Origin of the sequence: Shinella sp. BE166 (genome assembly GCF_051201095.1) — a bacterium.
Classification (GTDB): domain Bacteria; phylum Pseudomonadota; class Alphaproteobacteria; order Rhizobiales; family Rhizobiaceae; genus Shinella; species Shinella lacus.
Window position 1 is genome coordinate 276,963 of sequence record NZ_JBPEHL010000006.1, and the last position, 56,237, is coordinate 333,199.

General features: G+C 63.6%; 53 protein-coding genes and 1 tRNA gene (2 of these 54 cut by a window edge). 34 read left to right on the forward strand and 20 right to left on the reverse strand.

Annotation, left to right across the window (positions count from 1 at the left end):
• From J2Y63_RS17675 to J2Y63_RS17685, 3 genes are all read left to right on the forward strand, one after another.
• A protein-coding gene (locus tag J2Y63_RS17675; protein WP_435267152.1) for an amino acid ABC transporter ATP-binding protein crosses the window boundary here: on the forward strand, positions 1-444 show its 3' portion. 315 nt of this gene lie to the left of the window's left edge; only the last 444 of its 759 coding nucleotides appear in the window; its start codon lies off the left edge, out of view; the stop codon is at positions 442-444.
• Between the two features lie 284 nt (positions 445-728).
• The gene (locus J2Y63_RS17680) at positions 729-1,034 is read left to right on the forward strand and encodes an ETC complex I subunit (protein ID WP_435267153.1); all 306 of its coding nucleotides are present in this window, start codon (positions 729-731) and stop codon (positions 1,032-1,034) included.
• 24 nt (positions 1,035-1,058) lie between these two features.
• Positions 1,059-1,135: transfer RNA gene (locus J2Y63_RS17685), tRNA-Arg, on the forward strand.
• Between the two features lie 62 nt (positions 1,136-1,197).
• On the opposite strand, the gene J2Y63_RS17690 is transcribed toward J2Y63_RS17685, so the two are convergent.
• Positions 1,198-1,632, reverse strand: coding sequence for a BA14K family protein (locus tag J2Y63_RS17690; RefSeq protein WP_435267154.1), 435 nt, complete (start codon positions 1,630-1,632; stop codon positions 1,198-1,200).
• Positions 1,633-1,907: 275 nt separating this feature from the next.
• Here J2Y63_RS17690 and J2Y63_RS17695 point away from each other — a divergent pair, with 275 nt between their 5' ends.
• The gene (locus tag J2Y63_RS17695) at positions 1,908-2,882 is read left to right on the forward strand and encodes a GlxA family transcriptional regulator (protein WP_435267155.1); all 975 of its coding nucleotides are present in this window, start codon (positions 1,908-1,910) and stop codon (positions 2,880-2,882) included.
• A gap of 46 nt (positions 2,883-2,928) precedes the next feature.
• On the opposite strand, the gene J2Y63_RS17700 is transcribed toward J2Y63_RS17695, so the two are convergent.
• The 4 genes from J2Y63_RS17700 to J2Y63_RS17715 form a co-directional block, all read right to left on the reverse strand.
• Entirely contained in the window at positions 2,929-3,705 is a 777-nt protein-coding gene (locus tag J2Y63_RS17700; protein WP_256116012.1) for an amino acid ABC transporter ATP-binding protein, read from the reverse strand.
• A 16-nt stretch (positions 3,706-3,721) separates the two neighbouring features.
• Positions 3,722-4,876 (reverse strand): amino acid ABC transporter permease, encoded by a 1,155-nt coding sequence (locus tag J2Y63_RS17705; RefSeq protein ID WP_256116011.1) that lies wholly within the window; start codon positions 4,874-4,876, stop codon positions 3,722-3,724.
• A gap of 1 nt (position 4,877) precedes the next feature.
• Entirely contained in the window at positions 4,878-6,086 is a 1,209-nt protein-coding gene (locus tag J2Y63_RS17710) for an amino acid ABC transporter permease (protein ID WP_435267156.1), read from the reverse strand.
• 96 nt (positions 6,087-6,182) lie between these two features.
• Positions 6,183-7,211: an amino acid ABC transporter substrate-binding protein gene (locus tag J2Y63_RS17715; RefSeq protein WP_256116009.1), complete on the reverse strand. Its 1,029-nt coding sequence runs from the start codon at positions 7,209-7,211 to the stop codon at positions 6,183-6,185.
• A gap of 358 nt (positions 7,212-7,569) precedes the next feature.
• On the opposite strand from J2Y63_RS17715, the gene J2Y63_RS17720 reads away from it, so the two are divergent.
• Complete coding sequence (locus J2Y63_RS17720) at positions 7,570-8,760, forward strand: cystathionine beta-lyase (RefSeq protein WP_435267157.1); 1,191 nt, start codon at positions 7,570-7,572, stop codon at positions 8,758-8,760.
• A 4-nt stretch (positions 8,761-8,764) separates the two neighbouring features.
• On the opposite strand, the gene J2Y63_RS17725 is transcribed toward J2Y63_RS17720, so the two are convergent.
• Positions 8,765-9,925 (reverse strand): FAD-dependent monooxygenase, encoded by a 1,161-nt coding sequence (locus J2Y63_RS17725; RefSeq protein WP_435267158.1) that lies wholly within the window; start codon positions 9,923-9,925, stop codon positions 8,765-8,767.
• Positions 9,926-9,947: 22 nt separating this feature from the next.
• The gene (locus tag J2Y63_RS17730; RefSeq protein WP_435267159.1) at positions 9,948-10,196 is read right to left on the reverse strand and encodes a zinc-finger domain-containing protein; all 249 of its coding nucleotides are present in this window, start codon (positions 10,194-10,196) and stop codon (positions 9,948-9,950) included.
• Positions 10,197-10,363: 167 nt separating this feature from the next.
• Between J2Y63_RS17730 and J2Y63_RS17735 the strand changes: the two genes are divergently transcribed.
• From J2Y63_RS17735 to J2Y63_RS17770, 8 genes are all read left to right on the forward strand, one after another.
• On the forward strand, positions 10,364-11,149 hold the full coding sequence (locus tag J2Y63_RS17735) for an alpha/beta fold hydrolase (protein ID WP_435267160.1): 786 nt from the start codon (positions 10,364-10,366) through the stop codon (positions 11,147-11,149).
• Between the two features lie 90 nt (positions 11,150-11,239).
• Positions 11,240-12,073: a serine O-acetyltransferase EpsC gene (gene cysE / locus J2Y63_RS17740; protein ID WP_256116003.1), complete on the forward strand. Its 834-nt coding sequence runs from the start codon at positions 11,240-11,242 to the stop codon at positions 12,071-12,073.
• A 153-nt stretch (positions 12,074-12,226) separates the two neighbouring features.
• Positions 12,227-12,430 carry a DUF3126 family protein gene (locus J2Y63_RS17745; protein ID WP_134649125.1) on the forward strand — a complete coding sequence of 68 codons (204 nt, stop codon included), beginning with the start codon at positions 12,227-12,229 and terminating at the stop codon, positions 12,428-12,430.
• 217 nt (positions 12,431-12,647) lie between these two features.
• A complete protein-coding gene (locus J2Y63_RS17750) occupies positions 12,648-13,001 on the forward strand; it encodes a phasin family protein (RefSeq protein WP_435267161.1) in 354 nt (117 codons plus the stop codon).
• A gap of 265 nt (positions 13,002-13,266) precedes the next feature.
• Positions 13,267-13,617: an ATP-dependent Clp protease adapter ClpS gene (gene clpS, locus J2Y63_RS17755; protein ID WP_037408383.1), complete on the forward strand. Its 351-nt coding sequence runs from the start codon at positions 13,267-13,269 to the stop codon at positions 13,615-13,617.
• A 9-nt stretch (positions 13,618-13,626) separates the two neighbouring features.
• Entirely contained in the window at positions 13,627-16,143 is a 2,517-nt protein-coding gene (gene clpA / locus J2Y63_RS17760; RefSeq protein WP_435267162.1) for an ATP-dependent Clp protease ATP-binding subunit ClpA, read from the forward strand.
• Between the two features lie 70 nt (positions 16,144-16,213).
• Positions 16,214-16,954, forward strand: a complete 741-nt coding sequence (locus tag J2Y63_RS17765; protein WP_435267163.1) for an AzlC family ABC transporter permease — start codon at positions 16,214-16,216, stop codon at positions 16,952-16,954.
• The gene (locus J2Y63_RS17770) at positions 16,951-17,295 is read left to right on the forward strand and encodes an AzlD domain-containing protein (protein ID WP_256115998.1); all 345 of its coding nucleotides are present in this window, start codon (positions 16,951-16,953) and stop codon (positions 17,293-17,295) included. The genes J2Y63_RS17765 and J2Y63_RS17770 overlap by 4 nt, the downstream gene beginning before the upstream one ends.
• Here J2Y63_RS17770 and J2Y63_RS17775 read toward each other — a convergent pair whose 3' ends face one another.
• From J2Y63_RS17775 to J2Y63_RS17790, 4 genes are all read right to left on the reverse strand, one after another.
• Positions 17,296-17,724, reverse strand: a complete 429-nt coding sequence (locus tag J2Y63_RS17775) for an HIT family protein (RefSeq protein WP_435267164.1) — start codon at positions 17,722-17,724, stop codon at positions 17,296-17,298.
• A gap of 95 nt (positions 17,725-17,819) precedes the next feature.
• Positions 17,820-19,007, reverse strand: coding sequence for a GNAT family N-acetyltransferase (locus J2Y63_RS17780; RefSeq protein ID WP_435267165.1), 1,188 nt, complete (start codon positions 19,005-19,007; stop codon positions 17,820-17,822).
• A 1-nt stretch (position 19,008) separates the two neighbouring features.
• Complete coding sequence (locus J2Y63_RS17785) at positions 19,009-19,734, reverse strand: glycerophosphodiester phosphodiesterase (protein ID WP_435267166.1); 726 nt, start codon at positions 19,732-19,734, stop codon at positions 19,009-19,011.
• Positions 19,734-20,198 carry a RidA family protein gene (locus J2Y63_RS17790; RefSeq protein WP_435267167.1) on the reverse strand — a complete coding sequence of 155 codons (465 nt, stop codon included), beginning with the start codon at positions 20,196-20,198 and terminating at the stop codon, positions 19,734-19,736. Before J2Y63_RS17790 ends, J2Y63_RS17785 begins: the two co-directional genes overlap by 1 nt.
• 135 nt (positions 20,199-20,333) lie before the next feature.
• On the opposite strand from J2Y63_RS17790, the gene J2Y63_RS17795 reads away from it, so the two are divergent.
• The 14 genes from J2Y63_RS17795 to lpxB all read left to right on the forward strand — a co-directional run bounded on the left by J2Y63_RS17795 (position 20,334) and on the right by lpxB (position 34,621).
• Entirely contained in the window at positions 20,334-21,161 is an 828-nt protein-coding gene (locus J2Y63_RS17795) for a cell envelope integrity EipB family protein (protein ID WP_256115992.1), read from the forward strand.
• Positions 21,162-21,348: 187 nt separating this feature from the next.
• Positions 21,349-22,110: a 30S ribosomal protein S2 gene (gene rpsB, locus J2Y63_RS17800; protein ID WP_256115991.1), complete on the forward strand. Its 762-nt coding sequence runs from the start codon at positions 21,349-21,351 to the stop codon at positions 22,108-22,110.
• Positions 22,111-22,354: 244 nt separating this feature from the next.
• On the forward strand, positions 22,355-23,281 hold the full coding sequence (gene tsf / locus J2Y63_RS17805; protein WP_256115990.1) for a translation elongation factor Ts: 927 nt from the start codon (positions 22,355-22,357) through the stop codon (positions 23,279-23,281).
• Between the two features lie 187 nt (positions 23,282-23,468).
• Complete coding sequence (gene pyrH / locus J2Y63_RS17810; protein ID WP_256115989.1) at positions 23,469-24,191, forward strand: UMP kinase; 723 nt, start codon at positions 23,469-23,471, stop codon at positions 24,189-24,191.
• A gap of 60 nt (positions 24,192-24,251) precedes the next feature.
• Entirely contained in the window at positions 24,252-24,812 is a 561-nt protein-coding gene (gene frr / locus J2Y63_RS17815) for a ribosome recycling factor (protein WP_256115988.1), read from the forward strand.
• A 39-nt stretch (positions 24,813-24,851) separates the two neighbouring features.
• Positions 24,852-25,598, forward strand: coding sequence for an isoprenyl transferase (locus J2Y63_RS17820; RefSeq protein ID WP_256115987.1), 747 nt, complete (start codon positions 24,852-24,854; stop codon positions 25,596-25,598).
• Positions 25,598-26,431 carry a phosphatidate cytidylyltransferase gene (locus tag J2Y63_RS17825; protein ID WP_256115986.1) on the forward strand — a complete coding sequence of 278 codons (834 nt, stop codon included), beginning with the start codon at positions 25,598-25,600 and terminating at the stop codon, positions 26,429-26,431. Before J2Y63_RS17820 ends, J2Y63_RS17825 begins: the two co-directional genes overlap by 1 nt.
• 23 nt (positions 26,432-26,454) lie before the next feature.
• Positions 26,455-27,588 (forward strand): RIP metalloprotease RseP, encoded by a 1,134-nt coding sequence (gene rseP, locus J2Y63_RS17830; RefSeq protein ID WP_435267168.1) that lies wholly within the window; start codon positions 26,455-26,457, stop codon positions 27,586-27,588.
• Between the two features lie 263 nt (positions 27,589-27,851).
• Positions 27,852-30,182, forward strand: coding sequence for an outer membrane protein assembly factor BamA (gene bamA, locus J2Y63_RS17835; RefSeq protein ID WP_435267169.1), 2,331 nt, complete (start codon positions 27,852-27,854; stop codon positions 30,180-30,182).
• Between the two features lie 49 nt (positions 30,183-30,231).
• On the forward strand, positions 30,232-31,296 hold the full coding sequence (gene lpxD, locus J2Y63_RS17840; RefSeq protein ID WP_435267170.1) for a UDP-3-O-(3-hydroxymyristoyl)glucosamine N-acyltransferase: 1,065 nt from the start codon (positions 30,232-30,234) through the stop codon (positions 31,294-31,296).
• On the forward strand, positions 31,289-31,756 hold the full coding sequence (fabZ, locus tag J2Y63_RS17845) for a 3-hydroxyacyl-ACP dehydratase FabZ (RefSeq protein WP_256115982.1): 468 nt from the start codon (positions 31,289-31,291) through the stop codon (positions 31,754-31,756). Before lpxD ends, fabZ begins: the two co-directional genes overlap by 8 nt.
• Positions 31,753-32,568: an acyl-ACP--UDP-N-acetylglucosamine O-acyltransferase gene (lpxA, locus tag J2Y63_RS17850; RefSeq protein ID WP_435267211.1), complete on the forward strand. Its 816-nt coding sequence runs from the start codon at positions 31,753-31,755 to the stop codon at positions 32,566-32,568. The genes fabZ and lpxA overlap by 4 nt, the downstream gene beginning before the upstream one ends.
• Before the next feature lie 5 nt (positions 32,569-32,573).
• Complete coding sequence (locus tag J2Y63_RS17855) at positions 32,574-33,452, forward strand: LpxI family protein (protein ID WP_435267171.1); 879 nt, start codon at positions 32,574-32,576, stop codon at positions 33,450-33,452.
• On the forward strand, positions 33,449-34,621 hold the full coding sequence (lpxB, locus tag J2Y63_RS17860) for a lipid-A-disaccharide synthase (protein WP_435267172.1): 1,173 nt from the start codon (positions 33,449-33,451) through the stop codon (positions 34,619-34,621). The genes J2Y63_RS17855 and lpxB overlap by 4 nt, the downstream gene beginning before the upstream one ends.
• 31 nt (positions 34,622-34,652) lie before the next feature.
• On the opposite strand, the gene gltA is transcribed toward lpxB, so the two are convergent.
• Entirely contained in the window at positions 34,653-35,942 is a 1,290-nt protein-coding gene (gene gltA / locus J2Y63_RS17865) for a citrate synthase (RefSeq protein WP_256115978.1), read from the reverse strand.
• A 307-nt stretch (positions 35,943-36,249) separates the two neighbouring features.
• Between gltA and J2Y63_RS17870 the strand changes: the two genes are divergently transcribed.
• Positions 36,250-38,718: a ComEC/Rec2 family competence protein gene (locus J2Y63_RS17870; RefSeq protein ID WP_435267173.1), complete on the forward strand. Its 2,469-nt coding sequence runs from the start codon at positions 36,250-36,252 to the stop codon at positions 38,716-38,718.
• Here J2Y63_RS17870 and lexA read toward each other — a convergent pair.
• The 6 genes from lexA to J2Y63_RS17900 all read right to left on the reverse strand — a co-directional run bounded on the left by lexA (position 38,699) and on the right by J2Y63_RS17900 (position 44,998).
• A complete protein-coding gene (gene lexA / locus J2Y63_RS17875; protein ID WP_435267174.1) occupies positions 38,699-39,418 on the reverse strand; it encodes a transcriptional repressor LexA in 720 nt (239 codons plus the stop codon). The genes J2Y63_RS17870 and lexA overlap by 20 nt on opposite strands.
• 109 nt (positions 39,419-39,527) lie before the next feature.
• A complete protein-coding gene (locus J2Y63_RS17880; RefSeq protein ID WP_435267175.1) occupies positions 39,528-40,751 on the reverse strand; it encodes a molybdopterin molybdotransferase MoeA in 1,224 nt (407 codons plus the stop codon).
• The gene (moaC, locus tag J2Y63_RS17885; RefSeq protein WP_435267212.1) at positions 40,751-41,245 is read right to left on the reverse strand and encodes a cyclic pyranopterin monophosphate synthase MoaC; all 495 of its coding nucleotides are present in this window, start codon (positions 41,243-41,245) and stop codon (positions 40,751-40,753) included. Before moaC ends, J2Y63_RS17880 begins: the two co-directional genes overlap by 1 nt.
• Positions 41,245-42,060 (reverse strand): indole-3-glycerol phosphate synthase TrpC, encoded by an 816-nt coding sequence (trpC, locus tag J2Y63_RS17890; protein ID WP_435267176.1) that lies wholly within the window; start codon positions 42,058-42,060, stop codon positions 41,245-41,247. Before trpC ends, moaC begins: the two co-directional genes overlap by 1 nt.
• A gap of 8 nt (positions 42,061-42,068) precedes the next feature.
• Positions 42,069-43,091: an anthranilate phosphoribosyltransferase gene (trpD, locus tag J2Y63_RS17895; protein ID WP_435267177.1), complete on the reverse strand. Its 1,023-nt coding sequence runs from the start codon at positions 43,089-43,091 to the stop codon at positions 42,069-42,071.
• 17 nt (positions 43,092-43,108) lie between these two features.
• Positions 43,109-44,998, reverse strand: coding sequence for a SurA N-terminal domain-containing protein (locus J2Y63_RS17900; RefSeq protein ID WP_435267178.1), 1,890 nt, complete (start codon positions 44,996-44,998; stop codon positions 43,109-43,111).
• A gap of 283 nt (positions 44,999-45,281) precedes the next feature.
• Here J2Y63_RS17900 and J2Y63_RS17905 point away from each other — a divergent pair, with 283 nt between their 5' ends.
• From J2Y63_RS17905 to J2Y63_RS17925, 5 genes are all read left to right on the forward strand, one after another.
• The gene (locus tag J2Y63_RS17905; RefSeq protein ID WP_435267179.1) at positions 45,282-46,928 is read left to right on the forward strand and encodes a Na/Pi cotransporter family protein; all 1,647 of its coding nucleotides are present in this window, start codon (positions 45,282-45,284) and stop codon (positions 46,926-46,928) included.
• Positions 46,929-47,110: 182 nt separating this feature from the next.
• A complete protein-coding gene (gene glmU / locus J2Y63_RS17910) occupies positions 47,111-48,490 on the forward strand; it encodes a bifunctional UDP-N-acetylglucosamine diphosphorylase/glucosamine-1-phosphate N-acetyltransferase GlmU (RefSeq protein ID WP_435267180.1) in 1,380 nt (459 codons plus the stop codon).
• Between the two features lie 114 nt (positions 48,491-48,604).
• Positions 48,605-50,431, forward strand: coding sequence for a glutamine--fructose-6-phosphate transaminase (isomerizing) (gene glmS / locus J2Y63_RS17915; RefSeq protein ID WP_435267181.1), 1,827 nt, complete (start codon positions 48,605-48,607; stop codon positions 50,429-50,431).
• Entirely contained in the window at positions 50,428-50,925 is a 498-nt protein-coding gene (locus J2Y63_RS17920) for a GNAT family N-acetyltransferase (RefSeq protein WP_435267182.1), read from the forward strand. The genes glmS and J2Y63_RS17920 overlap by 4 nt, the downstream gene beginning before the upstream one ends.
• Before the next feature lie 35 nt (positions 50,926-50,960).
• Positions 50,961-51,668 carry a DUF502 domain-containing protein gene (locus tag J2Y63_RS17925; RefSeq protein WP_256115965.1) on the forward strand — a complete coding sequence of 236 codons (708 nt, stop codon included), beginning with the start codon at positions 50,961-50,963 and terminating at the stop codon, positions 51,666-51,668.
• A 12-nt stretch (positions 51,669-51,680) separates the two neighbouring features.
• On the opposite strand, the gene J2Y63_RS17930 is transcribed toward J2Y63_RS17925, so the two are convergent.
• Both J2Y63_RS17930 and J2Y63_RS17935 read right to left on the reverse strand, forming a co-directional pair.
• Positions 51,681-52,265: an NAD(P)H-dependent oxidoreductase gene (locus tag J2Y63_RS17930; protein WP_435267183.1), complete on the reverse strand. Its 585-nt coding sequence runs from the start codon at positions 52,263-52,265 to the stop codon at positions 51,681-51,683.
• A 243-nt stretch (positions 52,266-52,508) separates the two neighbouring features.
• Positions 52,509-55,358 carry a S8 family serine peptidase gene (locus tag J2Y63_RS17935; RefSeq protein WP_435267184.1) on the reverse strand — a complete coding sequence of 950 codons (2,850 nt, stop codon included), beginning with the start codon at positions 55,356-55,358 and terminating at the stop codon, positions 52,509-52,511.
• A gap of 77 nt (positions 55,359-55,435) precedes the next feature.
• Here J2Y63_RS17935 and J2Y63_RS17940 point away from each other — a divergent pair, with 77 nt between their 5' ends.
• Positions 55,436-56,237, forward strand: partial view of a helix-turn-helix domain-containing protein gene (locus J2Y63_RS17940; protein ID WP_435267185.1) — the 5' portion only. The gene runs 221 nt beyond the window's last position; the window shows 802 of its 1,023 coding nt (coding positions 1-802); the start codon lies at positions 55,436-55,438; its stop codon lies off the right edge, out of view.

A 56,237-nucleotide genomic window follows, 5' to 3' on the forward strand; every position in this document is an offset into this window, starting at 1 on the left:
GAAAACATCACCATCGCGCCGATGCGCGTGCGGAAAAAATCGAAGGACGAAGCCGAGGCGACGGCGCTGAAGCTCCTGGAGCGCGTCGGCCTGAAGGCACATACCTACAAATATCCGGGCCAGCTTTCCGGCGGCCAGCAGCAGCGCGTCGCCATCGCCCGCTCGCTCGCCATGGAACCGCACCTGATGCTCTTCGACGAACCGACCTCCGCGCTCGACCCCGAAATGATCGGCGAAGTGCTCGACGTCATGCGCGAACTCGCTGCCGACGGCATGACGATGATGATCGTCACCCACGAAATGGGTTTCGCCCGCGAAGTCGCCGACCGCATCGTCTATATCGACCAGGGCGCGATCCTCGAAATCGGCAAGCCGGACGACTTCTTCGACAACCCGAAGAACGACCGCGCCCGTTCCTTCCTCGCACGTGTGCTGAAGCATTGAGGCGCTATGACGCGGCATATTGCAAGCCGCTCTCTTCGCAGCTATAGGGACACAGAAAATTAGCGATAAAAGGCAAGCTGGCCAAGGTTGCAAAAGAGTGGAAATACCGTTGGGGTTCAACGGTATATGGGGTTAGGATCTCTCCACTCCGACCATCTTCGACGGGCGTTTCGATTGCAAATGCGCGACCGGTCATTCCCCCTTTACGGAATCTGGGTTATGCATGCTCGAACGCGCGCCGGCGGAACGGCGTGCTTGTCTGCGAGAATTCTGGAGCCGCTTCGATGACCGCGAAGATCTATCGTCCTGCCAAGACCGCCATGCAATCCGGCAAGGCCAAGACCCACCTTTGGGTTCTGGAATTCGATGCCGAAAAGCCGCGGACGATCGACCCCATCATGGGCTATACGAGTTCGGGCGACATGTACCAGCAGGTCAAGCTCACCTTCGAGACGAGCGAAGAGGCGATTGCTTACGCGGAACGCAACGGCATCGAATACCGCGTGATCGAGCCGAAGGAAGCGACCCGCAAGCGCGTCGCCTATCCGGATAACTTCCGCTTCAACCGCATGCAGCCCTGGACCCACTGAGGTTCTACTGGCGCCGCCAGTCCCGGCCCCTTAGCTCAGCTGGATAGAGCATCTGCCTTCTAAGCAGAATGTCGCAGGTTCGAGCCCTGCAGGGGTCGCCAAGACTTTTCATACAAAAAGGGCAGCCGATGGGCTGCCCTTTTTGCTTGAGGAATGCGACCTATCACGAATAGGGCGAAATGCACTGCTGGCGCGGGCCGCCGTAGGGCTGGAACGTGTTGTCGTAGGACCGGTAAGAGCGATAGCGGTTGGCGCACCAGCTTGTGTGCGATCCGCTGCCCGCCTGCGGCTGGTTGGAAATCGCGCCGCCGATGATGGCACCGGCACCAAACGCTGCCAGCGGATACCACCAGCCGTCGGAATGGCGGCGATAGCCTGCGCGGCGGTCACGGTAGCCGCGGTGGCCGTGCCAGCGGCGTTCCGCACGGCGTTCATAGCGGTCGCGGCGGCGCTCGTAGCGATACTGGACCTGCTCGGCATTCGAGGCTTCCGGAACCGGAACCCTCGCGAATGTCACGGCCTGGGCCGGGACGATGGAGGTGAGCGCAATGGCGATGGACAATGCGCCCGCGGCAAAACCGGTCTTGAGCTTCAACATGATAGAACCTTTCGTGCTTGATTGCCGGAAGAACGCGGCAGTCACCCGGTTGTTCCCCGCCATCACGAAAGGCCGTGTCTCAGAGGCAAAAAAAACGGGTTGGTCCGCCTGGTCGGCTCGCCAACCCGTTCCGGTAAAATGCGGATCAGGGTGTTCGGGGTTACAGGGGCTCTCACCACAATCCGGCTGCATCTCCAGATCTCCTGTAAGGCGGATCATGCCCGAATGCGCTTTTCTCGATTGACATAACCCGCATCTTTTTTGACAATTTCCACATGCGTAAGAAAGAGCTGCGGCAGGGGCCGCTCGAGGTGACAATCGTCCTTCTGCCCGAGTCGTCGATCATGTCGCTAGCCTCGGTGCTCGACCCGATGCGCGCGGCAAACCGCGTGGTGCCGGAGCCGGTGTTCCGCTGGACGATCCTGTCGCCGCAAGGCGGGCCGGTCCTGTTGACCTGCGGCGTGGAGATCCGGGTGGACGGCGATTTTGCCGATGTCACCAGCGGCGACGCGCTGCTGCTGATTGCCGGCTTCAACCAGGATCGCCATGCCGACCGCAATTTCGTTGCCCGGCTAAAGAAGGTGGCGCGCCGCTTCGGGGTGGTCGCCGGCATCGAATCGGGCTGCTGGCTGCTGGCGCGTTCGGGCCTGCTCGACGGGCGCGATGCGACGGCGCATTGGGAGGAGCTGGAGGATTTCGCGGCGGCCTTTCCCGCACTCAACGTGCGCGCCGACCGCTTTGTCACCGACGGGCCGCTCTGGACGTCCGGCGGTGCCTCGCCGACCTTCGACATGATGCTGCATCTGGTGCGCGAGCGTTTCGGCTCGGCGGTGGCGCTCGATGTGGCGAGCGTCTTCGTCTATGACGAGACCCATGCGGCGACGGACGCACAGCCGCTCGTCTCGCTCGGGCGGCTTGGGGAGCATCAGCCGGAGCTGGCGGCCGCCATCCGCCTGATGGAGCGCACGATCGACCGGCCGCTGACGATTGCAGCACTCGCCCGGCGGCTCGGCTTTTCGACGCGCAAGCTGGAGACGTTGTTTGCAACGGGCCTTGGCATCGGGCCGGGGAAGTATTACCTGCGCCTGCGCCTGACGGCGGCGCAGCGGATGGTGCGCGATACGCCGCTGTCGATCCAGGACGTGGCGCTGCGTAGCGGCTTCGACAGCCTCTCCGCCTTCTCGCGCGCCTTTCGCAACCATTTTGGCGCAAGCCCGCTGAAGCTCAGGGCGGAACTGCGCGTCAAATGAAAAAGGCGGGCTTGGCCCGCCTTTTCGCTGTGCCGCCCGGATCCGCCTAGTGCAGGATCTGGCTGAGGAAGAGTTTCGTGCGCTCGTGCTGCGGGTTGTCGAAGAACTCGGCAGGCGAGTTCTGCTCGACGATCTGGCCCTGGTCCATGAAGATGACGCGGTTGGCGACCTGACGGGCAAAGCCCATTTCGTGCGTCACGCAGAGCATGGTCATGCCTTCTTCGGCGAGCGACACCATGGTGTCGAGCACTTCCTTGACCATTTCCGGGTCGAGCGCCGAGGTCGGCTCGTCGAACAGCATGATCTTCGGCTTCATGCAGAGCGAGCGGGCGATCGCCACGCGCTGCTGCTGGCCGCCCGAAAGCTGGCCCGGATATTTGTGGGCCTGTTCGGGGATTTTGACGCGCTTCAGGTAGTGCATCGCCACTTCCTCTGCGTCCTTCTTCGGCATCTTGCGCACCCAGATCGGCGCCAGCGTGCAGTTTTCCAGGATCGTCAGGTGCGGGAAGAGGTTGAAGTGCTGGAACACCATGCCGACTTCGCGGCGCACTTCGTCGATCTTCTTGAGGTCGTTGGTGAGCTCGATGCCGTCGACGACGATCTGACCCTTCTGGTGCTCTTCAAGGCGATTGATGCAGCGGATCATCGTCGACTTGCCGGAGCCCGAGGGGCCGGCGATGACGATGCGCTCGCCCTTCATGACCTTGAGATTGACGTCGCGCAGCACGTGGAAATCGCCGTACCACTTGTTCATGTTGGTGATCTCGACGGCGACATCCGTCGTGGAGACCGCCAGCTTTTGCGCCTGGGCTTGGTTGGCCATTCTTGTTTCCTCTCTTTTATCGTTTGTGGCCCTTGTCGAGCCGGCGTTCCACGAAGGCCGAATAGCGCGACATGCCGAAGCAGAAAATCCAGAACACGAAGCCGGCGAAGATCAGGCCCGTCAGCGGTGTGACCGGCGTGATCCAGGCCGAATCCCCAAAACTTGCCTTCACGATGCCGAGCAGATCGTACATCGAAATGATCGTGACGAGGGAGGTATCCTTGAACATGCCGATGAAGGTGTTCACGATGCCGGGGATCACGAGCTTGATGGCCTGCGGAAGCACGACGAAGGTCATTTTGTGGAAGTAGTTTAGACCAAGAGCGTCGGCCGCTTCATATTGCCCTTTTGGAATGGCTTGGAGACCGCCGCGAATAACCTCCGCCATATAGGCGGACGCGAAGATCGAAACGCCGATCAGCGCGCGCAGGAACTTGTCGATGTTGTTGCCGGGTTCCAGGAACAGCGGCAGCAGCACGCTCGCCATGAAAAGGACCGTGATCAGCGGGACGCCGCGGATCAACTCGATGAAGACGACGCAGGCCGTCTTCAGCACCGGCATGGTCGACCGGCGGCCGAGCGCCAGCAGGATGCCGGCCGGCAGCGAGACGACGATGCCGACGAAGGAGATGATGAGCGTCACCATCAGCCCGCCCCAGAGCGAGGTCTCGACGTGCCGCAGGCCGAACACGCCGCCAAGCAGCAGGAAGAAGGCGACGACCGGCAGCACGATCAGGAGAAGGAGGGCGTTCAGGCCCTTGCGCGGCACCTTCGGGATCAGGAAGGGGATGAGCAGGCCGACGAACATGACGACGACCAGGAGCGGCCGCCAGAGTTCGTCGCGCGGATAGGAGCCGAACATGAACTGGACGAAGCGGTCGCCGACATAGGCCCAGCAGGCGCCGTTCCAGCCGGCGGGAAGCTGGCCGCCCTGATCGACGGTGAGGCAGGCCGTGCGGTCTGCGCCGGTCCAGACGGCCGATACGAACAGCCAGTTGAGCAGGCCCGGTATGAAGTAGAGGATCGCCGCCAGCGCGACGAGGGACAGGATGCTGTCCTTCCACGAGGCGAAGAGGTTCTTGCGGACCCAGCCGATGGCGGAGGAATCCGACATCGGCGCCTTCTCCGGCTCAAGGAACTGGCTGCGGACGTAGGTAATGCTTTCAGCCATATCAGCGCTCCACCAATGCCATCTTGGCGTTGAACCAGTTCATGAACAGCGAAGTGATGAGGCTGATCGAGACGTAGATCAGCATCCAGATCGAGATGATCTCGATCGACTTGCCCGACTGGTTGAGGATGGTGCCGCCGACCGCGACGAGATCGGCATAACCGACGGCCACCGCGAGCGAGGAGTTCTTGATAAGGTTGAGGTACTGCGAGGTGAGCGGCGGAATGATGATGCGCAGCGCCTGCGGCAACACGACGAGGCGTGTCGCCTGGCCGGGACGCAACCCCAGCGCATAGGAGGCTTCCGACTGGCCCTTCGAGACGCCCCGGATGCCGGCGCGCACGATCTCTGCAATGAACGAGGCCGTGTAGAGGGACAGCGCAAGGTAGAGCGCCAGGAATTCCGGCCCGATCACCATGCCGCCGTTCATGTTGAACGAGCCCGGCACCGCATAGTCGAGCGAGAGCGGGCTGCCCATCACGATGAAGACGAGGAGCGGGAACAGCACGATCAGGGCGAGATTGATCCAGAGCACCGGCGGGCGGATGCCCGTCGCGCGCTGGCGGGCATTGGCCCAGACCGTGAAGGCGATCGCCGCGACGACGCCGATCAGGAAGGCGACCAGCACCACGCCAAAACCCTCGCCGAAGACCGGCGCCGGCATGTAGATGCCGCGGTTCGAGATGAAGAAGATCGCGTCCGGATTGTCCTTCACATGCTGGAAGATCGTGCGGATCGACGGCAGCAGGGCGAGAACGCCGAGATACCAGAAGAAGATGACGAGCAGCGGCGGAATGTTGCGGAAGATCTCCACATAGATCGTGCACAGCCGCGCGATCAGCCAGTTGTGCGACAGGCGGCCGATGCCGACGAGCAGGCCGACGATCGTCGCGGTGACGATGCCGGCGGCGGCGACGACGAGCGTGTTGATAAGGCCGACCTGAAGGGCGCGGAAATAGGTCGAGTCGCTGCTATAGGCGATCAACGACTGCGCGACGTCGAAGCCGGCACGGCTGTTCAGAAAGCCGAAGCCCGCCGACATGTTGGCGCGGGCAAGGTTCTGGACGACGTTGTTCCACGCATACCAGACGGCGGAGACGATCACGATGATCGTCACGACCTGGTAGACAGTGCTTCTCAGCGCCGGATTGTAGAGAAGAGATACCTTCGGCGGTTCGCCGGACCCTGTTCGGGCATCCGCAAGAGCCATGCATTTCCCCTGACATTGTTGTCGCCCTGTTTTCCGGGCGTTTTGTTTGAAAGGGAGGGCAATCGCTTGCCCTCCCGGAGTGGTGCGGATGATCGCTTAGCGAACCGGCGGTGCGTACTGCAGGCCGCCCTTCGTCCACAGGCCGTTCAGGCCGCGGGCGATCTTGAGCGGGGAACCTTCGCCGACATTGCGCTCGAAGGATTCGCCGTAGTTGCCGACCGCCTTGATGATCTGCACGGCCCAGTCCTTCGGCACGCCGAGGTCGGCGCCGATGGTGCTGTCAGCTTCTTCGCCGAGGAAGCGCTTGATGTCCGGGTTGGCCGACTTCTTCATCTCTTCGACATTCGCCTGGGTGATGCCGAATTCTTCGGCGGCCACCATCGCGTAGTGCGACCAGGTCACGATGTCGAACCACTTGGAGTCGTTCTGGCGAACGGCCGGGCCGAGCGGCTCCTTGGAGATGATTTCCGGCAGAACCATGTGGTCGTCGGGGTTCGCCATCTTCAGGCGGATCGAGTAGAGGCCCGAGGCGTCCGTCGTGTAGACGTCGCAACGGCCGGCATTGTAGGCGGCGTCGGCTTCATCCTGCGCTTCGAAGACGACCGGCTTGAAGTCCATGTTGTTCGAGCGGAAGAAGTCGGCGAGGTTGAGTTCGGTCGTCGTGCCGGACTGCACGCAGACGGAAGCGCCGGACAGTTCGAGCGCCGACTTCACGCCGAGCTCCTTCTTCACCATGAAGCCCTGGCCGTCATAATAGTTCACGGCGCGGAAATCGAAGCCGAGCTGCGAATCGCGGCTGATGCTCCAGGTTGTGTTGCGGGCGAGAATGTCGATTTCGCCGGACTGCAGGGCCGGGAAGCGGTCCTTGGCCGAGAGCGGCGTGTATTTCACCTTGGTGGCGTCGCCAAAGACGGCAGCGGCCACGGCCTTGCACAGGTCGATGTCGAGACCGGACCAGTTGCCGGCCGAATCCTGTGCGCCGAAACCGGCGAGGTTCGAGCCGTTCACGCCGCACTGCACGAAGCCCTTTGCCTTCACGTCAGTCAGCGTGTCCGCCTGTGCTGCATTTGCGCCAAGCCCCAGTACGGCAGCGCCGACGAGCGCAGCCATGATTTTTTTTGCCATTTTTTTACAACCTTTTTCTGTTGTCTTTGTTTTGTCCGCAGGCCCCGCACCCCTGACGGGCGCGCCCACGAAAACTCGCCACCCTCCCGGCGCGAGGTTGCTTATCTCATGCTCAAAATTTCGCAGGGTCAAGTGATCCGAACCATTTTCCGTTCGGTAACCTAAATTTGTCGGCAGTTGATGGGTTTTTGGGCAAAAAACCGTGGACTTGTGCAGTAAATCGCACAAAATTTCCGCGTTGGGAGGACTTGAAGCGCTTTGGACGCTTGCTCATCGTTTCGTATGGGGGTTGACCTGCCGGTCCCGCTGGCGAAAAGTCGGCGTCACCAAAACCCCTCGCATTGCTTCGGACAGATCCATGAAAAACAGAGACGAAATCCTCGCTGGCGCCGGCGTGAACACCCGCCTTGCCCATGCCGGAAACGACCCGGCCGACTACTATGGTTTCGTCAATCCGCCCGTCGTGCATGCCTCCACCGTGCTGTTCCCCGATGCCGCGACGATGGAAAGCCGTGCGCAGAAATACACCTATGGCACGCGCGGCACGCCGACGACGGATGCGCTCTGTGCCGCCATCGACGAGCTGGAAGGCTCGGCCGGCACGATCCTCTTGCCCTCGGGCCTTGCGGCCGTCACCGTGCCGTTCCTGGCCTATCTGTCGTCCGGCGATCACGCGCTGATCGTCGATTCGGTCTATCACCCGACCCGCCATTTCTGCGACACGATGCTGAAACGCCTCGGCGTCACCGTCGAATATTACGATCCGATGATCGGCGCCGGCATCGAGACGCTGATCAGGCCGAACACCAGGCTGGTGCACACCGAGGCGCCGGGCTCCAATACGTTCGAAATGCAGGATATCCCGGCCATCGCCGCCGCCGCCCACAAGCACAGCGCGGTCGTGACCATGGACAATACCTGGGCGACGCCGCTCTACTTCCGCCCGCTGGATTTCGGTGTCGACGTCTCCATCCACGCGGCGACGAAATATCCGGCCGGCCATTCGGACGTGCTGTTCGGCACCGTTTCGGCCAATGCCGCCCATTGGGAGCAGCTGCACGACACGCAGATCGCGCTCGGCACCTGTGCCTCGCCGGACGACGCCTACCAGGTGCTGCGCGGCCTGCGCACGATGGGCGTGCGGTTGGAGCGCCACCAGGAAAGCGCCTTGGAACTGGCGCGCTGGCTGGAAGGCGTCGACGATGTGTCGCGCGTGCTGCACCCCGCACTGCCGAGCTTCCCGGGGCACGATCTCTGGAAGCGCGACTTCAAGGGCTCCAGCGGCATTTTCTCGATCGTCCTCAACGGCGGTTCGCCGGATCGTTACAAGGCCAAGGCGCACGCCTTCCTCGATGCACTCGGAATCTTCGGCCTCGGCTATTCCTGGGGCGGTTTCGAATGCCTCGCGGTGCATGTCAATCTCAACGACCGCCGCGTCGCCAAGGCCCCGGAGGAAGGTCCAGTGCTGCGCCTCCAGATCGGTCTTGAGGACGTCAAGGACATCAGGGCCGATATCGAACGCGGGCTTGCCGCGGCGCGGGCGGTTTAACGGCTCAATCCGGTGTGCGGTAGCCGTAGAGCCAGTCGAGATCCGCGGCGAGGCTTTCCGGCCGGCGCAATGAAAGCACCAGATTGCGGCCGAGCGCGATCGGCCCGCGCGCATGGTAGGCGAAGCGGTTGAAGGCGCCGCGGCTGCGCACGCGGGCGACGCGTTCGCGGCGGGTCGTCTCGAATTGCCGCAGCGCCTGTCCGACGTCGTTCGCGCCGGCGAGCCGGTTTGCCAGCAGCGCGGCGTCCTCGATGGCCATCGCGGCACCCTGGGCCGCGAAGGGCGTCATGGCGTGCGCGGCATCGCCGATCAGCACCGTGTTGCTGCCATTCGTCCAGGCGCCGTCCGGGCATTCGAAGAGCGGCCACATCAGCGGCTCGCGCGCGTCGTCCAGCAGTCGTCTTATATCCTTGTGCCAGCCGGAAAAGGCGCCGAGCAGGCGCGCTCGCGCGGCGGCATCGCCGGTTCGTGACCAGCCTTCCGGCGGCGCTTCCGCCGATTGGTGAATGGCGACGATGTTGAATGACTGGGTTTGTGCAAGCGGATAGGCGACGAGGTGCGCCTGCGGGCCGAGGATGGCGGTCACGGTGCGCGGGTTGAGGAAGGGCGGCGCGGCGGCGTAGGGCAGGAGGAAGCGCCAGGCGACATTGCCGGAATAGTGTGCGGGCAGGGCGCCGGGCACCGCCTGCCGCAGGCGCGACCAGACGCCGTCCGCGCCGATCAGCACATCTGCCGGTGCAATGGCGAGGGCATCCTGCGCGGTCTCTATCCGCTGGCCCGTCGTCAGCGTGCAGAGCGGCTCGCGGCGCACGGCCTCCATCAGCACGGCGTGCAGCGAGGCGCGGTGCAGCACGCCGTAAGGCGCGCGCCAGCGGGTGCGCGCCGCCTTGCCGGCGGGAACCGAGGCGAGGGGGGAAAGCGAGCTTCCGGAGGAAAGCAGGATGTGGTCAGGCTCACTCCAGCGGGCGCTGAGTGCGTCGAGGAGGCCGAGATCCGAAAGGATGCGGGAGGCGTTCGGCGAGATTTGCAGGCCGGCGCCGACCTCTTCGAGCGCGGGGGCCTGCTCCAGGATATGCGAGACGATGCCCTTCTGGGCGAGCGCCAGGGCCGCCGTCAGGCCGGCAATGCCGGCACCGACGATGGTTGCGGATTTTGTCGAGGACATGCTGGTGCCGGCCTTTCGGCCGTTACGCCGCGACCTGGTTGGTGAAGGTGCAGCCGACCGGATCGGTCTGGGTGGCCTTGAAGGTCGGGTTGTAGCGGAACAGCGTCGAGCAGTACGGGCAGACCTTCTCGTTGTCGTCGCCCATGTCGAGGAAGACGTGCGGATGGTCGTAGGGCACGGAGGCGCCGACGCACATGAATTCCTTCACGCCGATCTCGATCGTGCGATGGCCGCCGTCGTTCTGGAAATGAGGAATGCCGTGTCCAGCCATGTCATGCTCCGTGGGAATGCCTGTTTTCTGCGCCGGACCATAATCGCCTTCCGGGCGAATGTGTAGATGCAAAACCGTCGCGCCCGGCGAGAAATCCGCGTGGCCACCGTTTTCTCGACGATCAAACGGCATTAAGAGCAGGGCATGAAAACGAAAGAAGGCCCGCGATGAACCTCGATGCTCCGTCCTTTTCCAGTTTCGCGCATGACGGCCTCGAGCTTGCCTTCTTCGACGAGGGCGACCCGTCGGGCGATCCGGTGCTGCTGATCCACGGCTTTGCCTCCAGCGCCAACGTCAACTGGGTGTTTCCCGGCTGGCTGAAGACGCTGGGGGACGCAGGCTACCGAGTCATCGCGCTCGACAACCGCGGCCATGGTGCAAGCGCTAAACCGCATGATCCCGCGGTCTATACGCCGCCGCTCATGGCGGGCGACGCTGCCGCACTTCTCGACCACCTGGCGATCCCCGAAGCGCATGTCTTCGGTTACTCCATGGGCGCGCGCATCACCGCCTTCATGGCGCTGGCGCATCCCCATCGCGTGCGCTCCGTGGTCTTCGGCGGTCTCGGCATCGGCATGGTGACGGGGGTCGGCGACTGGGATCCGATCGCTGACGCGTTGCTCGCCCCGTCGCTCGATGTGGTGACGCACGAGCGCGGCCGCATGTTCCGCGCCTTCGCCGACCAGACGAAATCCGACCGACAGGCGCTCGCCGCCTGTATCATGACCTCGCGTGACCTTTTGACGCCGCAGGACATGAGCCGTATCGACGTGCCCGCGCTGATCGGCGTCGGCACGAAGGACGACATTGCAGGCGCGCCGCAGCCGCTCGCCGACCTGATGCCGAATGCGCGCGCGCTCGACATTCCCGGTCGCGACCATATGCTCGCCGTCGGCGACAAGGTTTTCAAACGCGCCGTTCTGGAGTTCTATGCGGAGATCGACGGCCGCTGACGCGGCGTTTACGACAACGGCCGCCGGGCCATTTCGCTCCGGCGCCCTTTGCTTTATATATGGACGGGAATGACCATAAGGAGTGCGGCGATGGTCGCGACAAACGAACTGCGGGCCGGCGAGAATCTCAAGGCCATGGATCCGATCTGGGACAGCCTGCGCGAGGAAGCGCGCGTTGCCGCCCAGGCCGAGCCGCTGCTGGCGGCCTTCCTCTATTCGACGGTGCTGAACCACCGCTCGCTGGAAGAAAGCGTGATCCACCGCGTCTGCGAGCGCCTCGACCATCCGGATCTGCAGGCGAACCTCCTGCACCAGATCTTTGACGAGATGCTGGAAGACTGGCCGGAATGGGGCGGCATCCTGCGCGTCGACATCCAGGCCGTCTACGACCGCGACCCCGCATGCCTACGGTTCCTGGATGCCGTGCTCTATTTCAAGGGTTTCCACGCCATCCAGACCCATCGCGTCGCCCACTGGCTCTACAACAAGGGCCGGCGCGACCTCGCGCTCTACCTGCAAAGCCGCTCCTCCAGCGTCTTCCAGACGGACATCAATCCGGCCGCGCGCATCGGCAAGGGCATCTTCCTCGACCACGCCACCGGCTTCGTCGTCGGCGAGACGGCGACGATCGGCGACAATGTCTCGATCCTTCACAACGTCACGCTCGGCGGCACCGGCAAGGAGGGCGGCGACCGCCATCCGAAGATCGGCGACGGCGTGATGATCGGCGCCGGCGCAAAGATCCTCGGCAACATCCATATCGGCCATTGCTCGCGCATCGCCGCCGGCTCGGTCGTGCTGAAGCCCGTGCCGCCGAAATCGACGGTCGCCGGCGTGCCGGCGAAGGTCATCGGCGAAGCCGGTTGCAACGAGCCCTCGCGCGCCATGGACCAGCTTCTCGCGGCCTTCGACTACGATCTGTAAGCGGCGCCGGCAAAAGCGCGAGGCGGTTTGCGTGCGGCGTTGCGGGAAAGACTCCAACGCGGGGAAAGTCGCTTTCTCGTGGAAATCGAGGGTTTACACGCCCCGGAGCAGGTGCGAGAAGCGCGGCAAATCAATCGACGACGGAGACATATCGTGAAGCCGGAAGAAATCAGGAAGCTCGAGGCCTACTTCAAGCGCAATATCAACAAGGAGATTGTCGTGAAGGCCCGTCCGCGCAAGGATGAATCGGCGGAAGTCTATCTCGCGGATGAATTCCTGGGCGTCATCTTCCGCGATGACGAAGATGGGGAACTCTCCTACAACTTCTCCATGGCGATCCTCGACATCGATCTCTGATCGTCGGTATTATTTCCAGAAAAAAGCCCGGCCGCCTCTGCGCCGGGCTTTTTTATTATCGTTTTGCGACAAATTCGTCTTTTTCTGTCCCAATGATCATACCTATTGCGCAAGGTCTTGCTTTGTTTGTGAAATATTGCATTGCAGCATGATTATTGACTTTTTTGTGCGGCGCATATAGATTTCGGGCCTAAACCGGGATCCAAAGGAGACTTCGATGTTCAATCTCGACGACGCAAACAAGAAGAGCAAGGAAGCCGTGGACACGTTCGTAAAGAGCTACACGACCGTTGCGCAGGGTTTCCAGGCGATCGCCACCGAAACGGCCGACTACTCGAAGAAGTCCTTCGAAAACAACGTCGCCCATTTCGAAAAGCTCTCGGGCGTCAAGAGCGTCGAAGCCGCTCTCGAACTGCAGACGGCCTTCGTGAAGTCCGCCTATGAAGGTTTCGTCGCCGAAGCCACGAAGCTCACCGAAATGTACGCCGACCTCGCCAAGGGCGCCTACAAGTCCTACGAAGCGCCGGTCGCCAAGACCACGGCTGCTGCCAAGGCTGCTGTCGCCGCCTGATTTTTCAGTACTGCGTACGCGTATAGCGTTTAGAGGCCGGCTGCGGGCAACCGCAGCCGGCCTTTGCGCGTTGCGGGGATTGCGCGAGGCTGATGGAGCGGGCGCAAATTTCGCTATTTCCTTCGGATGACCGGTGATTATGATTGCAGTGCGAAGCGAGGCTCTTACAATCGTGTGACGAGACATTAGATAACAGGTCCAGAAGGCAGCCTCGGCTGAACGGTTCGCCCAAAGGAAGCGACCGAAATCAAGGGAATGAACACGAATGGATGTGAGACGGGTTCGAATGCAGGATGGGGAAGGCGGCGGCGACACTCCCGGTCGCAGCACCTCCGTCATTACCCGCACGAAACCTAAAACGAAGAAGCCGAGCCTTTATCGCGTCCTGCTTCTCAACGATGATTATACGCCCATGGAGTTTGTGATTCACATTCTGGAACGTTTCTTCCAGAAGGACCGCGAAGCGGCCACGCGGATCATGCTGCATGTGCACAATCATGGCGTAGGCGAGTGTGGCGTGTTCACCTACGAGGTTGCCGAAACCAAAGTGACACAGGTGATGGATTTCTCCCGCCAGCACCAGCATCCCCTGCAATGTGTCATGGAAAAGAAATGAGGAACGAACGTGCCAACATTTTCTGCAAGCCTTGAAAAGGCGCTCCACCAGGCACTGACCTACGCGAACGAGCGCCATCACGAATATGCGACGCTCGAGCACCTGCTGCTCGCCCTCATCGACGACGCCGACGCGGCTGCCGTGATGGGTGCCTGCAATGTCAACCTCGACGTGCTGCGCAAGACCGTCACCGACTATGTCGACCACGACCTTGCCAACCTGGTGACGGGTTACGAAGAAGATTCCAAGCCGACCTCCGGCTTCCAGCGCGTCATCCAGCGCGCGGTGATCCATGTCCAGTCGTCCGGTCGCGAGGAAGTGACCGGCGCCAACGTGCTCGTCGCGATCTTCGCCGAGCGCGAGAGCCATGCCGCCTATTTCCTGCAGGAGCAGGAGATGACGCGGTACGACGCCGTCAACTTCATCTCGCATGGCATCGGCAAGCGCCCCGGCTCCACCGAGCAGCGCCCGGTGCGCGGCTCGGATGATGCCGAGAGCGAGCCGAAGCAGCAGCGCGGCAATGGCGGAGGCGAACAGGAAGAGGCTGCCAAGAAGCAGGACGCGCTCACCGCTTACTGCGTGAACCTCAACGAGAAGGCCAAGAACGGCAAGATCGATCCGCTGATCGGCCGCCACGCCGAGGTCAACCGCACGATCCAGGTGCTCTGCCGCCGCTCCAAGAACAACCCGCTTTACGTGGGCGATCCGGGCGTGGGCAAGACCGCCATCGCCGAAGGCCTCGCCAAGCGCATCGTCGAAGGCAAGGTGCCGGAAGCGCTCGCCGACGCGACGATCTTCTCGCTCGACATGGGCACGCTGCTTGCCGGCACGCGCTATCGCGGCGACTTCGAAGAGCGCCTGAAGCAGGTCGTCAAGGAACTGGAAGACTATCCGGGCGCCGTGCTGTTCATCGATGAGATCCATACCGTGATCGGCGCGGGTGCCACCTCCGGCGGCGCGATGGATGCATCGAACCTCTTGAAGCCGGCGCTTTCCTCCGGCGCGATCCGTTGCATCGGCTCGACGACCTACAAGGAGTACCGCCAGTTCTTCGAGAAGGACCGGGCGCTCGTGCGCCGCTTCCAGAAGATCGACGTCAACGAGCCGACCATCAATGACACGATCGAGATCATGAAGGGCCTCAAGCCCTATTTCGAGGAGTACCACAAGCTCCGGTACTCCAACGAGGCGATCAAATCGGCCGTCGAGCTTTCGGCGCGCTACATCAACGACCGCAAGCTGCCGGACAAGGCGATCGACGTGATCGACGAGACCGGTGCGGCCCAGATGCTGCTGCCCGTTAGCAAGCGCCGCAAGCTGATCACCGAAAAGGAAATCGAGGCGACCGTTGCGACGATGGCCCGCATTCCGCCCAAGACCGTGTCGAAGGACGACGAGCAGGTGCTCGCCAACCTGGAGCGGGAACTGCGTTCCGTGGTCTACGGTCAGGATCTGGCGATCGAGGCTCTTGCGTCGGCGATCAAGCTTGCCCGTGCTGGCTTGCGCGAACCGAACAAGCCGATCGGCTGCTACCTGTTCTCCGGCCCGACCGGCGTCGGCAAGACGGAAGTGGCAAAACAGCTCGCCGGCTCGCTCGGCGTGGAACTGCTGCGCTTCGACATGTCGGAATATATGGAGCGGCACACGGTTTCCCGTCTGCTCGGTGCACCTCCCGGCTATGTCGGCTTCGACCAGGGCGGCCTGCTGACCGATGGCGTCGACCAGCATCCGCATTGCGTGCTGCTGCTCGACGAAATCGAGAAGGCGCATCCGGACCTCTACAACATCCTGTTGCAGGTCATGGATCACGGCTCGCTGACCGACCATAACGGCAAGAAGATCGACTTCCGCAACGTCATCCTGATCATGACGACCAATGCGGGCGCATCCGACATGGCCAAGGCCGCCATCGGCTTCGGCTCGTCGAAGCGCGAAGGCGAGGACATGGAGGCGATCAACCGCCTGTTCACGCCGGAATTCCGCAACCGTCTCGATGCGATCATCCCGTTCGGCTCGCTGCCGACGCCGGTCATCCATCAGGTCGTGCAGAAGTTCGTCATGCAGCTGGAAACCCAGCTTGCCGAACGCAACGTCACCTTCGACCTCAAGCAGGAAGCAATCGCCTGGCTGGCGGAGAAGGGTTACGACGAGAAGATGGGTGCGCGGCCGCTGGCGCGCGTCATCCAGGAAAACATCAAGAAGAAGCTCGCCGACGAAATCCTCTTCGGCAAGCTCAAGAAGGGCGGCGTCGTGCGCGTCTCCGTCGGCACCAAGGAAGATGGCTCGAACGGCCTGATCCTCGATGCCGTGCCGGAAACCGCGCCGATCAAGCCGAAGGCCGAAATCGAGGAAGCGGCCGCCAAGAAGGCGAAGCCGCGCAAGGCGAAGGAAACGGTTGCCGCTGAGGCTGCGCCGGCCAAGGCCAAGTCGTCCAAGAAGGCGGCTGAGCCCAAGGCCGAGGAGCCGAAGGACGAGCCGCCGCGCAAGGCCTCCAGCGCCGTGCCGAAGGTGCCGCGCAAGAAATAACGGCTTTACAAATCCCATGAGCCGGGCAGGTCACTGCCCGGCTTTCTTTTGTTGAAGACCCGAGACGTTAATGACGGCCGAGACTGCGCCAGACCCTCAATCCCAGACCCACTGGTTCCTGCTCGGCATGCGCGGCATCTTCAGCCTGCCGGCGATCATCCTCATGCTGTCCTTCGTCGGCTTCGCGGCGTTTACGGCGGAGGCGAAGATCCCGGTCGAGCAGGTGATGTTCATGACCGGCATGGTCTGGGCGCTGCCGGCCAAGGTCATCCTTGTCGGCTCCATGCTGTCGGGCGCGCACATCCTGACGGCCTTTATCGCCGTGACGCTCTCTTCCGTGCGCATGATGCCGATGGTGGCGGCGCTGATCCCGGAAATCCGGACCAGCCGCACGCCGACCTGGCTTTTGTTGTTCCTCTCGCATTTCGTCGCCATCACCGCCTGGGTTTTCGCCATCGAACGGGTGAACGGCGTGCCGCGCGACGGCCGCGTTGCGTTCTTCGCCGGCTTCGGCATCACGCTGACGCTGCTCAACATCCTGCTGGTCGGGCTCGTCTATGGCGCGGTCTCGGAATTTCCGCCGATCGTTTCGGGCTGCCTGTTCTTCCTCACGCCGGTCTATTTCCTGACCTCGATCTGGATTTCCGCGCGCCACCGGGTGATCTACTGGGCGCTCGGCATCGGGCTGGCGCTCGGCTGGTTCTTCGCCATCGTCGCGCCGGAATACGATATCCTGCTTGCCGGCGTCATTGGCGGCACGCTCGCCTGGTGGGGTGAGCGGATGCTGCGCCAGCGGGAGGCGCGGTCATGAGCTTCGATGGCCTCTGGCCCTATATCTTCATCGCCGTCGCCGGATGGCTCGCGACCGATCTCTGGCGGTGGGCGGGCGTGCTCGCCGGCAATCGCATCGACGAGAAATCGGAGGTGCTGAACTGGGTGAAGGCGGTCGCGACCGCGCTCGTCGCGGCGGTCATCGCCAAGCTGATCTTCTTCCCGACCGGCACGCTGGAGGCCTCGCCGCTCTGGCTGCGGCTGGGGTCGGTGGTGTTCGGCGGCCTGTGCTTCTTCGTGGGCGGGCGTTTCCGGCAGATCGCCGGCATCGCCGCGGCCATCGGTTTCCTGGCCGCGGGTCTTGCCATTCTCGGGGTGTGATCAGCCCTCCGCCAGCGCCTTGCGCAGCTTCTCGGCATTTGCCGCCAGCACGGCCTGGTCTTCCATCGTGCCCGAATGCGGCTTCAGGGCCACGCCCTCGACGCGCGGGATGATATGCACATGCAGGTGGTAGACGGTCTGGCCGGCGGCCGGCTCGTTGAACTGGATCACCGTCACGCCGTCGGCCTCGAAAGCCTCCTTGGCCGCGACGGCAACCTTCTGCACGACCGGGAAAAGCCGCGAAAGCGTCTCAGGATCGGCATCGAGGATGTTGCGCGACGGCGCCTTGGGGATGACGAGCGTGTGCCCGTTCGCCTGCGGCATCACATCCATGAAGGCGACCGTATGCTCATCCTCGTAGACGCGGTGCGAGGGGATTTCGCCGCGCAGGATCTTGGCGAAGATGTTGTTGGTGTCGTAGGTGCTCATGCTCGTCTCCCGATGATGCTTGGAGCATTTTCGCTTTTATTCGAATCGCGAAAACGCTCTATCTTTTTGTTTTCACGCATTTTTCTGGAATTGCTCTAGTCGCTTTCGTTTTCGCCGCGGCGGAAGGGGCCGTGTTCGGCAAGATATTCGCCCATCGTCTCCACATCGCGGCGCTCGCGCTCCAGATAGTCGGCGACGGCGCGGCGCAGGCCTGGATGGGTGATGAAATGGGCCGAATGGGTGATGGCCGGTAGGTAGCCGCGCGCGAGCTTGTGTTCGCCCTGCGCGCCCGCCTCTACGCGTACCAGCCGCTTCTCGATCGCGAAGTCGATGGCCTGATGGTAGCAGACCTCGAAATGCAGGAAGGGATGGTCCTCGATGCAGCCCCAGTGCCGGCCATAGAGCGCGTCGCCGCCGATGAAATTGATCGCGCCGGCAACGTAGCGGCCGTTGCGTTTCGCCATGACGAGCAGGATGTCGTCGGCCATGCGCTCGCCGATCAGGCTGTAGAATTCGCGGTTGAGGTAGGGCCGGCCCCATTTGCGGCTGCCGGTGTCCATATAGAAGGTGAAGAACTGGTCCCAGACCTCTTCCGTCAGGGCTGCACCCGTCAGCCAGTCGATCGAAATCCCATGCTCCAGCGCCGCCCGGCGCTCCTTCTTCAGCGCCTTGCGCTTGCGTGAGGCGAGGGTCTCCAGAAAATCGTCGTGCGAACCGTAACCGGCATTGAGGAAGTGGAACTGCTGGTCCGTGCGGTGCAGGTAGCCCGCCGCCTCGAAGATCGGCATTTCCTGTTCCGGCACGAAGGTGACATGCGCGGAGGAGGCGCCGTGACGCCGGGCGAGTTCCTTCAGGCCTTCGGCGAGCCCGGATTGCGTCTCGATCAGCGGCTGGTCGGGGCGGTGCAGCAGCCGCGGGCCGGTCGCGGGCGTAAAGGGGATCGCGGCCTGCAGCTTCGGATAATAGCGCCCGCCGGCGCGCTCGAAAGCGTCGGCCCAGCCGTGGTCGAAGACATATTCGCCCTGGCTGTGGCTCTTGAGATAGGCGGGCAGGGCGCCGAGGATGGCGCCGTCGTCGCCCTCCAGCAGAAGGTGCTGGCCGAGCCAGCCGGTCTCGGCGGTGGCGCAGCCGGACTCTTCGAGCGACGACAGAAAAGCGTGGCTGACGAAGGGGTTGTAGGGCATGTGCGCGTCGCCCCTGGAGGCGCCGGCAAGGCGCCCCCATTGGTCCGCCGCAATATCGGCGAAGCTCGTTTCGACGCGGATGCGCACGGGCTCGACCATGTCAGGCCGTCAATGCCTCGCGCGGATCGAAACCTTCGAAGGTCATCTGGTCCGCGTTGAGCGCCGTGATCGTGCGCGCTTCGTCGTCGCGCACGGTCCAGGTGATGATCTGCTTGCCGAGGTCGCGCTCCTTGCTGACAAAGGCGTTCGGCAGGTGGCCGTAATGGTAGGAGATGAAATCGAGACCGAGCTGCATCGCCTCCTCGTGCACGGCAAAATTCTCCGGCCGCGCGCCTTCCGCCGTCAGGCCGACGGGACGGGTGGTGCCGAGAGCCTTGAGGTCCTTCAAAAGCCAGTGGTCGAAGCTCATCAGCGCGACGGGACCTTCATAGTCTTCGAGCGCGTCGAGCACCGCCACGGCGAAACCTTCGTCGTCACCCTTGCGGCCTTTGAGTTCCAGCACCAGCGGCACGCGGCCCTTCACGAGGTGGAGCAACTGGTTGAGCGTCGGGATGCGGTCCGCCGTGCCGCCGATCGGCAGCAGGCCGAGTTCACCGGCGGTGCGCGCCCGCACGTCGCCCTCGATGCCGCACAGGCGCTTCAGGTCATCGTCATGGAAGACGACGGGAATGGCATCGGCGGTATATTGCAGGTCGCATTCGATGGCGAAGCCGGCGTCGGCCGCGCGCGAAAATGCGGAAAGCGTGTTTTCCCAGACGGCCCGGTTGAGGTCGTGATAGCCGCGATGGGCGATCGGCCTCTCGGTCAGCCAGTTGAATTTATGCATCAGGCGATTTCCATGATGGCGTCGATCTCGACGGCGGCGTTCAGCGGCAGCGCGGCCATGCCGACGGCGGCACGGGCATGTTTGCCGGCGTCACCCAATGCGCCGACGAGGAAGTTGGAGGCGCCGTTGATGACGAGGTGCTGCTCGACGAAGTCCGGGGCGGAGGCGACGAAGCCGTTGATCTTGATGATGCGCTTGATGCGCGACAGGTCGCCGAGGGCTGCCTTCGCCTGGGCAAGCAGGCCCAGCGCACACAATTCCGCCGCTTTCTGGCCGCCGGCGACGTCGACGTTCCTGCCGAGATGGCCGGTGACGGCGAGCTTGCCGTCGAGCATCGGCAGCTGGCCGGAAATGTGGAGGACGTTGCCGCTGATGACGAAGGGCACGTAATTAGCCGCGGGGGCCGCCGCCACGGGGATTTCGTAGCCCAGTTCCTTGACGCGATTCTCGATTTCAGCGGACATTGCGGTCTCCGTCGTTGCTCGCGTTCGGGCCTGCCGTCGCGATATCGAAATGAATAGGGCAGCGCGCGGATATTGCCTCGCTTTTGCCGGAAGAGTTCTTATAACATCGCGACCGACTTCAACAGGAGGAAACGGATGTTTCGTTCAGCCTTTGTCGCGGCCGCCATGGCCGGGGCATGCTTCGCCGGCAGCGGCGTCTCGAGCGCCTTTGCCACGCCGGCGACCGGGCTTGCGCCGCACCGTGCCGTCTATGACCTCCAGCTCAAGGATGCGACCGAGCGCTCGGGCATCGCCGGCATGTATGGCCGCATGGTCTACGAGTTCAACGGCAGCCCCTGCGACGGCTACACGGTGAGCTTCCGTTTCGTCACGCAGGTCAATACCGGTGAGGAGACGCGCCTCACCGACCAGCAGACGACCACCTACGAGGACCTGAAGAACGGCAGCTTCCGCTTCCTGACGCGCTCCTTCACCGACGAAAAGCTGGACAAGGAAGTGCGCGGCTCCGCCCGCGAGGAGAAGCAGGGCGTCAGCGTTGACCTGACGGCGCCCGACAACCGCCAGGTGGAGCTTGCCGCCAGCCGCTTTCCGACCGAACACATGCTGGAAGTCATCGATCACGCCAAGAAGGGCGACCGCTTCTTCGAATCGCGCATTTATGACGGCTCCGATGCGGGCGACAAGACGTTGCTGACCACCGCCGTGGTCGGCAAGAAGGAAACGCCGAAGGCCGGCGACCTCGACGCCGCCAAGGCCGGCGATTTTTCCAAGGATGCGTTCTGGCCGGTGTCGATCGCCTATTACAACGATACCAGCGAGGGCGACGCGCTGCCGGTCTACCGCATGTCCTTCAAGCTCTACGAGAACGGCATCACCCGCGACCTCACCATGGATTATGGCGAGTTCTCGCTGACCGGAAAGCTCGCCAAGCTTGAGATGTTCAAGCAGCAGGAGTGCAAGTAAGAACGCCCGCGACGCATTTTTTAACCCGCTGCCCTTGATTTGCCCGGAAACTGAGGGTATGGGGCAGCCATTCCACACGTAAGGCATGGGATCGTCCGGGAGAAATCCGGACCGTTCCGCCCGGTGGCATTCCCCAAGGGGATGCTGTTCGCCTTGCGGAGGTTCAACCGGAAAAGGATAACAAGGCATGGCATTGCCCGATTTCTCTATGCGCCAGCTTCTCGAAGCTGGTATTCACTTCGGCCACCAGACCCACCGCTGGAACCCGAAGATGAAGCCGTATATCTTCGGCGATCGTAACAACGTTCACATCATCGACCTGGCACAGACCGTTCCGCTCCTGTCGCGCGCCCTTCAGGTCGTGTCCGACACGGTTGCCGGCGGCGGCCGCGTTCTGTTCGTCGGCACCAAGCGCCAGGCGTCCGACATTATCGCCGATGCTGCCAAGCGTTCGGCCCAGTATTACGTCAACGCCCGCTGGCTCGGCGGCATGCTGACGAACTGGAAGACGATCTCCAACTCGATCCAGCGCCTGCGCAAGCTCGACGAGATCCTGAACTCGGAAGGCTCCGGCTATTCCAAGAAGGAGCGCCTGACCCTCGAGCGCGAACGCGAGAAGCTTGAAAAGGCCCTCGGCGGTATCCGCGACATGGGCGGCACGCCGGACCTGATGTTCATCATCGACACCAACAAGGAATCGATCGCGATCCAGGAAGCCAAGCGTCTCGGCATCCCGGTCGTCGCCGTTATCGACTCCAACTGCGATCCGGACCCGATCGACTTCCCGATCCCCGGCAACGACGACGCCTCGCGCGCTATTGCCCTTTACTGCGACCTGATCGCCCGCGCCGCCATCGACGGCATCGCGCGCCAGCAGGGTGCATCGGGCCGTGACCTTGGCGCCTCTGCCGAGGCTCCGGTCGAGCCGGAACTCGAAGCCGAAGCGTAAGGCCAAGGTCGGAGCGAAACATTCGCTCCCGCTTATCTGAGATAACCGAGGCCAGAGAGACGATCCCTGGCCTCGGCTTGTTTGAAGACCCTGTCTGCCGACGATCCCCGGGGTCGTGGTTAAGGCGGCAGGTCGGAGGTGATCTTCATCACCCTGTCATATTTCCGGGTACATTCGTTCCCAAAACCTTGAGTTCGCCGGGGTTTCTCGGCGGCACGCAACAAGAACCGACAAGAGGCTCACAATGGCTGAAATCACCGCTGCACTGGTGAAGGAACTGCGCGAAAAGTCCGGCGCAGGCATGATGGACTGCAAGAAGGCGCTGGCTGAAAACGACGGCGACATCGAAGCAGCGATCGACTGGCTGCGCGCCAAGGGCATCGCCAAGGCCGACAAGAAGTCGGGCCGCACCGCCGCTGAAGGCCTCATCGGCGTCGCCACCTCCGGCACCAAGGCCGTCGTCGTTGAAGTCAACTCGGAAACCGACTTCGTTGCCCGCAACGATGCCTTCCAGACGATCGTGCGCGGCGTTGCCGACGTGGCGCTGACCACTGACGGCACCGTTGAAGCCGTTGGCGCCGCCACCTACCCGGCAACCGGCAAGTCGGTCACCGACACGATCAAGGACGCCATCGCCACCATCGGCGAGAACATGAACCTGCGCCGCTCGGTCCTGCTGTCGGTCGAAGACGGCGTTGTTGCGACCTACATCCACAACGCTGCTGCCGACCGTCTCGGCAAGCTCGGCGTTCTCGTGGCGCTGAAGTCGACCGGCGACAAGGAAGCCCTCAACGCCATCGGCCGCCAAGTCGCCATGCACGTTGCTGCAACGGCTCCGCTCGCCATCCGCGCCGAAGAAGTCGATGCCGCTGTTGCCGAACGCGAACGCAACGTCTTCATCGAGCAGTCGCGCGCTTCCGGCAAGCCGGACAACATCATCGAGAAGATGGTTGAAGGCCGCATGCGCAAGTTCTTCGAAGAAGTCGCCCTGCTGTCGCAGGCCTTCGTCATGAACCCCGACATCACCGTCGGCGCTGCCGTCAAGGAAGCTGAAAAGACCGTCGGCGCGCCGATCGAAGTCGTCGGCATGGCCCGTCTCCTGCTCGGCGAAGGCGTCGAGAAGGAAGAGACGGACTTCGCTGCGGAAGTCGCGGCTGTGGCCAAGGGCTGATTTTCTTAATACCGATTGGGAAAAGAACAGGGCGCCGCGTGACAACGCGGCGCCCTTCGTGTATCCGGCTTGCCGAAATGCCTGCCCCGAATTTTCTTCTGCGGCGAGGGTTGCCCTGTGCCGAACCGCTCCCGGTTCTGGCCGGCTGCCCGATCGGGTGAGCAGGTTCACGAGTTCAGGAGCGACCATGACGGCCAACCCAATCTATAAACGTGTTCTGCTGAAAGCCTCCGGCGAGGCGCTGATGGGCTCGCAAGGCTTCGGCATCGATGTCGCGGTCGCCGATCGCATCGCCTCCGACATCGCCGAAGCCCGCGCGCTCGGCGTGGAAGTGGGTGTCGTCGTCGGCGGCGGCAATATCTTCCGCGGGGTGGCGGTGGCCTCCAAGGGCGGCGACCGGGTGACCGGCGATCATATGGGCATGCTGGCAACCGTCATCAACGCGCTGGCGCTCGCGACCTCGCTGCGCAAGCTCGATATCGACACCGTGGTTCTCTCGGCAATCGCCATGCCGGAAATCTGCGAGAGCTTTTCGCAGCGCGCGACGCTCTATCACCTGTCGCTCGGCCGCGTGGTGATCTTCGCGGGCGGGACCGGCAACCCGTTCTTCACGACCGATTCTGCCGCAGCGCTTCGCGCCGCCGAAATGGGCGCCGAGGCGATCTTCAAGGGCACGCAGGTCGACGGCATCTATTCCGCGGATCCGAAGAAGGACCCGCATGCCACCCGCTTCGACCGCCTGACGCACAGCGAAGTGCTGGAGCGGGGCCTTGCCGTCATGGACGTCGCCGCCGTGGCGCTGGCGCGGGAAAACCACATCCCGATCATCGTGTTCTCCATCCATGAAAAGGGCGGTTTCGCCGAAATATTGACGGGTGGCGGACGCGGTACCATCGTAACCGACAACTGATTCTCAAGAGGCGAGCACGCCCGATGCGTGCAGCCGTTCCGTGAAAATGGGAGTATTCCGATGAGTGAAGGTATTGACCTGAAGGAACTGAAACGCCGCATGGATGGCGCGATTTCCGCTTACAAGAACGACATTGCGTCGCTGCGCACCGGCCGCGCCTCGGCCAACGTGCTCGATCCGGTGCAGGTCGAAGCCTACGGCTCGCGCGTGCCGCTGAACCAGGTCGCCAATATTTCTGTTCCGGAACCCCGCATGCTGTCGGTCTCCGTGTGGGACAAGAGCATGGTCGGCGCCGTCGAGCGCGGCATCCGCGAATCGAATCTCGGCCTGAACCCGATCATCGATGGCCAGAACCTGCGCATCCCGCTGCCGGAGCTCAACGAAGAGCGCCGCAAGTCGCTTGTGAAGGTCGCGCATGACTATGCCGAAAAGGCCAAGGTGGCGATCCGCCACGTGCGCCGCGACGGCATGGACGACCTCAAGAAAGCCGAAAAGGATGGCGATATCGGCCAGGATCTGAGCCGCAGCCAATCCGAAAGGGTGCAGAAGATGACCGACGAGACGATTTTGGACGTCGATCGCTTGCTTGCCGAGAAGGAAAAGGAAATCATGCAGGTTTGAGGCGCCCGCCTCGCATCTTTTCTCCATTCCGGATCGCTCATGAACCAACTCTCGCCCAGCACCGTACCGGCACACGTCGCCATCATCATGGATGGCAACGGACGCTGGGCGAGTGCGCGCGGCCTGCCGCGTGCCATGGGACACCGCAAGGGTGTCGAATCCGTGCGTGAGGCTGTGCGCACGGCCGCCGAAAGCGGCGTGCGCTACCTCACGCTCTTCGCCTTCTCCTCGGAAAACTGGAGCCGGCCCGAGAGCGAGATCACCGATCTCATGGGCCTCCTGAAGACCTTCATCCGGCGCGACCTTGCGGTGCTGCACCGGGAGAACGTGCGCATCCGTGTCATCGGCGACAAGTCGAACCTGTCGAGCGACATCCTGCCGCTGCTTCTGGAAGCGGAGGACACGACGCGGGCGAACAGCGGCATCACGCTGGTCATCGCCTTCAATTACGGTTCGCGCGACGAGATCGCCCGGGCGGTGCGCACGCTTGCCGCCGAGGTCGCCGCCGGGCGTCTCGATCCGGCCGAGATTACCTCGGAGCGCATCGGCGCATCGCTCGATACCGCCGGCATTCCCGATCCCGACCTCATCATCCGCACCAGCGGCGAAGAGCGGCTGTCGAATTTCCTGCTCTGGCAGGCGGCCTATGCCGAACTGATGTTCGTTCCCGATTTCTGGCCCGACTTTTCGCGCGAGACCTTCCTTGCCGCGCTGTCGCGCTATTCCATGCGCGAGCGCCGGTTCGGCGGCTTGCAGGCCGCAAAGACGCTTGCGGTGGGCTCCTGATGCAGAGTGAACTGCGTCTGCGCATCCTCTCCGGCATCGTGCTGGCTATCGTCGTGCTCGTCGCGACCTGGCTCGGCGGTTTCGCCTTTCGCGTGCTCGCCTCGGCCATAGCGCTCCTCATCTATTATGAATGGTCGACGATCACGCGCCTGCCGGAAACGGATTTCCGCGCCAATGCGTTCGGCTGGCTGTCGGTCGGCGTGATCGCGCTTCTGGTGGTCTTCGGCATCGACGAATTCGCCATGCCCGCGCTGATCGGCGCGACGCTGATCGGCATCGTCTATGCCTTCGCCCTCCAGGGCAGCGGCTGGCTTGCAGGCGGCATCGTCTATGCCGGCCTGACGGCGATTTCGCTCGCCGCCATCCGCGGCGATACGGCGCATGGCTTTGCCGCCATGCTGTTCATCTTCGCCGTCGTCTGGGCGACGGATATTCTCGCCTATTTCGTGGGACGCGCCATCGGCGGGCCAAAACTCGCGCCGCCGATCTCACCGGGAAAGACCTGGTCGGGGGCGATCGGCGGGGCGATTTCCGCCGTCATCGCCGGCACGCTGGTGCACATGGCCTTCTTTTCGCTGAACGGCCTGTGGGTGCCCGTCATGGCGCTGGTGCTTTCGGTTTTCAGCCAGGTTGGTGATCTTTTCGAGTCCTTCATCAAGCGCCGTTTCGGCGTGAAGGACTCAAGCCGTCTCATTCCGGGACATGGCGGCGTCATGGACCGGGTTGACGGCCTTGTTTTTGCCTGCTTCGCCGCGTTCCTCATTGCACTTGGCGATGCGATCGTGTCGGGCACCGCGAACACGCCGGCCGGCGTGTTCCTTTTCGGCCCGTAATCGCGACACATTGGGGATTGCTCATGGAAATGCTGGCTGGCTCCGTTGGGTTCGTGACGGGCTATATCATTCCCTTCCTGGTCGTGCTGACGCTCATCGTCTTCGTGCACGAGATGGGCCACTACCTGGCGGGCCGCTGGTCCGGCATCGGCATCACCGCCTTTTCCGTCGGCTTCGGCCCGGAACTTTTCGGGTTCAACGACCGCCACGGTACGCGCTGGAAGCTCTCCGCCATCCCGCTCGGCGGCTATGTCAAGTTCCTCGGCGACGAGGATCCTGCCTCCATTCCGGATTATGACGCGGTCGCAGCACTACCGGAGGCGGTGCGCAAGCGCACGTTCCTCGGTGCTGCCCTGTGGAAAAGGGCGGTGACGGTCGCTGCCGGCCCGATCGCCAATTTCGTGCTCGCCATCGCCATCTTCGCGGTGATGTTCACCATCTACGGCCGCCAGATCGCCGATCCCATCGTCGCCGAAGTTCGCCCGGACAGCGCCGCCTCAGAGGCGGGCGTGCTCCCCGGCGACCTGCTCGTGGCGCTTGACGGCAATCCGGTCACCACCTTCGACGACGTGCGCCGCTATGTCAGCGTGCGCCCGGAACTGACGATCAACGTGACGGTGCGCCGCGACGGCCAGGATCTCGTCCTTCCGATGGTGCCCAAGCGCACCGAGATCACCGACCAGTTCGGCAACAAGATCGAACTCGGCCTGATCGGCATCGTCACCAACCAGGAAACCGGCAATTTCCGCGTCGTGGAATATGGCCCGGTCGAGGCCGTGGGACAGGGCGTGCTGCAAAGCTGGCATATCGTGACGGGCACGTTCGACTATCTCGCGAACCTCGTCACGGGCCGCATGAAGGCCGATCAGCTCGGTGGACCCATCCGCGTGGCGCAGGCTTCCGGCCAGATGGCGACGCTGGGTGTTGCCGCTCTGCTGCAGCTGGCTGCCGTTCTCTCTGTTTCCATTGGACTTTTGAACCTGATGCCGGTTCCGGTACTTGATGGCGGCCATCTGATGTTCTATGCGGTGGAGGCTATCCGGGGCAGGCCTGTCGGGCCCGGGGCGCAGGAGATCGCATTTCGCATCGGCATGGCGCTGGTGCTCATGCTGATGGTCTTTGCGACCTGGAACGACATATCCATGCTTCTTGGCTGAGGTTTGCCGGGCTACCGGCAGTGAATGCCGGCGTTGCCGGCAGGGAATCAAAAGGGGTGCCGCTCTCGCCGACGCAGTCGTGCTAACGCTCTGTTTACCGTAATGAAACGGATGTAGTGACCTTCGGGCCACGGTTGGAATTGAAGTAAACAGAAATTAACGCGTGACCTTGCTTAGATGGCAAAAGCGGTTAAAACGGCAAACGTGACCGGAATCGGGCGTACGCGCCTGCCGGGACGTTGAAACGAAGGTAAGTAGTGAAGATGAAAGCTGGTTCAAAATTTTTGAACGCCGTGTCGGCCGTTGCATTGTCGGCCACGATGGTTGTCACGGGCGGCTCTTTTGCCACGCTTGTCTCCGCCACGGCCGCCGAGGCCGCCGTCATCCGCAGCATCCAGGTGAATGGCGCTGACCGTGTCAGCGCCGATACGGTCAAGGCCAATGTCACCATTGTGCCCGGCAAGGCCTTTTCCAACGCCGATATCGACGCCTCCGTGCGCCGCCTGTTTGCCACCGGCTACTTCTCCGATGTGAAGATCTCGGTTTCCGGCAGCACGCTCGTCGTCGTGGTCGATGAAAACCAGCTCATCAATCAGGTCGTCATCAACGGCAACCGCAAGATCAAGGACGACAAGCTGCAGGGCGTTCTTCGCTCGCAGTCGCTCGGTCCGTACAGCGAGACCGCCGTCGAAGCCGACAAGCAGGCGATCCGCGACGCCTATGCCGCGATCGGCCGCAGTGACGCAACCGTCACGACGCAGGTCTATCCGCTCGGCAATGGCCGCGTGAACCTCGCCTATATCGTCGACGAAGGTGACCGTACGAAGATCTCTCAGATCAATTTCGTCGGTAACGAAGCCTACAGCAACAGCCGTCTGCGCGCCGTTATCGTCACCAAGAAGTCGAACTTCCTGTCCTTCCTGACCCGCAAGGACGTTTATAGCGAAGACAAGTTGCGCGCTGACGAGGAGTCGCTGCGCCAGTTCTACTTCAACAACGGCTATGCCGACTTCCGCGTGATTTCGTCGGAAGCCGTGCTTGACGAGTCCTCCAACGAATATGTCGTGACCTTCACGGTCGAAGAAGGCCAGCGCTACGACTTCGGTCAGGTGAACGTCGAATCGACGGTCGAAGGCATCGATGGCGCGGAGCTTCAGGGCCTCGTCGAATCGCGCCCGGGCAGCACGTATCGTGCCCGCGACGTGCAGGACACGATGTCGGAAATCTCCAAGCGCGTTGCGGCCAACGGCTATCCGTTTGCCCGCGTGACGCCGCGCGGCAACCGCGACCTCGGCAACGGCACGATTGCCGTCGATTACCTCGTCGACCAGGGCGAGCGCGCCTATGTCGAGCGCATCGAAATCCGCGGCAACACCCGCACGCGTGACTACGTCATCCGCCGCGAGTTCGACATCGGTGAAGGCGATGCCTTCAACCAGGAAGTCATCACGCGCGCAAAGCGCCGCCTTGAGGCCCTCGGTTACTTCTCCACGGTCAACATCACGACCGCGCCGGGCAGCCAGTCCGACCGCGTTGTCCTGGTGGTCGATGTTCAGGACCAGTCGACCGGTTCGTTCGGTATCGGCGCCGGTTACGAAACGGGCAAGAACGGCGGCATCAAGCTTGAAGCGTCGGTCGAAGAAAAGAACTTCCTCGGTCGCGGCCAGTATATCCGCGTGGCTGCCGGTGGCGGCGAGAACTCGCGCGATTACAGCCTGTCGTTCACGGAGCCCTATTTCCTCGGCTACCGCCTGGCTGCCGGCTTCGATGTCTTCAAGAACGAAGACGAGAGCGAAGATTATTACAGCGTCAACACGGAAGGCTTCACGCTGCGCGTGACGGCGCCGATCACGGAAGACCTGTCGACGTCGCTGCGCTACAGCTACACGAAGCTCGACTACAATTCCGGCGATCTCGACGAACTGTCGTCGCCTTACCGTTACGTGGTCACCGAAGGTCCTTGGGTTCGCTCCTCGGTTTCGCACAGCGTGACCTATGACACGATCGATGACCGCACGCTGCCGCGTGAAGGTATGTTTGCCCAGATCACCCAGGAATTTGCCGGCCTCGGCGGCGATTCGGACTACTACAAGATTTCGGGCAAGGCACGTTACTTCCACATGCTGCTCGAAGATGCCGATGTCATCGGCTCGCTCTCGGTCAGTGGTGGCCACATGTGGGGTCGCGGCGACACGAAGGTGTTCGACCAGTTCACGCTTTCGGCCAGCGACATCCGCGGCTTCGAATCGGGCGGCATCGGCCCGCGCGCGACGTCGACGGACGACGCACTCGGTGGCAAGACCTACTTCACGGCCTCTGCCGAAGCGTCCTTCCCGCTGCCGTTCATCTCGCGGGATTCGGGCCTGCGCGGCGCCTTCTTTGCCGATGCCGGCACGCTTTACGGCAACGACGTCAAGACGGTCGCAGCTGACCGGGTGCGTGGCGAAAGCATGAGCATCCGCGCCTCGGTCGGCGCCAGCGTGATCTGGGCTTCGCCGTTCGGTCCGCTGCGTCTCGACTATGCGGTTCCGGTCAAGAAGGAAAACTTCGACGAAGTGCAGCGCTTCAAGTTCGGCATCGCGACGCAGTTCTGATATAGGCAGTCCAGAACTGCGAGAAAACGGACGTTCTGGAGTCATGCCGATGGAGCATAACTGGTTTTTTCCGCCCCATGACGGCATTCGTCTGGGTGATCTTGCGGCGACGCTTGGGGCGGAACTTGCCGATGCTGCGCATGCCGACCGTGTCGTGCGCAGCGTTTCGCCCGTCAACCGGGCGAAAGAGGGCGACCTCTGTTACATCCTCTCCCGTAAATTTCGCGGCGAGCTCGCGACCTGTGCGGCCTCGGCCATCCTCTGCGATCGATCGCTTGCAGCGCTCGTCCCGTCGCATGTCGCCGTCCTGCTTTCCACGCGCCCGCACACCGCTTTCGCGCTCGCCGGTGAGTTGCTGCACGGCTCTGCCATGCGGCCGGAGCCGATGACATCCACGGTGGGCATTGCGCCCGGCGCCTATGTCGATCCGGAAGCGCGCATCGAGCCCGGCGTCTCCATCGAACCGATGGCGGTGATCGGCAAGGGCGCGGAGATCGGCGAGGGTACGCATATCGGCCCCGGCGCGATCATCGGCGCGGGCGTGCGCATCGGGCGCAATTGCTCGATTGCCGCCGGCACCACGGTGCAATGCGCGCTGGTCGGCAACAATGTCATCCTGCATCCCGGCGTGCGCGTCGGCCAGGATGGTTTCGGCTATGCGCCGGGCCTGAAGCCCGGCATGATCAAGATCGTGCAGATCGGCCGCGTCATCATCCAGGACAATGTGGAGATCGGCGCGAACACCACGATCGACCGCGGCACGATGGACGACACGGTGATCGGCGAGGGGACCAAGATCGACAACCAGGTCCAGGTCGGCCACAACGTGCGCATCGGCCGCCATTGCGGCATCGTCAGCGGCGTCGGCATTGCCGGCAGCGCACGCATCGGCGATGGCGTGATGATCGGGGGGGCGGCCGGCATCAATGGCCATATTACCATCGGTGACGGCGCACAGATCGCCGCGATGAGCGGCGTCGTTGCCGATATCCCGGCAGGCGAGAAATATGGTGGCGTTCCGGCTCGGCCGATGCGCGACTTCCTACGCGACATGGCGGAGATCGCCATGCGTTCCAGCACTCGAGTCCAGAAGAAGGGGGGCAATGATGAGTGAAGAGACCAAGGCAACGCTTGGCGTGGCTGACCTGCGTGAAATCCTGACGCTACTTCCTCACCGCTACCCCTTCCTCCTCGTCGACAAAATCATCGAGATCGACGGTGACGAACGGGCGATCGGCATCAAGAACGTGACGGTGAACGAGCCCCATTTCATGGGCCACTTCCCTGATCATCCGATCATGCCCGGCGTGCTGCTGATCGAAGGCATGGCGCAGACCGCGGGCGCCATCTGCGCGCGCAAATCGCGCTCCGGCTCCAACCTCGTCTACTTCATGACCATCGACAATGCCCGCTTCCGCAAGCCCGTCGTGCCCGGCGACCGCGTCGAGTTCCATGTCGTGAAGCAGAAGCAGCGCGGCAATATCTGGAAGTTTCATTGCGATGCAAAAGTTGATGGGCAACTTGTCGCCGAAGCTGATATCGGCGCGATGATCGTGAAGAAGGAAGACGCCTGAAAATGATTGCCGCCAGCGCGAAGATCCATCCGCTCTCCGTCATCGAGGACGGGGCGGTCGTCGGTGAGAACGTCGTCGTCGGCCCCTTCTGCCATGTCGGGGCCAAGGTCGTTCTCGGCGATGACGTGGAGCTTCTGACGCATGTGGTCGTCACCGGCCGCACGGATATCGGCCGCGGCACCCGCATCTTCGCCAATGCCGTCGTCGGCGGCGATCCGCAGAGCATACACCACGACGGCGCCGAGACGACGCTGACCGTGGGAGAGAACTGCGTCATCCGCGAGGGCGTGACGATGAATGCCGGCACCACCGAGGGCGGCGGCAGGACGGTCGTCGGCGACAACAACCTGTTCCTCGCCAATTCGCACGTCGCGCATGATTGCCAGCTCGGCAACCACATCATCCTGTCGAACAATGTCATGCTCGCCGGCCATGTGACGGTCGAGGATCGTGTGATCCTCGGCGGCGGCTCGGCCGTGCACCAGTTCACTCGCATCGGCCGCCAGGCCTTCATCGGCGGCCTTTCGGCGGTCTCCTACGACGTCATTCCCTACGGCATGCTGAACGGCAATCCCGGCGTGCTCGGCGGCCTCAACGTCGTCGGCATGAGCCGCGCCGGCATGGAGAAGGCGACGATCCACCAGGTCCGCCGCGCCTTCAAGCAGATCTTCGACGGCGAGGGTTCCATCCGCGTCAACGCCGCCGCGATCCGCGACGAATATGCCGATTGCTTGCCGGTCATGCATATCCTCGATTTCATCGCTGCCGACAGCGACCGCGCGCTCTCCTCGCCGAACCGCGGCAAGGGCTGAGCGGCATGGCGGCCGGCCGGCCCCTCGCGCGCGACCGGCTGGCCATCATCGCCGGTGGCGGCCTGCTGCCGCGCTACGTCGCGGACGCGGCGCGAGCGCGCGGTGAAAATCCCTACATTCTGGCCCTCACCGACGAGTCCGTGCAGGACTGGTCCGACTTCGACCATCAGGTGATCTCGATTGGCAACTATGCCGGCATCGGCGCGGCCTTCCGCGCTGAGGGTATCGGCCGCGCCGTGCTGTCCGGTTCCGTGCGCCGCCGTCCGGAATGGCGCGACATCCGTGCGCCGCTGAAGGCGTTGACGGCCCTCCCGTCCGTGGTGCGCACGCTGCTGAAGGGCGGCGACGACACGGTGCTGAAAATGGTCATCCGCCTGATCGAGGCCGAAGGTGTACGCGTCGTCGGCGCGCAGGATATCGTACCGGATCTCCTCGGCAGCGAAGGCCCGCTCGGCGCCGTCGCGCCGGACGAGGCTGCCAGGGCCGACATTGCCGCCGCCGCTGCCGCCGCACTCGCGCTCGGCCGGCTCGATGTGGGGCAGGGCGCCGTTGCGCTCGGTGGCCGCGTGGTGGCGCTGGAGGGCGCGGAGGGCACGGATGCGATGCTGGAGCGCGTGGCGGGTCTTCGTGCCGCCGGCCGCATCTCCACGCGTCGCAAAGGCGTGCTGGTAAAGCTCTGCAAGCCGGAACAGGACCTGCGCGCCGACCTGCCGTCGATCGGCGTGGAAACCCTGCGCCGCGCCCATGCCGCCGGGCTTGCCGGCATTGCGGTGGAGGCCGGGCGCTCGCTGGTGCTGGAGCGCGCGGCACTGGTGGCCGAGGCGGATGCGCACGGCCTCTTCGTCATAGGCATCGTGCCGGAACGGACGGAGGCGCGGCGATGACGGAAAACCCCTTGAAAATCGGCATCATCGCCGGCGAAGTGTCCGGAGACCTCCTTGGTGGTGACCTCATCGCGGCCTTGCGCAAAGCCCATGCCGGCGAAATCGACCTCATCGGCGTCGGCGGCGAGGCGTTGCAGGGGCAGGGGCTCCAATCGCTGTTCGATTTCTCCGAACTCTCCATCATGGGCATTTCGCAGGTGCTGAAGCGCCTGCCGTCTCTGCTGCGCCGCATCCGCCAGACTGCGGAAGCCATCATCGCTGCGCGCCCGGACGTGCTCGTCATCATCGACAGCCCGGATTTTACCCACCGTGTCGCGCGCCGCGTGCGCAAGGCGCTGCCGGACCTGCCGGTCGTCAACTATGTCTGCCCGAGTGTGTGGGCCTGGAAGGAAGAGCGCGCGCCGCGCATGCGCGCCTATGTCGACCATGTGCTCGCGTTGCTGCCCTTCGAGCCCGCCGTGATGGCGCGCCTCGGCGGCCCCGCGACCACCTATGTCGGCCATCGGCTGATCGGCGATCCCGACATCCAGCGCGTGCGCGCCGCAAGGCTCGCCCGGCCGGCGTGCAGCGAACCCATCTGCCTGCTGCTTCCCGGCTCGCGCAGCACCGAGATCAGCCGCCTGCTGCCGGCCTTCGGCGAGGCTGCCCGGGAGCTGACCGCCCGCACGCCCGGCACGCGTTTCCTGCTGCCGACCCTGCCGCGGCAGGAGGCGCTTGTGCGCAAGCTGACGGCCGACTGGCCGGTGAAGCCGCGGGTCACCCTCTCCACCGTCGAAAAATGGCAGGCCTTTGCCGACGCCGATGCCGCGATCGCGGCGTCCGGCACGGTCATCCTGGAGCTTGCGCTCGCCCGCGTCCCGGTCATCTCCACCTACCGGCTCGACTGGCTGGCGAACCTCTATCTCGGGCGGATCCGGGTCTGGACCGCGGCGATCCCCAACATCATCGCCGACTATGCCGTTGTGCCGGAATATCTTAATGACATGGTACGCCCCGGTGCTCTCGCGCGCTGGTTCGAGCGGCTTTCCGCCGACACGATCGAGCGCCGCGCCATGCTGGAGGGATATGACCTCGTCTACGAGCGCATGCAGACCGAGCGCCCGCCCGGCGAGACCGGCGCGGCCGTCATCCTCGATCTCCTCGCAACAAAAAAGCCCGGTCGAAAATGACCGGGCTTTTTCCTGTGGTTCTGCCGAAAAATCAGCGCTTGGAAACCGGCAAGTAATCGCGCTTCGGTTCGCCGATATAGAGCTGGCGCGGGCGGCCGATGCGCTGTTCCGGGTCTTCGATCATCTCGTTCCACTGGGCGATCCAGCCGACCGTGCGGGCGAGCGCGAAGAGCACGGTGAACATGGTGGTGGGGAAGCCCAGCGCCTTCAGCGTGATGCCGGAGTAGAAGTCGATGTTCGGGTAGAGCTTCTTCTCGATGAAATACTCGTCGGTCAGCGCGATGCGCTCGAGCTCCATCGCGACTTCCAGCATCGGATCGTCCTTGATGCCGAGCTCGCCGAGAACCTCGTGCGTCGTCTTCTGCATGATGCGGGCGCGCGGGTCGTAGTTCTTGTAGACGCGGTGGCCGAAGCCCATCAGGCGGAACGGGTCGTTCTTGTCCTTGGCCTTGGCGACATATTCCGGAATGCGCTCGACCGAGCCGATTTCCGCCAGCATGTTGAGCGCCGCTTCATTGGCGCCGCCATGCGCCGGGCCCCAGAGGCAGGCGATGCCGGCCGCGATGCAGGCGAACGGGTTGGCGCCCGAAGAGCCGGCGAGGCGAACGGTCGAGGTCGAGGCGTTCTGCTCATGGTCGGCATGCAGGATGAAGATGCGGTCCATGGCGCGCGCCAGAACCGGGTTCACCACATAGTCCTCGCAGGGCACGGCAAAACACATGCGCAGGAAGTTCGAGGCGTAGTCGAGGTCGTTCTTCGGGTAAACGAAGGGCTGGCCGATATGGTACTTGTAGGCCATGGCGGCGATCGTCGGCATCTTGGCGATCATGCGCAGCGAGGCGACCATGCGCTGGTGCGGATCGGTGATGTCGGTCGAGTCGTGGTAGAAGGCCGACAGCGCGCCGACACAGCCGCACATGACGGCCATCGGATGCGCATCGCGGCGGAAGCCGGTGAAGAAGCGGCTCATCTGCTCGTGCACCATGGTGTGGTGCGTGACGCGGTAGTCGAAGTCGTCCTTCTGGGTCTTGGTCGGCAGTTCGCCGTACAACAGAAGGTAGCACACTTCGAGGAAGTCGCCGTGTTCGGCAAGCTGCTCGATCGGGTAGCCGCGGTGCAGGAGCACGCCTTCGTCGCCGTCGATATAGGTGATCTTCGATTCGCACGAGGCGGTGGAGGTGAAGCCGGGATCGTAGGTGAAGGCGCCGGTATTCTTGTACAGCGTGCCGATGTCGATCACATCGGGACCGATCGTGCCGGATCGCGTCGGCAGCTCGACCGACTTGCCACCGAACGATACATCCGCGATTGTTCCTGTCATAACGATCCTCCGTTGTTTCAAATGGTGGCACAGTTTCGTGCCGCACCATGAACATGCTCGTTTTGCTAGCCCATTTACGATGCGCTGCCAAGCGATACCAAAGGCAAATTGTGCATTGCGATAACGGGCTTTCCGGCAACGCAATATCTACCCTTTCCGGCAAGTTGCAAGCAACTTCTGAGGGTGGTTTTCGCGTTGCGGAGGGCGCATGCTTTCTGTTTGGCTTAGTATTAATTAACCCTACTTTTGATTGAAGATTCTCGCGCCGGGTTGCATAATCGCCAGGGGAACCGGCGGGGCCGAGTGCATGGCCAGGATCGACATCGCGGAGAAGCAGGCGGCGCGCGAGGCAGAGGCCTGGGGCGTCGCGCGGGCTGGCGATTCGCTGCCGATACCGGCTCTGCCCGCGCGCCGTCGCGGGGCCACGCTTGCCGCCTATGCGCGCGCCGTCGGCCGGGTTCGGGAAAGCCTTGCCGGCCAGAGAATTGATGCCGCCTTCGCCGAGGAGCGGGCGCACGGCCACTTCTTCCTGTTCGTGCCGGTCTTCCTCGGCATCGGCGCTGCATTGTGGTTTGCCGCCGCTACCGATCCACCAATTTATGCCCTGCTGCTTCTTGCCTGCGTTACGTTCTGGCCCGCTTGGCGGCTGCGGTATCGGGAGGACTGGGTGGCGCTCGCTGCGGGTGCCGCTTTTCTCGTTCCCGTGGGCATGCTGCTTGCAGCCATGGAAAGTGCGCGGCTCGATACGGTCATCCTGGATACTCCAGTCACAACGCAGATCAGTGGCCGGGTACTGTCACGCGAAAGCGATGAGCGGGGCGCGATCCGCTACCGTATCGCACTGGAGGCAACGCGCGATCCGGTGTTGAAGCGGCCGCCCGGCGTCGTCACGCTGCTTGCCCGCAGCCGTCATGAGCCGATCGCGATCGGCGCGGGCATAACGGGGCGTGCGCGCCTCGGACCGCCGTCCGGCCCGGCCTTGGCGGGCCTCAACGATTTCGCCTTCGATGCCTATTTCGCCGGCACCGGCGCTGTTGGCTATTTTTACAGCGCGCCTAAAGCTGTTGCGGCCGGAGAGGCGAAGCTGGAAGGGCGGGTTCGGCAAGAGATCGCGCGCTGGCGCAACAACCTGACCGAGCATATTCGGGGCCGCATCGGCGGCGATGCGGGGGCGATCGCCGCGGCACTGGTGACGGCGGAACAGCGGGCGATCGGCGCGGACACGGTCGAGGCGCTTCGGCAGGCGGGGCTTGCGCATGTGCTGGCCATTTCCGGGCTGAATATGGTGCTAGCGGCCGGCACCTTCCTCGTCGGTGCGCGCATGCTGATGGCGCTGATCCCGGGCTTTTCCGAGCGCTATGCGGCCAAGAAGATCGCCGCCGTCGGCGCGCTCATCATGGTGACGCTCTATATTCTCGTCTCGGGCGGCGCGCTCTCGGCGGTACGATCGTGGATCATGATCTGCGTCATGCTTGTCGCCGTGCTCTTCGGGCGATCGGCCATCAGCCTGCGCAATGTCGCGCTCTCGGCGATCCTCATCCTGCTGGTGACGCCGTCGGCCGTCACCAATCCCGGTTTCCAGATGTCCTATGCGGCGACATTGGGGCTTGTCGCGGGCTACGCGGCCTGGCGCGAGCGGCCGATGCGGCGGGAGAGCCGGGGAGGGCCGTTGCAATTGTTCGGCGGTTCGCTCGGCCGCTTTTTCGGCGGGCTCATGCTCTCCTCGCTGATCGGCGGTTTTTCCACGCTGATCTATTCCATCGGCCATTTTCATCGCATCCCCGCCTATGGCCTCGCGGGCAACCTTCTGGCGATGCCGGTGATCAGCACGATCGTCATGCCCTTCGGCCTCATCGCCGTGCTGCTGATGCCGTTCGGCCTCGATGCCATCCCCTTCGCGATCATGGGCAAGGGCATCGAATGGATGATCGCGCTTTCGACCTGGGTCGCAAGCTGGAAAGGCGAAATCGTCACCGGTCAGATTCCGCAGTCCGCTTTCCTGCTGATCGGTCTCGGTGGCGGCCTGGCCTGCATCCTGCGCACCCGGCTGCGCCATGCCGGCACGCTGCTCGTCGCGCTCGGGATCGTCATAGCTTGCTGGCCAGACGCACGCCGTGCGCCGGAAGTGCTGGTCTCGGAAGACGGCCGTCTCGTGGCGATCCGGCGGGGTGAAACCGTTGCGACCAATCGCGCAAGGCCGCCGGATTTCATCTATGCGCAATGGCGGCGCGCTCTGCGGCTCGGCGATCTCGTCAAGCCGGAGATGCGCAAGAGCGAAGGGCTGACGGTAGAGGATGCCGCCGCACCCGCTGAAGGGACTGAAAAGCAGAGGAAACCGCGCCGCAAGGCGGACCGGCAGAAGGCAAAGGACGCCATGGCATCCGCCCTGGCGGAGGCTGGAAAAGGCACGGGCTTCATCTGCGAAACAAAGGCATTCTGCGCTGCGGTTTCGCCGAGCGGCTGGCGGATCGTCACGCTGGAAGACCTCGCCTTCCTCGGAACCGCCTGCGATGCCGCCGATCTCGTCGTCGTGCCGCAGGCCCTGCGGCTGGAGGCATGCCGCTCCGGAGCCCGGCTGATGACGGCCCGCCATCTGCGGCGCACAGGCGCCCTGGAAATCCAGCCCGGCGCCGAAAAGGCCCCTTCAACACTTTCTGAAGCCGAGATCACGCCCGCCGTCGAAACTCTCGACCGGCCCTGGTCCCGCCACCGCACCTATGATTGGCGCAGCGGCACCTTCGAGGCCGAGACGGCGCTCAATGATAGCGGCGAATGAGGCCGACGAGCTTGCCCTGGATCTTGACGCGGTCCGGGCCGAAAATGCGGGTCTCGTAGGCCGGGTTTGCGGCTTCGAGCGCAATGGAGGCGCCCTTGCGGCGGAAGCGCTTCAGCGTCGCCTCCTCGTCGTCGACGAGTGCCACGATGATCTCGCCCGGATTGGCGGTGGTGGCGTTGCGGATGATCACGGTGTCGCCGTCGAGAATGCCGGCCTCGATCATCGAGTCGCCCTTGACCTCCAGCGCATAATGATCGCCGTTGCCGACCATTTCGGCCGGCACCATGATTTCATGGGTGTTGTTCTGGATGGCGGAGATCGGCACGCCGGCGGCGATGCGTCCCATGACCGGCACGGAGACCGAAGACGACATGTCCGCTTGCGGCGTGCGCTGCACGGGGGCGGCCGGCACCGGCTGCTTGCCGCGGCTGCCCTCGATGACGGCCGGCGAAAAACCGCGACGCGGCTGGAGGCTCGGCGAATAGGCTTCGGGAAGCTTGATCACTTCCAGCGCCCGCGCCCGGTTGGGCAGGCGGCGGATGAAGCCGCGCTCCTCCAGCGCCGTGATGAGGCGATGGATGCCGGACTTGGAGGCGAGGTCGAGCGCATCCTTCATCTCGTCGAAGGAGGGAGGAATACCGGACTCCTTCATCCGTTCATGAATGAACAGGAGAAGTTCCTGTTGTTTCCGCGTGAGCATGGCCCCTCCACCGAGAATCTTGAAACAATCCAGAATCGTGAAACAAATCCAGAACAGACACTATCTGTTCCATATGTGTTCCGCAAGGCCTTGGAAATAATAATATTGTTCAGGCGGAGGGTTCGCGCAGGAGGAGTACTTCGCAAGTATCGCCTTCTGGCACGGCCGGGGCGTGCGGCGGGCGGATCAGCAGGCCTTCCGATTCGGCGAAGACCTTCATCATCGACGAATCCTGCTTGCCGAAGGGGGTGACGCGCAGATCGCCGGCCGGTCCCCGCGCTATGCGGGCGCGGATATAGTCCTGCCGCTGGTCGTTTTCCTTGAGCGGCACGGCGGCGACGGCCGGGTGCCGGCGGTTTTTCGCGGGCAGGCGGGCGAGGCGGCGCACCAGCGGCTCCAGGAAGAGCAGCGAGCAGACGAGGCTTGAGACCGGGTTGCCGGGCAGGCCCAGCACCTGGATATCCCCCAGCCGGCCGACCATCAGCGGCTTTCCCGGCCGCATGGCGATGCGCCAGAAATCGAGTTCCATGCCGGCCTCGCCGAGCACCGGCTGCACGAGGTCGAAATCGCCGACGGAGGCGCCGCCGAGCGTCACGAGCACGTCGATGTCGAGTGTCAGTGCGTTGCGCACGGCCGCCAGGATCGCCTGCTTGTCGTCGCCGACGATGCCGAGGTCGATCACCTCCGCGCCGGCCGCCCGGGCGAGCGCCGAAACGCCGTAGGTGTTGGAGGCGATGATCTGGCTGGCGCCGGGCGGTGTTCCGGGCGGGACGAGCTCGTCGCCGGTCGCAAGCACCGCGATTCGGGGGCGGGCGTAGACGGCAAGTGTCGGATGGTTCATCGCGGCGGCGACGGTCAGGCGGCCGGCATCGAGCACGGCGCCGGCCTTCAGCACGGTCTCGCCTTCGGAAAAATCCTGCCCGCGCGGGCGCACATGGCGGCCTTTTGGCGTGAGGAAGGTCGTGCGGATGCGGCCGTCGTCCAGCTTCTCCGCATCTTCCTGCAGAAGCACGGTATCGGCGAAGGCGGGCAACGGGGCGCCCGTGAAGATGCGTACGGCCTCGCCGGGGCCGGCAGAGCCTTCGAAGGCGTGGCCGGCGGAGGAGAGGCCGACGACCTTCAGGATGGCGCCGAGCGTCGCGATATCCGCGTGGCGGACGGCGTAGCCGTCCATGGCGGAATTGTCGAAGGGCGGCTGGGTCAGGCGTGCGGCGATGTCTTCGGCGAGGACGCGACCTTGCGCTTCATGCAGGGAAACCGTCTCCGTCCGCTGTGTCGGCTTGGCCCGGGAAAGCAGGCGGTCGAGGGCATCGGCGACGGGGAGGAGCGACATCAGGCGTTTGCCCGCTTGTAGTCGCCGGAGCGGCCGCCGGATTTTTCGACGAGCCGGATGCCGCCGATCTCCATTTCGCGGTCGGCGGCTTTCGCCATGTCGTAGATGGTGAGGCAGGCGACGCTGACGGCGGTGAGCGCCTCCATTTCCACGCCGGTGCGGCCGGTGAGCTTCGCCATGGCCTCGACGCGCAGGCCGGGCAGCGCATGGTCCTCGCGGATTTCGACGGCGACCTTGGTGAGCATCAGCGGGTGGCAGAGGGGGATGAGGCTCGACGTCTGCTTGGCGGCCATGATGCCGGCAAGGCGGGCCGTGCCAATCACGTCGCCCTTCTTGGCGTCACCCTTGAGGATGAGGTCCAGCGTCGCGGGTGCCATCCGGATGAAACCTTCGGCAACGGCGATGCGCACCGTCTCGGCCTTGTCGCCGACATCCACCATGTTGGCTTCGCCGGAGGCATCGATATGGGTCAGCGTGGCGGCCTTTTCGGCCATCATTCGGCCGCCAGCATGCCGGCGGAACCGGTCAGCAATTCGCGGGTGGCGGCGGCCACGTCGTCCTTGCGCATCAGGCTTTCGCCGACGAGGAAGGTGGAGATGCCCACCTTGCCGAGGCGTTCACAATCCGCATGGGTGAAGATGCCGCTTTCGCCGATGAGCAGGCGGTCGTCGGGCACCATGCCGGCGAGCTTTTCCGACACGGCGAGGTCGACCTCGAAGGTCCGCAGGTTGCGGTTGTTGATGCCGACGAGCTTGGATTTCAGCCTGAGCGCCCGTTCCATCTCCGGTTCGTCGTGCACTTCGATCAGCACGTCCATGCCGAGCGAGAACGCGGCATCCTCCAGCATCTTCGCATCGTCGTCGCTGAGCGACGCCATGATGATGAGGATGCAGTCAGCGCCCCAGGCGCGGGCTTCCAGCACCTGGTAGCTGTCGAACATGAAATCCTTGCGCAGAGCCGGCAGCGCGCAGGCCTGGCGGGCGGCGGTGAGGAATTCGGGCGCGCCCTGGAAGCTCGGCGTGTCCGTCAGCACCGAGAGGCAAGCGGCACCGCCGGCCTCATAGGCCTTGGCGAGCGCCGGCGGATCGAAATCCGGGCGGATGAGGCCTTTGGAGGGACTTGCCTTCTTGATTTCGGCGATCAGGCCGAAACTGCCGGCGGCTTTTCTGGCCTTGAGGCTCGCAAAGAAGCCGCGCGGCGGCTCCTGGTCGCGGATCTGGGCGCGAAGTTCGGCGGGGGCCACGCGCGCCTTGGCGGCGGCGATTTCTTGCAGCTTGTAGGTTTCGATCGTCTTCAGGATATCGGTCATGGCCAATCCTACTCCGCATGGCCTTCGTTGGAAACCGAAACGAGGCGTTCGAGTACCGTGCGGGCGCGCCCGCTTTCCAGCGCTTCGGTTGCCTTCGCCATGCCGTCCTTCAGCGTTTCCGCCTTGCCGGCGATGAGGAGGGCGGCCGCGGCATTGGCGAGCGACACGTCGCGATAGGGCATGTGCGCGCCGCCGAGCACAGAGAGGAGGGCGGCGGCATTGTGTGCGCCGTCACCGCCGCGGATGTCGTCGAGCGTCACCTGGGGCAGGCCGAAATCGGCGGGCGTCAGCTCGAAGGTACGGATCTTGCCGTCTTCCAGCGCTGCGACCTGCGTGGTGCCGGTCGTGGTGATTTCATCGAGGCCGGAGCCGTGCACGACCCAGATGCTCTCGGAGCCCAGATCACGCAGCACTTCGGCCAGCGGCACCAGCCATTGCGGCGCGAAAACGCCGAGGAGCTGGCGCTTGACGCCGCCGGGGTTGGAGAGCGGCCCGAGCAGGTTGAAGATGGTGCGCGTGCCGAGCTCGACGCGCGACGGGCCGACATGTTTCATCGCCGGATGGTGTAGCTGCGCGAACATGAAGCCAAGGCCGGCGTCGTGCACGCAGCGGGCGATCTCTGCGGGGCCGATATCGAGCTTCACGCCGAGGCAAGAAAGCGCATCCGCCGTGCCCGCCTTGGAGCTCAGCGCCCGATTGCCATGCTTGGCGACCGGCACGCCGGCGCCGGCAGTGATGATCGCGGCGAGCGTCGAGATATTGTAGGTGCCCGTGCCGTCGCCGCCCGTGCCGACGATGTCGATGGCATCCGCCGGAACCGTGACCGGCAGCATGCGGGCGCGCATCGAGCCGACGGCACCGTAGATCTCGTCGACGGTTTCGCCGCGCACGCGCAGCGCCATCAGGAAGCCGCCGATCTGCGAGGGCGTGGCGGCGCCGGACATGATGATCTCGAAGGCGCCGCGGGCGTCCTCGCGGTCGAGCGCGTTGCCGGCGGCGACCTTGGCGATATAGGATTTCAGGTCGGACATGCGGTTCCTGTCTTCCTCTATCGAGCGATGCTCTGTTCGGCGAGCGTGCGGTTGATCGAGACGCCATAGGCGGTCTGCAGCGAGCTCACCATCTGGTCGAGGATGTCGTCGCCGCTGGCGCGCGCGACGGCAGCGATCTGCTGGTCCTCGTTCGAGAGCGCGTCGGTCGCCGAATCGGTGGCAACGTCCGCGACCTTCAGGAGGATCTGGCCTTCGCCATCGACGCCGGGCGTGTTGGCGACATGGCCGACCGGGCCGGCGAAGGCGGCGGCAACGGCGGCCGGGCTCAGCACCGGATCCTGCGCGCTGCGGTGCAGGCCCGCCTTGTTTTCGACCGCCATGCCGAGTTCGCCGGCAATCGCGGCGAGATCGCCGCCCTTGCGCACGCGCTCGGCCAGCTCTTCCGCCTTCTTGGCGAGCGTCTGGCGCTGCTGCTCGGCGGTCCAGTCGGCCACGACGCGGTCACGCACCTCGTCGAGCGTGCGGTCGCGGTCCGGGATCACGTCGAGCACTTCGAACCAGGCATAGCCTTCGCGGCCGACATTGATCGGCTGGGTTTCCGTGCCGACATCCGTCTTGAAGATTTCGCCGATAAGGGCGGCCTTTTCCGGCAGGCCGTTGACCTCTTCGCCCTTCTGGTCGTTGCCCTGGGCGTCGATCCCGTCGATTGTCACGGCCTTCAGGTTGTTCTTGGCGGCCGCCTCTGCAAGGCCGAGGCCCTCGGCGCGGCTGTCTTCCATGCGGTCATGCACCGCGAGAATGCCGTCGGCGGCTTCGCTCAGCGCCAGTTCGCTGCGCAACTCTTCCTTCACCTCGTCGAAGGTCTTCAGGTTTTCCGGCTTGATGTTCGTCACGCGCAGGATGATCGGGCCGAAGGTGCCGTCGATGACCGGCGTCGTGCCGCCGTCCGTGGCAACGGCGAAGGCGGGTTCGGCAAATTTCTGGTCCGGCACGTTCGCCTGCGTGAAGTCGCCCAGCAGCACGTCGGTCGACGTCTTGCCCTGTTCGGTGACGAGCGCGTCGAAGGTTGTGCCGGAGGCGAGCTTGGCGGCGGCGGCATCGGCCGCGGCGCGGTCGGGGAAGGTCAGCTGCTCGATCGTGCGCGTTGCCGGCGTGCGGTACTTTTCCTTGGTCTTGTCGTAGTCGGCCTGGAGCGCCTCGTCGGTGATCGCGGCCGCGTCCATGATGTCCTTCGGCTCCAGCGCGACATAGACGACCTTGCGGTATTCCGGCGCGCGGTATCTCGCCTTGTTCTGCTCGAACCAGGGGGCGAGCACGTCGTCGGCCGGCGCCTTGACCGGGTCGATATTGGCGTTGCTGAGGATTAGGTAATCTATGGTGCGCGCTTCGTTGCGGTACTGGCGCAGCGCCTCCGTCAGCACGTCCGGCGCCTTGTAGCCGTCCGAAACCGCTTCCACGACCTGGGTGCGGATCGCCACCTGGCTGCGGTTGTTGATATAGTCGTTTTCACGCAGGCCCGCGTTGCGCAGCACCGAGGAGAAGGCGAGGCGGTCGAACTGGCCGTTGACGCCGCGGAAGGCCGGATCGTCGGCGATCAGCTGGGCGAGGCGGCCTTCTGAGAGGCCGAGGTTCATGTCGCGCGACAGCTGGTCGAGGGCGGCGCCTGCGACCAGTTCGGCGAAGACCTGGTTCTCGATGCCGAAGGCGCGCGCCTGCTCGGCATTCAGCCGCATGCCGAAGCGCTGCGACATGGTGGCGACCTGGCGCTCATAGGCGAGGCGGAAATCCGTCGGCGAAACGCTGACGTCGCCAACGGTCACGACGGAATTCGCCGTACCGGTGACGAGAGAGCTCGAAACGCCCCAGACAGCGAAGGAGCCGACCAGCAGGATCAGCAGGGCTTTTGCCACCCAGGTCTGGGAGGAGCGTCTCAGGGCTTCGAGCATCGTCTAAATTTCCTCAATATCGGCGGCCATGCGGCCGGAAACCGTCTCTTATCGGAAAGTTCGCGGGAATTGAAGTATGCTGGCGCTTCGCAATGCAGGGAAAACGACCTCTGACGCAAATGTGTCAGTGGCTGCCGATTTCCTTTGCCGGCAAACGAAAGTTTTCTGAAATTATTGGCGGAATTTCGCTGTTCTGCCCTATCACGATGCGAGACTTCGTGATCGGATGCGGGATTAAGCCGGTGAGTCCGGTGTTTTACCGGTTTGATGGAGGTGCACCGACGTGGAATCCACTGTTGTCATGATCAACCTTTTCGGCGCTGTCGCGCTGCTCCTGTTCGGGCTGGCACAGGTGAAGGACGGCATGACGCGGGCTTTCGGCGTGCGGTTGCGCTCCGGGCTGGCGCTCGGCACGCGCGGGCCGTTCCGCTCCTTCTTCGCCGGTTTCGTCGCGACGATCGCCCTCCAGAGCTCCACGGCGACCGCGCTGATGACCGCCTCCTTCGTCGAGCGCAAGCTCGTGCAGGCCCGCATGGCGCAGATCGTGCTGCTCGGCGCCAATGTCGGCACGGCCGTCACCGCCTGGCTGGTGGCGACGGGCATCGAATCGGTCTCGCCGCTGGTCATCCTCGTCGGCGTCGTGCTCTACAAGTCGAGCGGCTCGACGGCACGCCAGGGCCTCGGCTCCGCGCTGGTCGGCATCGGGCTGATGCTGCTGTCGCTGCATCTGCTGAGCCTGGCGACGGAGCCGATGCGCCAGTCGCCGGCACTCGCCGCCTTCCTGACGCTGCTCGACGGCGCCTGGCCGGTCGCGCTCGCCTTCTCGACGGTGCTTGCCATCATCGCCTCGTCGAGCCTTGCGGTGGTCGTGCTCATCCTGTCGCTGACGGCGATGGGCATCCTGTCGCCGGCGCTGACGGTCATCCTCGTGCTCGGCGCCAATCTCGGCGGCGCCGTGCCGCCGGTCATCGCGACGCTGAAGGCGGCGGCCTCCGCCCGGCGCGTGACGCTCGGCAATCTGATCGTGCGGGGCGTCGGATGCCTCGCCGTGCTGCCCTTCGCCGGACAGGTCGCCGATCTGCTCGCGCTGCTGCCCATCCCGGCCTCCAAACTGCCGGTCGACGTTCATCTTGCCTTCAATTTGGTCGTGGCGCTCGTGCTCTGGCCGCTGTCCGGGCTGGTGTCGCGGCTGATGGAAAAGCTCGTTCCGGAGGAAAAGCTGCCGGAAACCGGGCCGAAATATCTCGACGATTCGGCGCTTTCCACCCCGCTCATCGCGCTGTCCGGCGCGACGCGGGAAGTGCTGCGCGTCGGCGATCTCATCGAATCCATGCTGATCCGCTCGATGCGCGCCTTCAACGACAACAACCTCGCGCCGCTCGGCGAGATCGTCGAACTGGAGCGGCAGGTCGATGCCTTGCAGCAGGAGGTGAAGATCTACCTCTCCCGCCTCGGCCGGCAGGGTATCACCGGCGAAAGTGCCGCGCGCTCGATCGTCATCATCGACTATGCGATCAACCTCGAACATGTCGGCGACATTATCGAGAAGGGCTTGCAGGAGCAGGTGCGCAAGAAGATCGTCAATGGGCTAAAATTCTCCGACGACGGTTACAAGGAGCTTTCCAACCTGTTCAACCTGACGATCGAGAACCTGCGCATCGCCCAGACGATCTTCGTCACGCGGGACGAGGGGCTGGCGCGCCAGCTGGTCGAGGTGAAGGTCGATGTGCGGCGCATGGAGAAACAATCCTCCGAGCGGCACCTGGAGCGCCTGCGCGACGGGCGGCTCGACAGCCTCCAGACCAGCTCGCTGCATCTCGACATGCTGCGCGACCTGAAGCGCGTCAACGCGCATCTCGTCTCCGTCGCCTATCCGATCCTCGACGAAAGCGGGCTGCTCACGGAAAGCCGCCTGCGCAGCGCCAATTGAGAGACTCCTTCACCCGCGATGTCATCCTCGGCCTTGAGCCGAGGATCCACCGGCTTGCACGGAGCGTGGATGGTCGGGTCAGGCCCGACCATGACGAAGGAGGGGTTTGAGAAATCCCTTTGTCTGCCCCCAAGGCTTTTTGCTAAGGATCGGCGACGATTTGGCGTGAACGAGGGATTCCCATGACTGCAGACCGGACGAAGCGCAACTGCCTGGCCGTGATCCTGGCCGCCGGCGAAAGCACGCGGATGAAGTCCTCGCGGTCGAAAGTGCTGCACCCTATCGCCGGCCGGCCGATGATCGCCCATGTGGTGGATGCGCTGGCGAAGGCCGGCATTTCCGATATCGCGCTGGTGCTCGGCCGGGATGCCGACAAGGTCGAGGCGGCGGCGAAGAATGCTGCCGTGAAAAACTCCGTGCATATCCAGACCGAACGCCTCGGCACCGCCCACGCCGTGCTTGCCGCCCGCGACGCGATCGCGAAGGGGTATGACGACGTGCTCGTCGTCTTCGGGGATACGCCGCTCATCACCGAGACGCCGCTGAAGGCCGCGCGCGACGGCCTCGCTAAAGGCATCGACGTCGTCGTCATCGGTTTCGAGACGGCCGATCCCACGGGTTACGGTCGCCTGATCGTGGAAGACGGCGAACTGGTCGCGATCCGCGAGCAGAAGGACGCGAGCGAGGCCGAGCGCGCCATCACCTATTGCAACGGCGGCCTGATGGCGATCGACGGAAGCAAGGCCCTCGACCTCATCGACCGAATCGGCAACGACAACGCCAAGGGCGAATATTACCTCACCGACATCGTCGAGGTGGTGCGCGCCTCCGGCGGCCACGCCATCGCCGTCGAGGCGCCCGAGGAGGAGCTGACCGGCTGCAACACCCGCGCCGAGCTCGCCGTCATCGAGCGTCTCTGGCAGCAGCGCCGCCGGCTGGAGATGATGCTGGACGGCGTGTCGATGATCGCGCCTGAAACCGTCTTCCTCGCCTATGACACGAAGATCGAGCGCGACGTGACGATCGAGCCGAACGTCTTCTTCGGCCCGGGCGTGACGATCGAAAGCGGCGCGCTCATCTATTCCTTCTCGCATATCGAGGGTGCGCATATCGCGGCGGATGCCGAAGTCGGCCCCTATGCGCGGCTGCGTCCGGGCGCCAATCTCGGCGAAGGCTCGAAGGTCGGCAATTTCTGCGAGGTGAAGAAGGCGGAGATCGGCCGGGGCGCCAAGGTCAACCACCTTACCTACATCGGTGATGCCATCATCGGCGAAAAGACGAATATCGGCGCCGGCACCATCACGTGTAACTATGACGGCATCAACAAGCACCTGACGCAGATCGGCGCCCACGCGTTCATCGGCTCCAACTCGTCGCTCGTTGCCCCGGTTTCGATCGGCAACGGTGCCTATATCGCATCCGGCAGCGTCGTCACCATGGATGTGCCGGACGACGCCGTCGCCTTCGCCCGTGCCCGGCAGGAGAACAAGGAGGGCCGGGCGGTCCTCATCCGCGAGCGCAACCAGGCGATCAAGGATGCCAAGAAGAAGGCCGCCGAATAGGCCCAGCCAGCATTAACGCTTGCAATCGAAAGTGAGTGCCGGCGAGTTGCGCCGCAGCAAAAAACCACTACGAAAAGAACGCAGTAGAAACTTTTCGAAAGCGCGGAGCGGGCCATGTGCGGAATTGTCGGTATCGTCGGAAACCAGCCTGTCGCCGGCCGGCTTGTCGATGCGCTGAAGCGCCTTGAATACCGCGGCTACGATTCCGCCGGCGTCGCCACCATCGTTAATGGCAAGCTTGAGCGTCGCCGCGCCGAAGGCAAACTCTTCAACCTGGAAAAGCGCCTTTCCGAAGAGCCGCTTGCCGGCACCCTGGGCATCGCCCACACCCGCTGGGCAACACACGGTGCGCCGACGGAAGCCAATGCCCACCCGCATTTCGTCGATGGCGTCGCCGTCGTGCACAATGGCATCATCGAGAACTTTTCCGAGCTGAAGGACGAGTTGATCGCCGAAGGCGCCACCTTCGCCACGCAGACCGACACCGAGGTCGTCGCCCAGCTCGTGGCGAAATACCGCCGCGACGGTCTCGGCCGGCGCGAGGCGATGCATGCCATGCTGCGCCGCGTCACCGGCGCCTATGCGCTCGCGGTAATTTTCGAAGACGATCCGTCGACCATCATGGCCGCCCGCAGCGGCCCGCCGCTCGCCATCGGCTATGGCCGGGGTGAAATGTTCCTGGGCTCCGATGCGATCGCGCTCGCGCCTTTCACCAACGAGATCACCTATCTCGTCGATGGCGACTGGGCGGTGATCGGCCGTGACGGCGCGCATATCTTCGATCTCGATGGCAACCGCGTCGAGCGTCCGCGCCAGGTGTCTTCCGCTGCCGCCTATCTCATCGACAAGGGCAACCACCGGCACTTCATGGAAAAGGAAATCCACGAGCAGCCCGAGGCGATCTCGCACGCGCTCAGCCATTATGTCGATTTCCTCGCGCATACGGTCCGCCCCATCGCTTCGGCGATCGATTTCGCCAAGGTGCCGAGCCTTGCCATCTCCGCCTGCGGCACGGCCTATCTCGCCGGCCTCGTTGGCAAATACTGGTTCGAGCGTTATGCCCGCCTGCCGGTCGAGATCGACGTCGCCTCGGAATTCCGCTACCGCGAGATCCCGCTGAACCCGGCATCGGCCGCGCTCTTCATCTCGCAGTCCGGCGAAACCGCCGATACGCTGGCCTCGCTGCGCTATTGCAAGGAAAACGGCCTGAAGATCGGCGCCGTGGTCAACACGCGCGAATCGTCGATCGCCCGCGAATCGGACGCCGTCTTCCCGATCCTCGCCGGCCCTGAAATCGGCGTCGCCTCCACCAAGGCCTTCACCTGCCAGCTTGCGGTGCTGGCGGCACTCGCCGTCGGCGCGGGCAGGTCGCGCGGCACGATCAGCGAGGCCGAGGAGAAGGCGCTGGTGCGCAACCTCGCCGAAATGCCGCGCATCATGGCGGGCGTGCTCAACACCATCCAGCCGTCGATCGAGCAGCTTTCGCGCGAGCTTTCCAAGTGCAAGGACGTGCTCTATCTCGGCCGTGGCACCAGCTATCCGCTCGCCATGGAAGGCGCGCTGAAGCTCAAGGAAATTTCCTATATCCACGCCGAAGGTTATGCCGCCGGCGAGCTGAAGCATGGGCCGATCGCGCTGATCGACGAGAACATGCCGGTCATCGTGATTGCGCCGCATGACCGCTTCTTCGACAAGACCGTCTCGAACATGCAGGAAGTGGCGGCGCGCGGCGGCCGGATCATCTTCATCACCGACGAGAAGGGCGCCGCCGCCTCGAAGCTGGAAACCATGGCGACGATCGTGCTGCCGAATGTCGACGAGATCATCGCGCCGATGATCTATTCGCTGCCGATCCAGCTTCTCGCCTACCACACCGCCGTCTTCATGGGCACGGACGTCGACCAGCCGCGCAACCTCGCAAAATCCGTGACGGTCGAATGATTGTCTTGCGCCCGGAACGACCTGACGATGTGGACGCGATCCGCACGCTGACGGAAACCGCCTTCAAGACCGCGCCCTACGCCGACGGCACGGAACATATCATCATCGACCGCCTGCGCGCGGCCGGTGCCCTGAAGCTCTCGCTCGTCGCAGAGGCGGATGGCGTTGTCGTCGGCCATGTCGCCTTTTCGCCGGTCACGGTCTCCGATGGCAGCACGGACTGGTACGGCCTCGGCCCGATTTCCGTCGATCCCACCCGCCAGGGCGAGGGCATCGGCAGCAATCTGGTGCGCGAAGGGCTCGCGCAATTGCAGGCCTTGGGTGCGAGCGGCTGCGTGCTTTTGGGCAATCCCGCCTATTACGGCCGTTTCGGCTTTGCGCCGGATCCCAAACTGACGCTGGACGGGGTGCCCCCGGAGTATTTCATGCGTGTGGCGTTTTCACAGGTTTACGGCGGCGGAACCGTTTCCTATCATCCGGGTTTCTACGGCTGAGCGCCCTCCCACGCTTGCCAGACCCTGGATACCCGATGACCGAACTCGTCCCGAGACAGTCGCTTGCCACGCGGCTGCGCAACAATTTCCTGACCGGCCTCGTGATCTGCGCGCCGATCGCCATCACCATATGGCTGACCTGGACCTTCATCCGCTGGGCGGACAGCTGGGTGAAACCCTATATTCCGGCGCAGTACAATCCGGAAAACTACCTCCAGTTCGCCATTCCCGGCTTCGGTCTCCTGACCGCGCTGATCCTGATCACGCTGGTCGGCTTCCTCGGCAAGAACCTCATCGGCCGCACGATCGTCGAGTTCGGCGATTCCCTGTTCAACCGCACGCCGCTGGTGCGCACGGTGCACAAGAGCCTGAAGCAGATCTTCGAGACCGTGCTGAAGGACAAGGGCACGTCCTTCAACAAGGCGGCGATGATCGAATATCCCAGCCCCGGCCTCTGGGCGATCGTCTTCGTGGCGACGGATGCGCGCGGCGAGATCGCCGCGAAATTCAAGTCGATGGGCAAGGACATGGTCGCCTGCTTCCTGCCGCCGACGCCGTTCCCGACGGCAGGTTTCCTCGTCTATGTGCCGCGTGAAAAGCTGGTGCCGCTCGACATGAGCGCCGAGGACGCCGCCAAGCTCATCATTTCCGTCGGCCTCGTCACGCCGCCGGAAAAGACGCTGCAACTCATTGAGAGCGAGGAGCAGCGCAAGGCCAAGGCGAAGAGCAAGAAGAAGAGCTGAGAAAGCCCGGCTTCAACCCGCGAAAAGGGTCCGGCCGATGGTGCGCATCGTATCGAGGTGGGCTTCGTGGGACCTCTCATCCGGCACCACCAATTCCGACCTTACGACAGGCGCGCCGCAATAATCGAAGATGCCATGATCGATCTGCGTCTTCATCGCGCCGAAATAACCATGCCGCGCATAGGTCCGCATGTTGGCCCCGGCGACCGCGATCAGGTGGACCGGAAGCCGGCCGAGTTTTCGCACGATCTTGCCATCCGGCTCTTCCAAATAGGCCCAGCCATTCGTGAAAACCCGGTCGATCCAGCCCTTGAGCAATCCGGGAAAGGACCACCAATAGACCGGATAGACCAGAACCAGCGCATCGGTCCGGTCAAGCCGCGCCTGCTCGGCTTCTATGTCGGCGGGCAGCTTGCCCTCACCGACAAAAAAGGCGTGGTCCTGCCCGGAGAAACGGGGATCAAATCCCTCCGCGGCAAGGTCCGCGATCTCGAAGGAATGCGCGCCGGAGGCTGCAATTCCCTCCGCGACTTGGTTTGCGACGGAATGGGTGAAGGAGCCCGGTTTGGGGTGTGAAACGACGATGAGCGCGTGCATGGAATCCTCTGAATATCGATATCGTCAGTGTTACCGCGGGCAGCAGGTAAAATTGCTCACTATATACCTTTGGTAAGTTACTAAAGGTATATAGTGAGCTTTACTGACTGTGCAAGATCCCGAGCGAATGGTTCACGACGTCGCAGGCGGCGCCTTATAGACGGTGCTGCTCGCACTCTATGTCGATTCTGAAACCCGATACGACGCGTGGTAGGACGTGCGTTGACCGGGCACAACGCGAGCCTAAAAGGCCACGCTGAGATAACCCTTGATCGACGAGAAATGCGACGTGTCCGCGAACACGCCGCGATATCCGAGGCCTACTTTCGTTTTCGGGTCTAGAATGTAGTCTACATTCAGGTCCAAGCGTGCAGCATCGCGCGCTAGGGCTGCACCGACGACCTTGAAGGGCGTACCACCCGGGAACCGAACATCGGCCGTGCCTTGCACGTCGCCGTAAAGATGTTGCCAGCCGAGCAGGGCGCTTGCCGAGAACGTGGCGGCGTCGACCTCGAAATCGGTGGAGATGCGCGTACCGATGACGGTTACGCCGATATCGCTCGGCGAGGTTGTGCCGGAGAGCGCTGTGGAGCCACCGCTTTCCTTGAAGCTGCTCCCCTTTACACTCAGATAAGCACCTGAAACGAAGGGATTGAGATCAAACTCTCCGACCGTTGCCCTGTAACCGATTTCGCCAAAAACCTGCGCGGTCTTGGTGTCGTAGGAGGCGGTCAGCGTCTCGGCAAAATCTCCGAATGCCGGCGTGCGCCGGGTCGTCATGTCAGACCAGGTGTAGGACGCGCCGATGCTGGCGTCGAAGGACCCGAACGCGGTCGAACCATAGGTAACGATGTCGTAATGGGTGGCTTTGACGGAGGCATTCTGGCTTCCCACATCGCCGTTGCTGTGACCCAAGCCGGCGGCAAGGCCAAAACGGCCGAAATTGCCAATGCCTGCATCCAGGCCGTACAGCATGTTTGCCATCCCCCAGTCGAATGTTTCGGCGCCCCCGCCATCTGCCGCGCCCCAGCCGCCATTGGCTGATGACCAGAACGTTGCGCGATCATCGAGGCCGTCCGCTGCAAAGGCGACGCGAATACGTTGTGCGATCGCGTCCTGCGTCGCGTTGGCGTGGGTGACATGCAATGTATTGGCCGATGCGTGCGCCTCGCCCGAGAGCTGGCCGAGCGCATTGGCGAGCCGGTCTGCATCCGTCCCGTAAAGGCCTGTGAAAAGTGCGTTTGTACGCGGGCCGGGGTCGGGGCGGATTTCGTCCAGCGCCTTGCCGACGGCATCCACGTTGCGCGTGGTGCTGAGGCCGTGCGATGCCAGATCTCCATAGGCCTGCGGCGTCACGGCGAGCGACACGTCCGTGGTCTGGTAGAGAATATCGAGGCGGGTTCCCTTTGCCAGTTCGTCCGTGCCGGGCTGCGTGAAGGCGTCGAAGCTGCCGATGATCCCGACGCTCGAATGGATGATGTTGAAGCGTGCGCCCAGTGATGCCACGTAGGTGTTCGTCGCATCGCCCGAAATTCCGCGCAGGACCGGGTCGAGCCTGCCTGCAAGGCCGATCACGCCGGCGTCGCCCGTGGTGACGAGGCGGGAATAGTTGCCGGCGCCCGTTCCGTCGATGTCGAACCGGGACACGGCTGTTTCCTGCAGCGCCACGGGACCGTTCACCGTCAGCGTACCTGGCGAATCGCCGGGTGCCAGCAGGCCGGCAACGCTCAGCGGCGCATCGATCGTGCCCGTGCCGCGCAGCGTTCCATCGACACCCACGACAACCAGCGAACTCAACGTGCCGTTGACCGACAAAGTGCCGCCATGAACGAGCGTGCCGCCGAGGTAGGTGTTCTTGCCGGTCAGGGCAAGAATTCCGTCACCGGTTTTGGTAAGCGATCCCGCGCCGTCGATATCGTTTGCGAACGTGCCGTCATATCCCTTCGTATCGATGACAACGTCGGACACGAACCTGCCATAGCCCTTGACCGCTTTTCCTGCGTTGACCACGCCCCAGCCGAAGAGTTCCGGGTCGCCCATATAGGTCGCGGTCGTCAGCAGCGTCTGCTGCAGATCCTTCGCGCTGAAGAACGGAAAGGCCTCCTTGACCAGGGCGGCGATGCCGGAAACGACGGGTGTCGCCATCGACGTGCCATCTTCCAGCGCATAGTCGGGATCCAGTTCCCAGCCGGTGCCGAGGGGCATAGTCGAGTAAACATCCACACCGGGAGCGACAAGGCACCATTCGGCAGCGACGCCGCATCGGTTGCTGAAATCCGCAAGCTCGCCATCGGAATTGACGGCGCCGACGACGAGCCAGTTATCGCGCAGTTCTGGAATCCAGTATGGCATCCCGCCCAGCGCGTCCGGTGAGGACTGTCCTTCGTTGCCGGTCGCGAAGACCATCAGGATGTCCTTTTCGGCGGTGTATTTCATGGCCGCGATGGTGTCTGCGTAATTTCTTTCGAGTTCGCCGGGCTTGTAGTCCGTGACATTGCAAGGCGGCGTGTTCACCGCGGCGCAATCGTTGATGCCGAGACTGTTGTTGATGATCGATACGCCCTGGTCCGCCAGGAAGCGCCACGAACCGGCATAGACGGCGTCCTGGTTCCTGGTGTTCTGGTCTACGATTGCGGGTGTGATCTTCGCATCGAACGCCACGCCATGCATGCCGACGCCGTCCCTGTCGGCGGCGATGATGCCGGTGACATGCGTGCCATGGGTGTCGGTATCGAAATTCGCCTTGCCGGTGATTTTCTGGTTGTTGGTAAAGTCGTAGCCGTCCAGCACGCGGCCGTCGAATTCCTTGTGCCGCGTGTCTAGGCCGCTATCGAGCACGCCGACATTGACGCCACGTCCGGTATAGCCGAGTGCATAGGCATCAGCGGCATTGACGGCGTCCAGCTGCCAGCCGTTTTTGTATTCCTGTGTTTCCCAGGCGCTCTGTGCAAAAGCGCCGTTCGTGATGAAGCCCAGCAGGCTGAACGGCAAGACCCTGACCGCCGTTCGCCAGAACGCATAGGTTTTCATCATGTGGTTTCCCGAATCCCAGATCGTCAATGAATTCTCTGTATTTAGCGCGGCCCGACGCATTCGTGATGAGCGTACGATCTCATCTCTGGTATAGCTGTCTCATCTAGGCTTTAGGGTAGGCGATACGGGACTGCAAGATGACTGAAACGGACGAACCGTTGCTGCTCCGCCAGCATTTCGATTCATCTGAAGTGGATCCGCAGCAATCCTTTCCCGGATGGCAACAGGTGGTTGCTCCTGTGTTCGATGTCGCGCCCGTCAATCCGGCGGCGAAGTTCGCGGCGAAGTACGACACCTATCACCTCGGCGACATTCTCATCGGCATCGGCAGTTTCGATGCGACCCTGTTCACGCGGGATCGCCAGAAGGCGCTGACTGATGGCGTCGATCATGCCCTGGTTCAGGTCTACACGGCGGGTGGCTACACCGGCCTGCTGGACGATCGTCCCATCACGGTGAGGCGTGGGGATCTCGTGACGCTTGACATGGCGCGCGAAACCCGCACTGTTTCGGTCGCGTCGGACAATATCACGGTCATGATCCCGCGCGACCTGCTCAAAGTGAGAGACATACCCCATGGGCACATGTCACAAGGCCCACGTGGCGCCATTCTCGGCGGACTGATGGTCGATCATCTTGTTTCCCTGCGCGACAGGTTGCCGAATATCCATCGCTCCATCGGTGCCGCGGTGGCCAACGCGACGCTGGCGCTCTACCACGCAGCCCTTGAGCCTATGGACGAAATGGGGGATCTGGCGCCGGTGCCCTTCAAAGACGCGCAGTTCCAGCGCGCGCGCCGCATCATCGAAAATCGCCTCGGCGATACAAAGCTGGGAGCCGAAACGCTCGCCTCCGACATGGCGCTGTCGCGCGCGACGCTGTATCGCCTTTTTGAACCCTATCAGGGCATCACCAGCTTCATCCTTGATCGCCGCCTGG

Bases quoted from the DNA above. Each gene is read 5' to 3' on its own strand.
- lpxD (WP_435267170.1), top strand. From the start codon at position 30,232: ATGGAGCATAACTGGTTTTTTCCGCCCCATGACGGCATTCGTCTGGGT.
- J2Y63_RS17695 (WP_435267155.1), top strand. From the start codon at position 1,908: ATGCGTAAGAAAGAGCTGCGGCAGGGGCCGCTCGAGGTGACAATCGTC.
- J2Y63_RS17730 (WP_435267159.1), bottom strand. From the start codon at position 10,196: ATGGCTGGACACGGCATTCCTCATTTCCAGAACGACGGCGGCCATCGC.
- J2Y63_RS17705 (WP_256116011.1), bottom strand. From the start codon at position 4,876: ATGGCTGAAAGCATTACCTACGTCCGCAGCCAGTTCCTTGAGCCGGAG.
- J2Y63_RS17900 (WP_435267178.1), bottom strand. From the start codon at position 44,998: ATGCTCGAAGCCCTGAGACGCTCCTCCCAGACCTGGGTGGCAAAAGCC.
- moaC (WP_435267212.1), bottom strand. From the start codon at position 41,245: ATGGCCGAAAAGGCCGCCACGCTGACCCATATCGATGCCTCCGGCGAA.
- J2Y63_RS17785 (WP_435267166.1), bottom strand. From the start codon at position 19,734: ATGCATAAATTCAACTGGCTGACCGAGAGGCCGATCGCCCATCGCGGC.
- J2Y63_RS17935 (WP_435267184.1), bottom strand. From the start codon at position 55,358: ATGCGTCGGGCCGCGCTAAATACAGAGAATTCATTGACGATCTGGGAT.
- rpsB (WP_256115991.1), top strand. From the start codon at position 21,349: ATGGCATTGCCCGATTTCTCTATGCGCCAGCTTCTCGAAGCTGGTATT.
- J2Y63_RS17920 (WP_435267182.1), top strand. From the start codon at position 50,428: ATGATTGTCTTGCGCCCGGAACGACCTGACGATGTGGACGCGATCCGC.
- J2Y63_RS17700 (WP_256116012.1), bottom strand. From the start codon at position 3,705: ATGGCCAACCAAGCCCAGGCGCAAAAGCTGGCGGTCTCCACGACGGAT.
- pyrH (WP_256115989.1), top strand. From the start codon at position 23,469: ATGACGGCCAACCCAATCTATAAACGTGTTCTGCTGAAAGCCTCCGGC.
- J2Y63_RS17735 (WP_435267160.1), top strand. From the start codon at position 10,364: ATGAACCTCGATGCTCCGTCCTTTTCCAGTTTCGCGCATGACGGCCTC.
- J2Y63_RS17930 (WP_435267183.1), bottom strand. From the start codon at position 52,265: ATGCACGCGCTCATCGTCGTTTCACACCCCAAACCGGGCTCCTTCACC.
- J2Y63_RS17795 (WP_256115992.1), top strand. From the start codon at position 20,334: ATGTTTCGTTCAGCCTTTGTCGCGGCCGCCATGGCCGGGGCATGCTTC.
- J2Y63_RS17825 (WP_256115986.1), top strand. From the start codon at position 25,598: ATGCAGAGTGAACTGCGTCTGCGCATCCTCTCCGGCATCGTGCTGGCT.
- J2Y63_RS17775 (WP_435267164.1), bottom strand. From the start codon at position 17,724: ATGAGCACCTACGACACCAACAACATCTTCGCCAAGATCCTGCGCGGC.
- cysE (WP_256116003.1), top strand. From the start codon at position 11,240: ATGGTCGCGACAAACGAACTGCGGGCCGGCGAGAATCTCAAGGCCATG.
- J2Y63_RS17725 (WP_435267158.1), bottom strand. From the start codon at position 9,925: ATGTCCTCGACAAAATCCGCAACCATCGTCGGTGCCGGCATTGCCGGC.
- frr (WP_256115988.1), top strand. From the start codon at position 24,252: ATGAGTGAAGGTATTGACCTGAAGGAACTGAAACGCCGCATGGATGGC.
- J2Y63_RS17880 (WP_435267175.1), bottom strand. From the start codon at position 40,751: ATGTCGCTCCTCCCCGTCGCCGATGCCCTCGACCGCCTGCTTTCCCGG.
- bamA (WP_435267169.1), top strand. From the start codon at position 27,852: ATGAAAGCTGGTTCAAAATTTTTGAACGCCGTGTCGGCCGTTGCATTG.
- J2Y63_RS17870 (WP_435267173.1), top strand. From the start codon at position 36,250: ATGGCCAGGATCGACATCGCGGAGAAGCAGGCGGCGCGCGAGGCAGAG.
- J2Y63_RS17690 (WP_435267154.1), bottom strand. From the start codon at position 1,632: ATGTTGAAGCTCAAGACCGGTTTTGCCGCGGGCGCATTGTCCATCGCC.
- gltA (WP_256115978.1), bottom strand. From the start codon at position 35,942: ATGACAGGAACAATCGCGGATGTATCGTTCGGTGGCAAGTCGGTCGAG.
- J2Y63_RS17855 (WP_435267171.1), top strand. From the start codon at position 32,574: ATGGCGGCCGGCCGGCCCCTCGCGCGCGACCGGCTGGCCATCATCGCC.
- tsf (WP_256115990.1), top strand. From the start codon at position 22,355: ATGGCTGAAATCACCGCTGCACTGGTGAAGGAACTGCGCGAAAAGTCC.
- glmS (WP_435267181.1), top strand. From the start codon at position 48,605: ATGTGCGGAATTGTCGGTATCGTCGGAAACCAGCCTGTCGCCGGCCGG.
- J2Y63_RS17765 (WP_435267163.1), top strand. From the start codon at position 16,214: ATGACGGCCGAGACTGCGCCAGACCCTCAATCCCAGACCCACTGGTTC.
- J2Y63_RS17715 (WP_256116009.1), bottom strand. From the start codon at position 7,211: ATGGCAAAAAAAATCATGGCTGCGCTCGTCGGCGCTGCCGTACTGGGG.
- J2Y63_RS17710 (WP_435267156.1), bottom strand. From the start codon at position 6,086: ATGGCTCTTGCGGATGCCCGAACAGGGTCCGGCGAACCGCCGAAGGTA.
- lpxB (WP_435267172.1), top strand. From the start codon at position 33,449: ATGACGGAAAACCCCTTGAAAATCGGCATCATCGCCGGCGAAGTGTCC.
- trpC (WP_435267176.1), bottom strand. From the start codon at position 42,060: ATGACCGATATCCTGAAGACGATCGAAACCTACAAGCTGCAAGAAATC.
- clpS (WP_037408383.1), top strand. From the start codon at position 13,267: ATGGATGTGAGACGGGTTCGAATGCAGGATGGGGAAGGCGGCGGCGAC.
- J2Y63_RS17925 (WP_256115965.1), top strand. From the start codon at position 50,961: ATGACCGAACTCGTCCCGAGACAGTCGCTTGCCACGCGGCTGCGCAAC.
- trpD (WP_435267177.1), bottom strand. From the start codon at position 43,091: ATGTCCGACCTGAAATCCTATATCGCCAAGGTCGCCGCCGGCAACGCG.
- J2Y63_RS17770 (WP_256115998.1), top strand. From the start codon at position 16,951: ATGAGCTTCGATGGCCTCTGGCCCTATATCTTCATCGCCGTCGCCGGA.
- J2Y63_RS17720 (WP_435267157.1), top strand. From the start codon at position 7,570: ATGAAAAACAGAGACGAAATCCTCGCTGGCGCCGGCGTGAACACCCGC.
- J2Y63_RS17780 (WP_435267165.1), bottom strand. From the start codon at position 19,007: ATGGTCGAGCCCGTGCGCATCCGCGTCGAAACGAGCTTCGCCGATATT.
- J2Y63_RS17790 (WP_435267167.1), bottom strand. From the start codon at position 20,198: ATGTCCGCTGAAATCGAGAATCGCGTCAAGGAACTGGGCTACGAAATC.
- rseP (WP_435267168.1), top strand. From the start codon at position 26,455: ATGGAAATGCTGGCTGGCTCCGTTGGGTTCGTGACGGGCTATATCATT.
- J2Y63_RS17680 (WP_435267153.1), top strand. From the start codon at position 729: ATGACCGCGAAGATCTATCGTCCTGCCAAGACCGCCATGCAATCCGGC.
- lexA (WP_435267174.1), bottom strand. From the start codon at position 39,418: ATGCTCACGCGGAAACAACAGGAACTTCTCCTGTTCATTCATGAACGG.
- fabZ (WP_256115982.1), top strand. From the start codon at position 31,289: ATGAGTGAAGAGACCAAGGCAACGCTTGGCGTGGCTGACCTGCGTGAA.
- J2Y63_RS17750 (WP_435267161.1), top strand. From the start codon at position 12,648: ATGTTCAATCTCGACGACGCAAACAAGAAGAGCAAGGAAGCCGTGGAC.
- glmU (WP_435267180.1), top strand. From the start codon at position 47,111: ATGACTGCAGACCGGACGAAGCGCAACTGCCTGGCCGTGATCCTGGCC.
- J2Y63_RS17820 (WP_256115987.1), top strand. From the start codon at position 24,852: ATGAACCAACTCTCGCCCAGCACCGTACCGGCACACGTCGCCATCATC.